At 69.9% G+C, this 57,671-nt stretch carries 51 protein-coding genes (1 of these 51 running past the window's edge); 33 read left to right on the top strand and 18 right to left on the bottom strand.

The genetic code is table 11. The annotated features are described in order from the left end of the window. Positions 1-170: 170 nt before the first annotated feature. Entirely contained in the window at positions 171-1,277 is a 1,107-nt protein-coding gene (locus tag ACWGI2_RS18970; protein ID WP_453696431.1) for a threonine synthase, read from the bottom strand. A gap of 241 nt (positions 1,278-1,518) precedes the next feature. Between ACWGI2_RS18970 and ACWGI2_RS18975 the strand changes: the two genes are divergently transcribed. From ACWGI2_RS18975 to ACWGI2_RS19010, 8 genes are all read left to right on the top strand, one after another. After that, positions 1,519-3,093, top strand: coding sequence for a S8 family peptidase (locus ACWGI2_RS18975; RefSeq protein WP_453696433.1), 1,575 nt, complete (start codon positions 1,519-1,521; stop codon positions 3,091-3,093). Between the two features lie 301 nt (positions 3,094-3,394). Next, positions 3,395-4,528: an alpha/beta hydrolase fold domain-containing protein gene (locus ACWGI2_RS18980; RefSeq protein WP_453397743.1), complete on the top strand. Its 1,134-nt coding sequence runs from the start codon at positions 3,395-3,397 to the stop codon at positions 4,526-4,528. Positions 4,529-4,702: 174 nt separating this feature from the next. After that, entirely contained in the window at positions 4,703-5,455 is a 753-nt protein-coding gene (locus tag ACWGI2_RS18985) for a GntR family transcriptional regulator (RefSeq protein WP_453397744.1), read from the top strand. A gap of 195 nt (positions 5,456-5,650) precedes the next feature. Further along, complete coding sequence (locus ACWGI2_RS18990) at positions 5,651-7,345, top strand: purine-cytosine permease family protein (protein WP_453696434.1); 1,695 nt, start codon at positions 5,651-5,653, stop codon at positions 7,343-7,345. Between the two features lie 215 nt (positions 7,346-7,560). Further along, positions 7,561-7,746: an SPOR domain-containing protein gene (locus ACWGI2_RS18995; RefSeq protein ID WP_160507023.1), complete on the top strand. Its 186-nt coding sequence runs from the start codon at positions 7,561-7,563 to the stop codon at positions 7,744-7,746. An 18-nt stretch (positions 7,747-7,764) separates the two neighbouring features. Further along, positions 7,765-8,175, top strand: coding sequence for a (deoxy)nucleoside triphosphate pyrophosphohydrolase (locus ACWGI2_RS19000; protein ID WP_453696435.1), 411 nt, complete (start codon positions 7,765-7,767; stop codon positions 8,173-8,175). Positions 8,176-8,354: 179 nt separating this feature from the next. After that, positions 8,355-8,771: an ATP-binding protein gene (locus ACWGI2_RS19005; protein ID WP_453397747.1), complete on the top strand. Its 417-nt coding sequence runs from the start codon at positions 8,355-8,357 to the stop codon at positions 8,769-8,771. Between the two features lie 166 nt (positions 8,772-8,937). Continuing rightward, the gene (locus ACWGI2_RS19010) at positions 8,938-11,601 is read left to right on the top strand and encodes a SpoIIE family protein phosphatase (protein ID WP_453696436.1); all 2,664 of its coding nucleotides are present in this window, start codon (positions 8,938-8,940) and stop codon (positions 11,599-11,601) included. A gap of 42 nt (positions 11,602-11,643) precedes the next feature. Here ACWGI2_RS19010 and ACWGI2_RS19015 read toward each other — a convergent pair whose 3' ends face one another. The 8 genes from ACWGI2_RS19015 to ACWGI2_RS19050 form a co-directional block, all read right to left on the bottom strand. After that, positions 11,644-12,357, bottom strand: a complete 714-nt coding sequence (locus ACWGI2_RS19015) for a PspA/IM30 family protein (protein WP_453397749.1) — start codon at positions 12,355-12,357, stop codon at positions 11,644-11,646. 108 nt (positions 12,358-12,465) lie between these two features. Further along, entirely contained in the window at positions 12,466-14,565 is a 2,100-nt protein-coding gene (locus tag ACWGI2_RS19020) for a TPM domain-containing protein (RefSeq protein WP_453696437.1), read from the bottom strand. Positions 14,566-14,688: 123 nt separating this feature from the next. Next, a complete protein-coding gene (locus ACWGI2_RS19025; protein WP_453696439.1) occupies positions 14,689-15,387 on the bottom strand; it encodes a phosphotransferase in 699 nt (232 codons plus the stop codon). A 47-nt stretch (positions 15,388-15,434) separates the two neighbouring features. Then, complete coding sequence (locus ACWGI2_RS19030) at positions 15,435-15,941, bottom strand: hypothetical protein (protein ID WP_453696440.1); 507 nt, start codon at positions 15,939-15,941, stop codon at positions 15,435-15,437. An 844-nt stretch (positions 15,942-16,785) separates the two neighbouring features. After that, entirely contained in the window at positions 16,786-17,613 is an 828-nt protein-coding gene (locus ACWGI2_RS19035) for a succinate dehydrogenase/fumarate reductase iron-sulfur subunit (protein ID WP_453696442.1), read from the bottom strand. After that, positions 17,610-19,547 carry a fumarate reductase/succinate dehydrogenase flavoprotein subunit gene (locus ACWGI2_RS19040; protein ID WP_453696444.1) on the bottom strand — a complete coding sequence of 646 codons (1,938 nt, stop codon included), beginning with the start codon at positions 19,545-19,547 and terminating at the stop codon, positions 17,610-17,612. The genes ACWGI2_RS19035 and ACWGI2_RS19040 overlap by 4 nt, the downstream gene beginning before the upstream one ends. Further along, positions 19,547-20,380: a hypothetical protein gene (locus tag ACWGI2_RS19045; RefSeq protein WP_453696445.1), complete on the bottom strand. Its 834-nt coding sequence runs from the start codon at positions 20,378-20,380 to the stop codon at positions 19,547-19,549. The genes ACWGI2_RS19040 and ACWGI2_RS19045 overlap by 1 nt, the downstream gene beginning before the upstream one ends. Positions 20,381-20,498: 118 nt before the next feature. Continuing rightward, positions 20,499-20,813, bottom strand: coding sequence for a hypothetical protein (locus tag ACWGI2_RS19050; protein WP_453397756.1), 315 nt, complete (start codon positions 20,811-20,813; stop codon positions 20,499-20,501). Between the two features lie 378 nt (positions 20,814-21,191). Here ACWGI2_RS19050 and ACWGI2_RS19055 point away from each other — a divergent pair, with 378 nt between their 5' ends. The 7 genes from ACWGI2_RS19055 to ACWGI2_RS19085 all read left to right on the top strand — a co-directional run bounded on the left by ACWGI2_RS19055 (position 21,192) and on the right by ACWGI2_RS19085 (position 32,093). Next, positions 21,192-23,495, top strand: a complete 2,304-nt coding sequence (locus ACWGI2_RS19055) for an ABC transporter family substrate-binding protein (protein ID WP_453696446.1) — start codon at positions 21,192-21,194, stop codon at positions 23,493-23,495. 320 nt (positions 23,496-23,815) lie between these two features. Next, positions 23,816-25,690, top strand: coding sequence for a translational GTPase TypA (gene typA / locus ACWGI2_RS19060; protein WP_453696447.1), 1,875 nt, complete (start codon positions 23,816-23,818; stop codon positions 25,688-25,690). Positions 25,691-26,275: 585 nt separating this feature from the next. Continuing rightward, positions 26,276-27,901 carry a peptide ABC transporter substrate-binding protein gene (locus ACWGI2_RS19065; RefSeq protein WP_160507036.1) on the top strand — a complete coding sequence of 542 codons (1,626 nt, stop codon included), beginning with the start codon at positions 26,276-26,278 and terminating at the stop codon, positions 27,899-27,901. 81 nt (positions 27,902-27,982) lie between these two features. Beyond that, positions 27,983-28,912 carry an ABC transporter permease gene (locus ACWGI2_RS19070; protein WP_160507037.1) on the top strand — a complete coding sequence of 310 codons (930 nt, stop codon included), beginning with the start codon at positions 27,983-27,985 and terminating at the stop codon, positions 28,910-28,912. Beyond that, a complete protein-coding gene (locus tag ACWGI2_RS19075) occupies positions 28,905-29,861 on the top strand; it encodes an ABC transporter permease (protein WP_160507038.1) in 957 nt (318 codons plus the stop codon). Before ACWGI2_RS19070 ends, ACWGI2_RS19075 begins: the two co-directional genes overlap by 8 nt. A gap of 11 nt (positions 29,862-29,872) precedes the next feature. Then, positions 29,873-30,934, top strand: a complete 1,062-nt coding sequence (locus tag ACWGI2_RS19080; protein ID WP_453696448.1) for an ABC transporter ATP-binding protein — start codon at positions 29,873-29,875, stop codon at positions 30,932-30,934. Beyond that, entirely contained in the window at positions 30,927-32,093 is a 1,167-nt protein-coding gene (locus ACWGI2_RS19085) for an ABC transporter ATP-binding protein (protein ID WP_453696449.1), read from the top strand. Before ACWGI2_RS19080 ends, ACWGI2_RS19085 begins: the two co-directional genes overlap by 8 nt. Positions 32,094-32,300: 207 nt before the next feature. On the opposite strand, the gene ACWGI2_RS19090 is transcribed toward ACWGI2_RS19085, so the two are convergent. Then, positions 32,301-32,510, bottom strand: a complete 210-nt coding sequence (locus ACWGI2_RS19090; RefSeq protein WP_453696451.1) for a hypothetical protein — start codon at positions 32,508-32,510, stop codon at positions 32,301-32,303. Between the two features lie 139 nt (positions 32,511-32,649). On the opposite strand from ACWGI2_RS19090, the gene ACWGI2_RS19095 reads away from it, so the two are divergent. After that, positions 32,650-32,994 carry a hypothetical protein gene (locus ACWGI2_RS19095; RefSeq protein WP_453696452.1) on the top strand — a complete coding sequence of 115 codons (345 nt, stop codon included), beginning with the start codon at positions 32,650-32,652 and terminating at the stop codon, positions 32,992-32,994. 27 nt (positions 32,995-33,021) lie between these two features. On the opposite strand, the gene ACWGI2_RS19100 is transcribed toward ACWGI2_RS19095, so the two are convergent. After that, positions 33,022-33,606 (bottom strand): Uma2 family endonuclease, encoded by a 585-nt coding sequence (locus ACWGI2_RS19100; protein WP_453696453.1) that lies wholly within the window; start codon positions 33,604-33,606, stop codon positions 33,022-33,024. 171 nt (positions 33,607-33,777) lie between these two features. Between ACWGI2_RS19100 and ACWGI2_RS19105 the strand changes: the two genes are divergently transcribed. From ACWGI2_RS19105 to ACWGI2_RS19125, 5 genes are all read left to right on the top strand, one after another. After that, positions 33,778-35,412, top strand: a complete 1,635-nt coding sequence (locus ACWGI2_RS19105; RefSeq protein WP_453397764.1) for a peptide ABC transporter substrate-binding protein — start codon at positions 33,778-33,780, stop codon at positions 35,410-35,412. 70 nt (positions 35,413-35,482) lie between these two features. After that, on the top strand, positions 35,483-36,406 hold the full coding sequence (locus tag ACWGI2_RS19110) for an ABC transporter permease (RefSeq protein WP_361833222.1): 924 nt from the start codon (positions 35,483-35,485) through the stop codon (positions 36,404-36,406). Beyond that, the gene (locus tag ACWGI2_RS19115; protein ID WP_453696455.1) at positions 36,399-37,367 is read left to right on the top strand and encodes an ABC transporter permease; all 969 of its coding nucleotides are present in this window, start codon (positions 36,399-36,401) and stop codon (positions 37,365-37,367) included. The genes ACWGI2_RS19110 and ACWGI2_RS19115 overlap by 8 nt, the downstream gene beginning before the upstream one ends. Before the next feature lie 6 nt (positions 37,368-37,373). Then, a complete protein-coding gene (locus ACWGI2_RS19120) occupies positions 37,374-38,369 on the top strand; it encodes an ABC transporter ATP-binding protein (RefSeq protein WP_453397766.1) in 996 nt (331 codons plus the stop codon). Continuing rightward, positions 38,356-39,420, top strand: coding sequence for an ABC transporter ATP-binding protein (locus tag ACWGI2_RS19125; RefSeq protein ID WP_453696456.1), 1,065 nt, complete (start codon positions 38,356-38,358; stop codon positions 39,418-39,420). Before ACWGI2_RS19120 ends, ACWGI2_RS19125 begins: the two co-directional genes overlap by 14 nt. Before the next feature lie 351 nt (positions 39,421-39,771). On the opposite strand, the gene ACWGI2_RS19130 is transcribed toward ACWGI2_RS19125, so the two are convergent. After that, the gene (locus tag ACWGI2_RS19130; protein WP_453696458.1) at positions 39,772-41,949 is read right to left on the bottom strand and encodes a prolyl oligopeptidase family serine peptidase; all 2,178 of its coding nucleotides are present in this window, start codon (positions 41,947-41,949) and stop codon (positions 39,772-39,774) included. 149 nt (positions 41,950-42,098) lie between these two features. On the opposite strand from ACWGI2_RS19130, the gene ACWGI2_RS19135 reads away from it, so the two are divergent. The 8 genes from ACWGI2_RS19135 (at position 42,099) to ACWGI2_RS19170 (ending at position 49,829) form a co-directional block, all read left to right on the top strand. Beyond that, a complete protein-coding gene (locus ACWGI2_RS19135; protein WP_160507048.1) occupies positions 42,099-42,293 on the top strand; it encodes a hypothetical protein in 195 nt (64 codons plus the stop codon). 74 nt (positions 42,294-42,367) lie between these two features. After that, entirely contained in the window at positions 42,368-43,288 is a 921-nt protein-coding gene (mshB, locus tag ACWGI2_RS19140; RefSeq protein ID WP_453696459.1) for an N-acetyl-1-D-myo-inositol-2-amino-2-deoxy-alpha-D-glucopyranoside deacetylase, read from the top strand. Between the two features lie 86 nt (positions 43,289-43,374). Further along, complete coding sequence (locus ACWGI2_RS19145) at positions 43,375-43,743, top strand: DUF6113 family protein (protein WP_453398103.1); 369 nt, start codon at positions 43,375-43,377, stop codon at positions 43,741-43,743. Positions 43,744-43,913: 170 nt separating this feature from the next. Next, entirely contained in the window at positions 43,914-46,112 is a 2,199-nt protein-coding gene (locus tag ACWGI2_RS19150) for a hypothetical protein (RefSeq protein ID WP_453696460.1), read from the top strand. Between the two features lie 162 nt (positions 46,113-46,274). Further along, entirely contained in the window at positions 46,275-47,234 is a 960-nt protein-coding gene (locus ACWGI2_RS19155; protein ID WP_453696461.1) for an ABC transporter ATP-binding protein, read from the top strand. Further along, entirely contained in the window at positions 47,228-47,962 is a 735-nt protein-coding gene (locus ACWGI2_RS19160; protein WP_453696462.1) for an ABC transporter permease, read from the top strand. Before ACWGI2_RS19155 ends, ACWGI2_RS19160 begins: the two co-directional genes overlap by 7 nt. A 59-nt stretch (positions 47,963-48,021) precedes the next feature. Beyond that, complete coding sequence (locus tag ACWGI2_RS19165; protein ID WP_453696770.1) at positions 48,022-49,203, top strand: sensor histidine kinase; 1,182 nt, start codon at positions 48,022-48,024, stop codon at positions 49,201-49,203. Continuing rightward, positions 49,200-49,829 (top strand): response regulator, encoded by a 630-nt coding sequence (locus ACWGI2_RS19170; protein WP_453696463.1) that lies wholly within the window; start codon positions 49,200-49,202, stop codon positions 49,827-49,829. Before ACWGI2_RS19165 ends, ACWGI2_RS19170 begins: the two co-directional genes overlap by 4 nt. Before the next feature lie 19 nt (positions 49,830-49,848). Here ACWGI2_RS19170 and ACWGI2_RS19175 read toward each other — a convergent pair whose 3' ends face one another. Beyond that, entirely contained in the window at positions 49,849-50,691 is an 843-nt protein-coding gene (locus tag ACWGI2_RS19175) for a SirB1 family protein (protein WP_453696465.1), read from the bottom strand. A 69-nt stretch (positions 50,692-50,760) separates the two neighbouring features. Beyond that, positions 50,761-51,237: a DUF2000 family protein gene (locus tag ACWGI2_RS19180; protein ID WP_453397775.1), complete on the bottom strand. Its 477-nt coding sequence runs from the start codon at positions 51,235-51,237 to the stop codon at positions 50,761-50,763. A 49-nt stretch (positions 51,238-51,286) separates the two neighbouring features. Here ACWGI2_RS19180 and ACWGI2_RS19185 point away from each other — a divergent pair, with 49 nt between their 5' ends. Further along, on the top strand, positions 51,287-52,102 hold the full coding sequence (locus tag ACWGI2_RS19185) for an AraC family transcriptional regulator (protein ID WP_453696467.1): 816 nt from the start codon (positions 51,287-51,289) through the stop codon (positions 52,100-52,102). Here the strand turns inward: ACWGI2_RS19185 and ACWGI2_RS19190 are convergent. Beyond that, positions 52,095-52,931 carry a transglutaminase family protein gene (locus tag ACWGI2_RS19190; RefSeq protein ID WP_453696468.1) on the bottom strand — a complete coding sequence of 279 codons (837 nt, stop codon included), beginning with the start codon at positions 52,929-52,931 and terminating at the stop codon, positions 52,095-52,097. The genes ACWGI2_RS19185 and ACWGI2_RS19190 overlap by 8 nt on opposite strands. Positions 52,932-52,971: 40 nt before the next feature. After that, positions 52,972-53,991: a GNAT family N-acetyltransferase gene (locus ACWGI2_RS19195; RefSeq protein ID WP_453696469.1), complete on the bottom strand. Its 1,020-nt coding sequence runs from the start codon at positions 53,989-53,991 to the stop codon at positions 52,972-52,974. Positions 53,992-54,134: 143 nt separating this feature from the next. Between ACWGI2_RS19195 and fdxA the strand changes: the two genes are divergently transcribed. Both fdxA and ACWGI2_RS19205 read left to right on the top strand, forming a co-directional pair. Continuing rightward, complete coding sequence (fdxA, locus tag ACWGI2_RS19200; RefSeq protein ID WP_030573070.1) at positions 54,135-54,455, top strand: ferredoxin; 321 nt, start codon at positions 54,135-54,137, stop codon at positions 54,453-54,455. 131 nt (positions 54,456-54,586) lie between these two features. Then, a complete protein-coding gene (locus tag ACWGI2_RS19205) occupies positions 54,587-55,681 on the top strand; it encodes a bifunctional succinyldiaminopimelate transaminase/glutamate-prephenate aminotransferase (RefSeq protein ID WP_453696471.1) in 1,095 nt (364 codons plus the stop codon). A gap of 78 nt (positions 55,682-55,759) precedes the next feature. On the opposite strand, the gene ACWGI2_RS19210 is transcribed toward ACWGI2_RS19205, so the two are convergent. After that, positions 55,760-56,230, bottom strand: a complete 471-nt coding sequence (locus ACWGI2_RS19210; RefSeq protein ID WP_453397780.1) for an ATP-binding protein — start codon at positions 56,228-56,230, stop codon at positions 55,760-55,762. A gap of 302 nt (positions 56,231-56,532) precedes the next feature. Further along, complete coding sequence (locus ACWGI2_RS19215; RefSeq protein WP_453696473.1) at positions 56,533-57,465, bottom strand: heavy metal transporter; 933 nt, start codon at positions 57,463-57,465, stop codon at positions 56,533-56,535. A 62-nt stretch (positions 57,466-57,527) separates the two neighbouring features. On the opposite strand from ACWGI2_RS19215, the gene dapE reads away from it, so the two are divergent. Further along, positions 57,528-57,671 carry the beginning of a succinyl-diaminopimelate desuccinylase gene (gene dapE, locus ACWGI2_RS19220; protein ID WP_453696474.1) on the top strand. 948 nt of this gene lie beyond the right edge of the window, so the window shows 144 of its 1,092 coding nt (coding positions 1-144); the start codon lies at positions 57,528-57,530; its stop codon lies beyond the right edge, outside the window.

A 57,671-nucleotide genomic window follows, 5' to 3' on the forward strand; every position in this document is an offset into this window, starting at 1 on the left:
GGCTGCGCCCTTCCACCCCCGTGACCTCCCGATCGCACCGTCATATCGATGGTGGCGACAAGCGTACGGCCACAGTTCGGCTCAGGGCAGGGCTCCGGCCATGAGCGGACAGAGCTGTGACCATCGGCCGGCGGGAACCAACTAGCCTGCCCTGGTGTCCAGTTCGGCGCTCACGCGCTCGCGAGTCCCGACTTCACACCCGCACCGCACAGCGGAACCACGGCCGTGCGCTCGCCGAGTGCGCCGTCCCGTACGGCGGCCCAGCACGCGACGCCGGTCGCCTCGACGTACAACCCACGTCCCGCCAGATCCAGTTGGGCGTCCCGGATCTGGTCCTCCGTGACCGTCAGGAAACCGCCGCCGAGACCGCGTACGGCCCGCAGGATCTGCCGTGCGCGGGGTGGCCGCGGAATGGCGATGCCCTCCGCGAGCGTGGGCGCCGCCGGGGCGGTGCCCAGGGGCTCGTCGGCACCGGCGCGCCACGCCTCGGCCAGCGGGGAGACCGCGGCGGCCTGCACGGCGTACAGCGCCGGTGCCTTCGCGATCAGGCCCGCCGCGTGCAGTTCCCGCACCGCGAGTGCCGCACCGAGCAGCAGGGTGCCGTTGCCCACGGGCACGACGAGCGCGTCCGGCAGCCGGCCGCCCAGGTCCTCCCACAGCTCATGGACGTACGTCTTGGTGCCCTGGAGGAAGTAGGGGTTGTGGACGTGCGAGGCGTAGAAGGTGCCCGGTTCGTCGGCCGCCGTACGGGCCGTCCATGCCGTCTTCTCGCGGTCTCCGGGGACGACTTCGAGCCGCGCTCCGTGCGCGCCGATCTGCTCCAGCTTCTTCGGTGACGTGCCCTCAGGAACGTACACCGTGCAGGGCAGTCCGGCCCGCGCGCAGTACGCGGCGATCGCCGTGCCCGCGTTGCCGCTGCTGTCGGCGATCACCCGTTCCGGGGCGAGCCGCTGCGCGAGTGCGGCGAGCATGACGGCGCCCCGGTCCTTGAAGGAGAGGGTCGGCATCAGGAAGTCGAGCTTGGCCGAGATCGCGCCATCCAGCGGTACGAGCGGTGTGCGGCCCTCGCCGAGCGAGAACGCGGGGACGGGCAGCGGCAGGGACTCCGCGTACCGCCACAGTGAATTGACCCTTCCGTTCAGGGACTTCAGCGGTGCGGGATTGGGGGAGAAGTCCAGGTCGAGCGGGCCGCGGCAGACGGGGCAGCACCAGGCGAGGGTGCCCGCGGGGACACGGGTTCCGTCGGTGGGGCAGAAACAATCCGGCAATGCTGTCATGTCCGCAGGCTAGTTGGGGCAGTTGGGGCGGATGTGTCATGGCGGGTGCGTGGCGGTCATGTTACGTCCGGTACTGACCCTTGTGGGATTCCTATGGATCCGCCAATCTTTCGTCCCGACGAAGGCAAAAGTAGACACGTCAATTGACATGCTCCTGTCGTTTGCCTCCGCGTGTGGGCACCACTGGCACCACCGGCACCACCCCCCACCAGCGCGCCACCTATTGAGGAGGACCCCTCAGATGGCAGTGATGCGTCATACCCGCCGAAGACTGGCCGCGATCAGCGCGACAGCGGTCGCGGCCCTCGCCCTCGGCGTCGTCTCCGCCCTCCCCGCGACCGCTCAGCCGGGCCAGGGCGAAGGCAGGATCGAGAACGCCGGAGCACCCGGCGCGATACCCGGAAGCTACATAGTCAGCCTCGACGCGGACGCCGCGAAGGCGGACTCCAAGCAGGGCAAGGCCCTGGCCGAGAAGTACGGCGCCGAGATCGACCGCACGTACAAGAAGGCGCTCAACGGCTACGCGGTCGAGCTCTCCGCGGCCGAGGCCAAGAAGTTCGCCGCGGACCCGGCGGTCGATTCCGTCGTGCAGAACCGCACGTTCACGGTCGACGCCACCCAGCCGAACCCGCCGTCCTGGGGCCTGGACCGCATCGACCAGAAGACCCTCCCGCTGAACAACTCCTACACCTACCCGGACTCCGCCGGTGAGGGCGTCACGGCGTACGTCATCGACACCGGAGTCCGCATCAGCCACAGCGACTTCGGCGGACGCGCCTCCTACGGCTACGACGCCATCGACAACGACAACACCGCGCAGGACGGCCACGGCCACGGCACGCACGTCGCGGGCACCGTCGGCGGAACCCTGCACGGCGTCGCCAAGAAGGCGAAGATCGTCGGCGTACGCGTCCTGAACAACCAGGGCTCCGGCACCACCGCACAGGTCGTCGCCGGCATCGACTGGGTCGCCCGGAACGCGGTCAAGCCCGCCGTCGCGAACATGTCGCTCGGCGGCGGCGCCGACAGCGCCCTGGACACGGCCGTACGCAACGCCATCGCGTCCGGCATCACCTTCGCCGTCGCGGCCGGCAACGAGTCCGTCAACGCCTCCACGCGCTCTCCCGCGCGCGTGACCGAGGCCATCACGGTCGGCGCCACCACGAGCACCGACGCCAAGGCGAGCTACTCCAACTTCGGCAGCGTCCTGGACCTGTTCGCGCCGGGCTCGTCCATCACCTCGACCTGGAACAGCAGCGACAGCGCGACGAACACGATCTCCGGTACGTCGATGGCGTCCCCGCACACCGCGGGCGCCGCGGCGCTCTACCTCGCCGACAACCGCGCGGCGACCCCGGCCCAGGTGTCCGCGGCGCTGGTCAGCGCGGCCTCCACGGGCGTCGTCACCAGCCCCGGAACGGGCTCCCCCAACCGCCTCCTGAACGTGGGCCCCGGCTCGACGAACCCGCCGGGCCCCAAGTTCGAGAACACGACCGACTACGCGATCACTGACAACGCCACGGCCGAATCACCGGTCACCGTGAGCGGCGTCCCGGGCTCGGCGCCCGCCGCCCTGAGCGTGCCGGTCGCCATCAAGCACACGTACGTGGGTGACCTCCAGGTGCAGCTGATCGCACCCGACGGCAGCGCGTACACGCTGAAGGGCTATGGAACCGGCGGCAGTTCGGACGACATCAACACCACCTACACGGTGAACGCGTCGTCCGAGACGGCCAACGGGACGTGGAAGCTGCGGGTGAGTGACAACGCGGCGCAGGACGTCGGGAAGATCGACTCCTGGGCACTGCAGTTCTAGGCCGCAGGCCTTGAGCTGAGCTGCTCCCGTACGTACGCGCTCTCGTCCTCGGGGAAGGGCTTCGGGTCGTCGACCCGGCCCGCCGCGAGGACGAGGTGCGTCGCACGCCCGTGTGACGAGGCCGCTCACCTTAAGGGCCTTTTGTCCGCTTCTGTGATAGTTCTTCGGCGTGACGACTGTCGTGACGCCAACCGTCGCAGGCCGGCGCACTCCGGGGCCCGCGGCGTCGGACCCTCCCCGAAGGGTCAGCCGCAACGGCAGGATCAGGCCCAGGGTTTCGTGCGTCGCGCATCTCTCCCGAGTGCTCCTCGTCGCCGTCGCCCTCCTGAACGCCGCCCTCGCCGTACTCGTCGCTGCCCCGCTGCCCCGCATCCCCCTCCTGGTGCTCGTCGCGGCAGCGGTCACCTCCTGGGGGCTCGTGCTCGTGCCGCCCGCGGTCATCGGCCTCGCCGCCGGAGCGGTCGCGGGGCGGCGCCACCCCTGGTGCGCCGGGTTGGCCGTACTGACCGCCTTCGTCGCGCTCGTGTACGGCGTCATGCCGTACGCCGCCGCGTACCGCACCGCCCAGGGGCAGGGTCAACCCCTCGCCCCCTCCGCCTACTTCGAGGGCGTCAACTACGCCAAGGCCCCCGACGGCGACCGCACCCGCCGCTACGCCCGCATCGGCGAGCGGCGCGAGAAGCTGGACCTGTGGACCCTGCCGAAGCGGGACGGGGTGCGGCACCCGGCCGTGGTCTGGGTGCACGGGGGAGGCTGGAACAAGGGGCACCGCGGTCAGAGCCCCGCGTGGAACCGCTGGTTCAACGCGCGGGGCTGGTCGGTCTTCGACATCGACTACCGGCTCGCGCCCCGCGCGACCCAGCTCGACCAGATCGGCGACGTGAAGTGCGCCGTGGGCTGGCTGCGGCGGCACGCGCGCGTGTTCGGCATCGATCCCGACCGCCTTGTGCTCGCGGGGAGTTCGGCGGGCGGCAACCTCGCGCTCGCGGCCGCCTATACGGAGGGTGATGACCGCGTCCCCGCCTCCTGTGCGGTGCGTGACAGCTCGGTCGCCGGGGTGATCTCGCTCTACGGGCCGACCGACATGGGGCGCCTCATCGCGGGGACCGCGCTGCGCGGCGACCCCATGATCCCCCGCCTGATGGGCGGTTCGGCGAAGGCCGCCCCCGCCCGCTACCTGCTCGGTTCGCCCGCCAGGCTCGTACGGACGGACGTGCCGCCCACGCTCCTGCTGCACGGCAGCGCGGACCGGGCGGTGCCGGTGGCGCAGGCGCGCGAGCTGGCGCGGCGGCTCGACGTGGCCGGGGCGCCGTCGACGTATGTCGAACTGCCCTGGGCCGACCACTGCTTCGACGTGAACTGGGGTGGCTGGGGCAGTCAGATCGCGAGAGCGGCGATCTCCCGCTTCCTCGCCATCCGGGGCGAGAGCGCTTGATCGACGCCCCCGGGAGCGGCGTGGGAAGGTGATCGCCATAGCCGCGGAAAGCCCCTGCGTAAAGACCTGCACGCCCCAAAATCATCACTTCGGGTGATTCCTTGGCCTTGGGTTGCGGCCAACAACCCACGGTTGCCAGGCTGTTGCTGTCTGTCAACCTGATGGGAGTGGCCAGTGACTTTCGGTGAGCAGCCGGCGTATCTGCGTGTCGCGGGTGATCTCCGCAAGAAGATCGTCGACGGTTCGCTGCCGCCGCACACCCGGCTCCCCTCGCAGGCCAGGATCCGCGAGGAGTACGGCGTGTCGGACACGGTCGCCCTGGAGGCCCGCAAGGTCCTGATGGCCGAAGGTCTGGTCGAAGGACGTTCCGGATCCGGCACGTACGTGCGCGAGCGACCCGTGCCCCGCCGCGTGGCACGCACCGGCTATCGGGGACCTGGCGGCTCGACGCCCTTCCGTCAGGAGCAGGCGGAGGACGGCGCGCGCGGCACCTGGGAGTCGCGCAGCGAGCAGGTGGAGGCCGGCAGCGCGATCGCCGAGCGTCTCGGCATCCGCGCGGGAGACCGCGTCATGTGCACCAAGTACGTCTACCGCGACGCGGGCGAGGTGATGATGCTCTCCACCTCCTGGGAGCCCCTCGCCGTCACCGGACGCACCCCCGTGATGCTCCCCGAGGAAGGACCGCTGGGCGGCTGCGGAGTGGTCGAGCGCATGGCGGCCATCGACGTCGTCGTGGACAACGTCGCGGAGGAGGTCGGCGCGCGCCCGGGGCTTGCGGAGGAGCTCATGGCGCTCGGCGGTGTCCCCGGCCATGTGGTGATCGTCGTGCAGCGGACGTACTTCGCGTCGGGCAAACCGGTCGAGACGGCCGACGTCGTGGTGCCCGCGGACCGGTATCGGATCGCATACCACCTGCCGGTGAAGTGACCGGGCGCTCCGGCGTACGCCCGGAATCCGGAGGGGCCCGTCCGCCCGCCGAGATCGCGAGTTAACGCGCGGCCGGCTTCCGTAACGCCGGAGCAATCAGGACCCGTGACGGCTTGTCATGTACGGCTCCTAACTTGATCGCCCGTACCCGCACTCCGGTCGGACGACAGGAACCCACATGACGGTTGAACTCACATGACGGATACGGCCACCCGCGACACCAGCGCCGCCGCAGGACCACCACCCAAGCGCAGCTACGCGAAGATGGCGGCCGACGAGAGCCGCGAGGACTACTCCCTGCGGTACGCGCCGCACTCCTTCCGGCGCTGGTCGCCGACCATGGTGGCGTCGACCGCGCTCGGCGGCATCGCCTATCTCGCGGACTTCGCGATCGGCGCGTCCATCGTCTTCACCTACGGCTTCACCAGCGGACTCGCCTCGATCCTGTGCGCCGCGACGATCATCTTCGTCACCGGCATCCCGATCGCGCGGGCCTGCGCCAAGTACGGCCTGGACATGGACCTGGTGACCCGGGGCGCGGGCTTCGGCTACTTCGGCTCGACGCTGACGTCGCTGATCTACGCCTCGTTCACGTTCATCTTCTTCGCGCTCGAAGGGTCGATCATGGCCCAGGCCATGCACCAGGCCGTCGGACTCCCGGTGGAGATCGGCTACTTGATCACGACGCTCATCGTGATCCCGATCGTCTTCCGCGGCATGGGCGCGCTGGCCAAGGTGCAGGCCTGGACGCAGCCGATCTGGCTCATCGGCATGGTGCTGCCGTTCGTGGTGCTCGCCTTCGAGGCGCCGGACGCCTGGGGCGCGTTCGGCTCCTTCGGGGGCACCGAGGGGGCGGGCAGCGGCTTCTCCTGGGTCGCCTTCGGGCTCGGCACGGGCGTCGCGCTCTCGCTCATCGCCCAGATCGGCGAGCAGGCGGACTATCTGCGCTTCATGCCGGCCAAGACCGAGCAGAACAAGAGGCGTTGGAACCTGGCCGTACTGGCGGCGGGTCCGGGCTGGGTCATCATCGGCGCGGCCAAGCAGCTGGGCGGCGCGCTCCTGGCGTTCGCCGCCCTCGAAGCCGTCGGCAAGACGCACGCCCTGGAGCCGATCGCGCCGCAGATCGAGGCCCTGAAGCCGTGGCTCGGCTCCTTCGCGCTGCCCGCGGCGGCCCTCTTCGTGATCGTCTCCCAGATCAAGATCAACGTGACCAACGCCTACAGCGGTTCGCTGTCCTGGTCGAACTTCTTCTCCCGCGTCACGCACCGGCACCCGGGCCGGGTCTGGTACATCTTCCTCAACCTCGCCATCGCGCTGACGCTGATGGAGATGAACATGTTCGCGGCCCTCAACAAGCTGCTCGGGTTCTACTCGAACGTCGGCATCGCATGGATCGTGGCGGTCGCCGCCGACCTCGTCATCAACAAGAGGATGGGCTGGAGCCCCCCGTACATCGAGTTCAAGAGGGCCTACCTGTACGCGGTGAACCCGGCGGGCTTCGGCTCGATGGTGATCGCGTCGGTGGTCTCGATCCTGGCCTTCTTCGGCCTCTTCGGGGAGTACGCGGAAGCCTTCTCGACGTTCATCGCGGCCGGACTCGCCCTCGTCCTGTGCCCGTTGATCGCCTGGGCGACGAAGGGCAAGTACTACCTGGCGCGCCCGAACCCGGTGAACGGTCCGCACGTCGACGTCCCCGACGTGACGGCCACGCACGCGTGCGGCGTCTGCGAGACGGCGTACGAACTCCCGGACATCGCGGACTGCCCGGTCCAGGCGGGCCCGATCTGCTCACTGTGCTGCTCGTTGGACGCGGAGTGCGGAGACGTCTGCCGTACGTCGCCGTCGAGTGCGCCGGTGCTCATGCCGATGCCGACGGTGCGCACCGACTGACGCGGGACCGACACGGCTCGCACCGGCCGAACCGGTGTCACCAGGGGGCGCATCCGACAAGGTGCGCCCCCTCGGCTTTGGCCAATTGCGTACCTCTTTGTGCAAAGTCGTATCCGCTGAGTAAAGGTCGGGCGTAGGCTCGGGCATATGCGGATTGCGGTTTCCTTACTGATCGAGGCGTGGCGCGCGCCGGGGGCGGCGAGCGGAGGGGCGCGATGAATGACGGAACGGCCGTTCTTCCCTGGCTCGTGATACGTCAGGATGACAACGGCAACCGCTACAGGGTGGGTAGGTACGCGACGAAGGCCGAGGCCGAGAAGATCGCGGAGAGCCTCGACGACCACGGCCGCCAGCAGCTGTACAGCGTGGAGAAGCTGAGCCAGAACGGCAGCGCGCACTGACCGCATAGGCTCCGCCGCATGACGGAACGGATCGTGGTGGGCGCCGCCCTGTACGACGACGGGCGCCTGCTGGCCGCGCGGCGCAGCGCACCCCCTGAGCTCGCGGGCCGCTGGGAACTGCCCGGCGGGAAGGTCGAGCCCGGCGAGCACCCCGAGGAAGCCCTGGTGCGAGAGCTGCGCGAAGAGCTGGGCGTCACCGCCGAGCCGGTCGCGAGGGTGCCGGGACAGTGGCCGCTCAAGCCGGGGTACGTCCTGTGGGTGTGGACGGCGAAGCTCCTGTCGGGAGCCCCCCAGCCCCTGGAGGACCACGACGAACTGCGCTGGCTCGCGCCGGACGAGGTCTGGTCGGTGGACTGGCTGGACGCGGACGTCCCGGCGGTGGCGGCGGTGGTGGTGCCGGTGACGGGGGCGGGGGTCGAGCGCCGCTAGGGCGGATCGGGCGCCGCCGGCCGGGGGAGCGCGCGAGGGCATGTCTCCCCGCACTTGAGCCCCACCTACGCCGTTCGTGCCACAGTGCGCCCAAGTAAGCGGTAGTTCCGCCGGGATATCGGGTATGTGCCCATTAACCCCATGAAACCGGACAAGGGTCCGCTGTTGCTGGTCTGGAAGTGATCGGCGTGATCGACACCGAAGGCGACTGCGCCGAGTGGGATTTTCCCGCAGACCCTGGCGCCGTGCGCATGGCCCGTGCCGTCGTGCGCAAACAACTCGGCGCCTGGGGCCTCGCCGCCCTCGGTGACATCACCGTCCTCCTCGTGAGCGAACTGGTGACCAACTCCCTGCGACACGCCTCGGGCCCCATCGGAGTACGGCTCGTACGTCCGGCCGGGCCGCTGGACACCCTCCTCGTAGAGGTCTCCGATCCGCTTCCCGACCCGCCCCGGGAGCGCGACGCCACACCTGATGACGAGGGGGGCAGGGGTATCCAATTGGTGGCCCGCGCGTCGCGGCGCTGGGGGACGCGACAGGGCAGCACGGGGAAGACGGGCAAGACGGTGTGGTTCGAGCTGGTGCTGCCGGGTTAGAAGACTGGCAGCGTGGGACAGACACAAGACGGTCACGGGCCAAAAAGAGTTGAGTCCGTGCTGTGATCGTGAACGCCGTGTGGCGTGGCTCCGTAGTGCTGGATACTGCGGGCAGCCGCATCCGGTGACCGGTGCCGGACGTGGTGAGCTGGAGGGGACGGTTCGCGTGAGCGAGATACCAGCGAAGGCGACGGAGCAGGACAGGCCGTCGGGTGACGCTAGGGGCGAAGCTGCGGATGACGTGATGTGGCAGAGCAGTCCACCCGGTTCGATCTACGACTACATCAAGGTGGCCTCGTTCTCGATCGGCCCCGACGGTCTCATCGACCAGTGGAGCCTGCGGGCCGAGCGGCTGTTCGGAGTGGTCGCAGAGGACGCCGTGGGCAGGGACCCGATCGAGGCCTTCGTCCCTGCCGAGCTGCGCAGCAGCGGGCACCGCAAGATGGCGGAGATCCTGGACGGCAGGGAGTGGACCGGATCCGTCCCCTTCCGGGCACCCGGAAGGCCCGACGGACCGGGTGGACCGGGTGGACCGGGTGGGCAGGGCGGACCCGGCGGACCCGCCACGGAGTCCTTCAGAGGCTCCGAAGGGATCGCCGAGGTCTACGTGATGCCCACCGAGACCGAGGAGGGCGAGCGGGCCGCCGTCTGCATCGTCGTCGACGTACGGGCGCTCCGGCAGATCGAGACCGACCTCGCCGCTTCGCAGGCCATTTTCGGCCAATCTCCCTTCGGCTTCCTGCTGTTCGGCACGGACCTGAAGGTGCAGCGTGCCAACCGCCGTTTCGCCGCCGTCTTCGGAGGCGGCGTCGAGGACCACCGCGGCCGCACCGTCCACGACTACCTCCCGCGTCACGAGGCCGACCGCATGGCCGCCGCCCTCAGGCGCGTCCTGGAGACCGGCGACTCCGTCACGGACATGCAGATCGTCGGCCCCGCCCCCGGCAGCAACGAACGCCGCCACTGGTCGATCAACCTCTACCGCGTGCACAGCGGTTCCGGCCGCCCCATAGGCGTCGCGGGCCTCGGCACCGACGTCACCCGGCGCCACGCCGCCGCCCGCGAGGCCGCCCACGCCCGCCGCAACCTCGCCCTGCTCAACGAAGCGGGCGCCCGGATCGGCAACTCCCTCGACCTGGAGACGACCGCGCGCGAGCTGCTCGACGTCACCGTCCCCGGCTTCTGCGACCTCGCCTCCGTAGACCTCTACCAAGGACTGCTCGACGGCGACGAGACACCGCCCGGCCTCGCCGACGGAAGCGCCGAACTGCGCCGCGTCGCCTTCGCGAGCGCCGTCTCCGACGCGCCCTTCCCGGACGGCGGCCACCCCGTCGACGTGGGCGCCGTGCACCGCTTCGCCTTCACATCGCCCTGCGCGGACGCCCTGCGCACGGCACGGCCGCGGCTCGTCTCCGCGGCCGACGACGGCTCGGCGAGCAGGCTCACCGGCGGGCTCATCCAGTCGACGCTCGTCGTGCCGATGGTCGCCCACGACACCGTCGTCGGCCTCGCCCAGTTCTCCCGCACGAAGGGGAGCGAGCCCTTCGGGGAGCGCGATCGCGCCCTCGCCGTCGAGCTCGCCGCGCGCGCCGCCGTCTGCATCGACAACGCCCGCCTCTACCGCCGCGAGCACGAACGCGCGCTGATACTGCAGCGCTCCCTGCTGCCGCCCGGCGACCCCGAGGCGTCCGGCCTGGACATCGCCTGCCGCTACCTCCCGGGCAACGCGGCCACCGAGGTCGGCGGCGACTGGTTCGACGTCATCGAACTGCCGGGCCACCGCACCGCCCTGGTCGTCGGCGACGTCATGGGCCGCGGCCTGCGCGCCGCCGTCGCCATGGGCGAACTGCGCACCGCCGTACGCACCTTGGCGCTCCTGGACCTGGAGCCCGCGGAGGTACTCTCCGCGCTCGACGAGATCGCCCGCGGCCTCGGCGACCCCTCAGGCACCCAGCAGGCCACGAGGACGGCCCGTCAGACGCGTTCCGCGAACGGGACGGACCTCTCGGAGGTCTACCTCGCCACGTGCGTCTACGCGGTCTACGACGCCGTCACGCGCCGCTGCACCTTCGCCAACGCCGGCCACCTGCCCCCCGTACTCGTCGAGCCCGGCGAATCGCCGCTCATGCTCGACGTGCCGCCCGGCATGCCGCTGGGAGTCGGCGGTGAGCCCTTCGAGGAGGTCGAGGTCGAGCTGCCCGAGGGCGCCCTGCTCGCGCTCTACACGGACGGGCTCGTCGAGTCCCGCGACCACCCGCTCGACGAGGGCCTGAACGCCTTCGTACGGGCCCTCGACGACCCCGCGCCCGCCCTTGAGGACGTCTGCGACCACGTCCTGAACACCCTCGACACCCACCACGGAGAGGACGACATCGCGCTGCTCATGGCGCGCATCCAGGGCCTGCCCGCCGAGGCCGTCGGCGACTGGACGCTGCCGCGTGACCCGAAGTCGGTGGGCCGGGCCCGCGAACTGGCCTGCGATCAGCTGCGCGCCTGGGACCTGGAACCCCTCTGCGACACGACCGAACTGCTGGTCAGCGAGCTGGTCACCAACGCGCTCCGGTACGGCGAGGGCGACATCCGGCTGCGGCTCCTGCTCGACCGCACTTTGGTGTGCGAGGTGTGGGACGCGGGGCTCGTCCAGCCGCGGCGCCGCCGGGCGCGCGACACGGACGAGGGCGGCCGCGGGCTGCAGCTGGTCGGCCTGCTGAGCGCCGCGTGGGGCTCGCGCAGGACGCCGCGCGGCAAGACGGTGTGGTTCGAGATGCCGTTGCCGGACAGCGGCGCGCAGCCGATGGACGCGGCGGAGGCGCTGCTCAGTCTGTTCTGAGTTCCTCTACGTGGTCATGCTGTTCTGAGTGCCACTACGTGGTCATGTGGTCGCTTTGAGGGCGGCGAGGCGGGCTTCGACCTCCGCCGTGTCGCCCAGGCTGTCCAACTGCTCGAACTGCGCGTCGAGGGAGGACGCGGCGAGCTCCTGCTTCCCCAGCGCCCTGGCCTCCTCGCGGCGCACCTTGTCCTCGAAGCGGCTCAACTCGCTGGCCGGGTCGAGGACATCGATGCTCTGGGCGGCGTCCATCATCTGGTTCTGCGCCTGCGCGGTCTTGGCACGGGCGACCAGCTGATCGCGCTTCGACCGGAGCTGGGTCAGCTTGATCTTCATCTGGTCGAGGCCGGTCTTCAGCTTGTCGACGACCTCGGTCTGCGAGGCGATCGTCGGCTCGGCGTCCTTGGCCTCGCGCTCGGACTGGAGCTGCCGCTGAAGCGCGACCTTGGCCAGGCTGTCGAACTTGTCGGCCTCCACGGCGCTCCCCTCGGAGCGCAGCTCGTCAGCCTTCTTGCTTGCGGCGACCGCCTTGGTGCCCCATTCGGCGGCCGCGTCCTGGTCCTCCTTGTGGTCCAGTTCCAGCATCCGCAGATTGCCGATGGTGGTCGCGACCGCCTCCTCGGCCTCCCGGATGTTGTTGGTGTAGTCGCGGATCAGCTGGTCGAGCATCTTCTGCGGGTCCTCGGCCTGATCGAGGAGGGAGTTGATGTTGGCCTTGGCGAGCTGGGCCACGCGCCCGAGGATCGTCTGCTTCGTCATGACGGGCTCCTTCTATGAGGGTCGGTAGGAGTACGAGGGCATCAGGAGTACGAGGGCACTAGGAGACGTACGAAAAGGTCACCGCGAGGGCGGCGTCATGCGTCGGGCTCAGAACCTCCCGCCCCCGCCCATCCGGCCCCGGGTCCCGCCGCCGCCGAAGCTGCCGGGACCGCCGCCTCCGAAGCCGCCGCCTCCGAAGCCCCCTCCGCCCATCCCGCGGCCCCCGCCTCCGAAGAGCTCGCCGAGGATGATGCCGCCGAGTACCGCGCCGCCCATGCCGCCACCGCGTCCGCCGCCGCCTCCGTAGGGGTTGCCGTAGCCGCGTACGTCGCGTTCGGCGAGCTGATGGGCCTGCCGGGCCTGGGCGTCGGCCTGCTGGGCCTCGGCGAGCGCCGCGGAGGCATCGGTGTCCTTGGCGGCCTCCGCGCCCGAGAGGTGCCGCTGGGCCTCGGCGAGACGGGTCCTCGCCTCGCTGCCCACCCCGCCCCGGTGCGTGTCGATGAAGTCCGCCGCCGTTCCCACGGCGCTGCGCGCGGTGAGCAGGGCCTGGCCGAGGAGGGTGGCTGCGCGCTGCCTGGTGACCTCGCGTTCGCGTGCGCCCGCCAGGGACTCGTCGAGGACCGTGTCGGCCTCCTCGACCCTGCGCAGGGCGTCGATCGGGTCGTGCGGGCCCGCCGCCATCTTCTTGCGGACCTCGGCGACCACCGTCTCGGCGCGGGCGATACGGCCGTGCAGGTCGGCCGTGGAGGCTCCCGCCGCGGTGCCTTCGAGGAGGCCGCGCGCCTCGGCGAGGTCGGTCTCCGTCTCGGTGAGCGCGGCGGGGAGCTTCTCCGCGGCCTGCGCGAGCTCGTCGGCGAGGCGGTCGACGGCGTCCACGAAGGTGCCCGCCTGGTCGACGGCGCCTTCGGCGGCCCGCAGATGGACGGCGGCCTTGCCGTTGTCGCCGGCGTCGATGGCCTGGCGGGCCTCGTTCAGGTGCGTGGTGGCGAAGAGGAGGCGGTCCTTGGCCTGCTCCACATGGCCGAGGACGGGCGCCGACGCGGACGGCGCGTACTGTTCCCGGATCTTGCCGAGGGTGGTCTCCGCCGCGGTGGTACGGCCCGTGACCTCCCGGAACACCTGCTCGGCGTGGTCCAGGGCCCCTGTGACGTCGCGTTCGAGGGCGCGCAGCTGGTCGAAGCCCGCGGCTTCCGCGTCGAGGCGGCGGCTCGCCTCGGTGCAGCGCGCGACGATCTCGTCCAGCATGGTGCGCTTGGTCGCGTCGTCCTCCGGATAGGCGTCGTCCAGTTGCTGGCGCAGCTTGAAGGCCGTGGTCAGCTCGGAGCGTGCGTACGCCAGCGCGTCCGTGAAGGGCCGCACCGCCTCGTCACCGAACTGGGCGGTGGCGAAGCCGAGTTCCTCCGCGCTGGTGCGGATCGCGTCGTCGGTCTCCACCAGGAGCTGCTTGCTCCGCTTGTCGAGTTCGGGGAGCGGGGTCGGCGCCGCTCCCGCCGCCCCCTTGCCCCAGCCGCCGCCTCCGGGCGTCGTACGCGTGGTGGTGCGCCTCTTGCGGCGGCTGTACGCGACCGCCGCGAGGGCGCCCGCGCCGCCGACCACCACGATGGGCAGAACGAGGTCGCCGGTGGCCGTCTCGCCCCCGCTGTCGCTGCCGCTGCCGCCCGGGTCCGCGGCCCCCGGGGTGATCGCCGGGGTGGGGACGGGCCGGCCGGAGAGGACCGCGCTGTAGCCGTCCGCGGCGCCGATGGCCGCGCCGGCCCAGTCGTTCTGCCGCAGCGCGGGCTTGATCGCGGTGGTCGCCACGTCCTGGAGCTGCGCCTCGGTGAGCCGGGAATCGACGTCTACGGAGTAGGCGTACTGGCGGTCGTGCGTGGCGACGGCGAGCAGCACGTCGTCCAGGCCGAGCCCGTTGCGCTCGGCGGTGGTGTCCGCCCAGTCCTGTGAGCCGCGCCCGGAGAAGTCACGCACGTAGACGACGAAGAGCTGGAGGCCGCGGTCGTCGTAGAGCTGGTCGAGCGCCCGCGCGGTGGCGTCCTTACGGTCGCCGAGGGCGCCCACCTTGTCGGTGATCTGGCCCTCGCGAGAGAGAGTGACCGGATCGTCGGCCGGGGCGGCGAGCGCCGCGGGGGCGAACAGGAGCAGCAGGCACCACGCGAGCAGCGCACCGGCCACCGCTGTCGCCCGCACGACTATGTGCGAGGGCAGCGTCACATTTGGGAGCGTATGACCGTCTTGGGGGGTGCGCGACCGGGGGTGTGCGACCGGGTGTGTGCGACCGGGGGGCCTGGCGGCGTCTCCAGTGCCGTCTCCCGCCCAGTGCTGCGCCGCCCCGCTCTACTCCCGCACCAGGTCCACCGCCGCGTCCAGCCACCGCACCTCGTCCGCCCCCAGCGTCGGATTCGCACCGCGGCGGGCGCGGGCCTCCGCGAGGTGGCTGTCGGCCGTGGCTCTGACGTCGACCGCCGCGTCCGTCAGGAGCGTGGCCAGAGCGGTCCGTGACCCCGCAGCCTCAGGCCTGCCGCTCACCGCGACCTCCGCGAGGATCAGCGCCGACATCGCCCAGTCGAGGCCGGGCGGGCCCTCCTCCGTGGTGGCCCAGTCGATCACCACGGGGCCCTCCGGCGTGAGGATCACGTTCTCCGGGTGGAGATCGAGGTGCAGGACGCGGTCCGTGGGCGAGGTGGACAAGCGGGCCGGAAGGGCGTGCAGCGTGTGCAGCAGCCGGGCGAGGATCACCGCCGCCTCCTCCGGCGTGATCGCGCCCCGCATCGCGGCCTCCGCCATGGTCGGGCCCGTCAGCCGCCCCATGACCAGGTCGGTACGGGGCGCGCCGGGCTCGGCAGGGCGGACGGGCGGCACCGGATACCCGTGCTCCGACAGATACGTCATGACGGCGGCCTCCTCCGTCGCGTCGGTCCCGTCCCGATACCGGCGCAGCACCCATGCGGCGTCCGGTGTGTCGTCCAGTGCGTCGTCCAGCGCGAAGACATCCGCGGTGCGTCCCGAACCGAGCAGTCGATCAGTCGTCCCCATTCCGGGAGCGTAAGCCGCCTCCCGTGCTCCCGCAGCGAGATGCTGCCTCACCCCGCGAACTCCACTTCCGGAAACTTCCCCGAAGGCCCGTCAAGCAGGTGGTTGTCCTGCCCCCGCAGCCAGCGGTCGAAGAACGACGTCGCGTAGACCCGTTCCGCAGCCACCGCGCGGCCCGGGTCGACCGTGCCCATGTTCTTCTCGATGACCTCGCGGTCCACCCCGGCCTGCGGGAGCAGCGCCGCGAGGTCCGTGTACGTCTGGTGCATCGAGCCGCGCAGGGTGAGGTTCCGCTTCCAGCCGGTCGTGTGGGACCAGAACTCGCGCCACGACGGCTCAGTCGTACGGTCGCTGCCCTGCCTGCCCATGAGCAGGAACGGGCCGGTGAGGCCGTGCCGGGCGACCGGCGTCAGGTTCGTGCCGTTCGGTTCGGGGTTGTTCTCCAGGGTGCCGTCCATGTTCATGCCTGCCTTGACCCGGTCGTCCTCGTACATGGTCTCGGCGGCCGCGATTCCGCCCGCCGACTGGCCGAGCATGCCCACCCGCTTCTGGTCCACGACCCTGGAAAGGCCGTTCGGCAGCGAGCCGAGGCGGTCCAGGACGAACTTCGAGTCGGCGACCCGGTTTCTTGAGCAGCACAGGCACCGAATCGCTCTCCTGCGCCTCCGCGAAGGCCTTGAGGAGCGGGGCGTCGTCCTTGACCGAGCCGTCGGGGAACTGCACCCCCGGCGCCTCATAGGTGTGGTCGACCGTCACCACCACGTAGCCGTGGCTCGCCAGCTCCTCGACCAAGGAAGTGCCCCACGTACGCGGGTCGTTGGCCCCCGCCGCGTACAGCAGGACCGGACGTCGGCCCCCGCTGGTGTCGGCCGGAGCTCCCGCCCGCGCATGTGTACGCATCCTCGCGAAGTCGATCGCGTCCCTGGGGATGCCGTGGGGCGCTTTCGCGTTCCAGCGCTCTGCCGCGCCCGGCGACATGTACGGAGCTAGGCTGTGCCCGGCGTCGCCCGGCCTTCCCGCCGCCGGGTACCAGACGCTGATCATCAGCTCTCGGTACGGCACGGACTTCACCCAGGGGTCGTGCCGTGAGGTGTCGACGAGGCGCGTCGACACCGTGCCGATCCGGTGCGGTCCCGTGGGCGCGGGGAGCTTCGCCTCGACGGCTGTGGGGCCCGCGTGGGCGAGGGCCGGGGCTGCCGGCAGCGTCGCCGCCAGACCGGCCGCCGCGAGGCCGAGCACCGAGCGCCGGGTCACCACTGCACGAGCAGCCGAACGAGTCACAGCCGAGGAAGAGTTCATGCCTCCATGCTGATCTCGCCCCGCCCCCGTGACCATGGGGGAAATCTTGAGTCTTCGGCCTGGGGGATTACCCCCACCTCGCCACGGGCAGCCCTACTGCCCCTACTGCTCCCCCCGCCGCCGAATCTTGTTCCCGAGCCAGACCAGCGGATCGTACTTCCGGTCAATTGCCCTTTCCTTCAAGGGAATCAGCGCGTTGTCCGTGATCTTGATGCCCTCCGGGCACACCTCCGTACAGCACTTCGTGATGTTGCAGTAGCCGAGCCCGTGCTCGTCCTGCGCGCTCTGCTTGCGGTCGATGCCGGTCTCCGCCGCCGCGTCCAGCGGGTGCATGTCCAGCTCCGCGACCCGCATCAGGAAGCGCGGTCCCGCGAACGCCGCCTTGTTCTCCTCGTGGTCGCGCACCACATGGCACGTGTCCTGGCACAAGAAGCACTCGATGCACTTGCGGAACTCCTGGGAGCGGTCCACGTCCGCCTGCTGCATGCGGTACTCGCCGGGACCGAGGCCCGCCGGAGGCACGAAGGCCGGTACCTCCCGCGCCTTCGTGTAGTTGAAGCCGACGTCCGTCACCAGGTCCCGCACCACCGGGAAGGCCCGCAGCGGTGTCACGGTGATGACGTCCTCGCGGCTGAACACCGACATCCGCGTCATGCACATCAGCCGCGGCCGGCCGTTGATCTCCGCCGAGCACGAACCGCACTTGCCAGCCTTGCAGTTCCAGCGCACCGCGAGGTCGGGCGTCTGGGTCGCCTGGAGGCGGTGGATGATGTCGAGGACGACCTCGCCTTCGTTGACCTCGACCTTGAAGTCCTCCAGGTCGCCGCCTCCCACGTCCCCGCGCCAGACCCGGAACCGCGCTTCATAGGACGTACTCGAAGGACCGCCGGAAGGTCCCGAAGAACTCGGCGTAGGTGTCGCGGTACTCACTCGTAAAGCTCCTCTTCGGCCAGGTACTTGACCAGCTCTTCCTTCTCGAAGAGAGCAAGCAGGTCGGGACGGATGGGCTCGGTGGTGACCCGCACCAGATCGATCTGGCCGCGCACGGGATCCGTCGCCGCGAGGCCGCCGGAAGGGTCGGTGAGCTGGCAGAGCAGATTCACGCGGCGCCATTCGCGGTTCATGCCGGGGTGGTCCTCGCGGGTGTGCCCGCCCCTGCTCTCCGTGCGCTCCAGGGCGGCCCGCGCCACGCACTCGCTGACCAGGAGCATGTTGCGAAGGTCGAGCGCGAGGTGCCAGCCGGGGTTGAACTGGCGGTGGCCCTCGACGCCGGCCCGCCGTGCCCGCACCCGCAGTTCCGCCAGTTTCGCCAGGGCCTGTTCCATCTCGCCCTCGCGGCGGATGATGCCGACCAGGTCGTTCATCGTCTGCTGGAGTTCCTGGTGGAGGGTGTACGGATTCTCCGGCGTCGCCCCGTCCTCGGGACCCTCCGCGCTGAACGGCCGCAGCGCCTCGGCAGCCGCCGTGTCCACCTGGACCTCGTCCACCAGGGGCCGGGCGTCCGCCCCGGAGAGCCCGGCCGCGTACCGCGCCGCGTGCAGTCCCGCGCGCCGCCCGAAGACGAGCAGGTCGGACAGGGAGTTGCCGCCGAGCCGGTTGGAGCCGTGCATGCCTCCGGCGACCTCTCCTGCCGCGTACAGACCCGGTACGCGCTCTGCCGCCGCCGTGTCCGACTCGACCGCGATGCCGCCCATCACGTAGTGACAGGTCGGTCCGACCTCCATCGCCTCTGCCGTGATGTCGACGTCCGCCAGCTCCTTGAACTGGTGGTACATGGACGGGAGTCGGCGCCTGATGACCTCGGCCGGCATGCGCGTCGACACGTCGAGGAAGACCCCGCCGTGCGGCGAACCGCGGCCCGCCTTCACCTCGGAGTTGATGGCGCGCGCCACCTCGTCGCGGGGCAGCAGCTCCGGAGGCCGCCGGTTGTTGTCGGGGTCCTCGTACCAGCGGTCGCCCTCGTCCTCCGACTGCGCGTACTTCTCCTTGAAGACGTCCGGTACGTAGTCGAACATGAACCGCTTGCCTTCGGAGTTGCGCAGTACGCCGCCGTCACCGCGCACCGACTCGGTGACGAGGATGCCCTTCACCGAGGGCGGCCAGACCATCCCTGTCGGGTGGAACTGCACGAACTCCATGTTGAGGAGCGGCGCCCCGGCGAGCAGCGCGAGCGCGTGGCCGTCGCCCGTGTACTCCCACGAGTTCGACGTCACCTTGAAGGACTTGCCGATGCCGCCGGTGGCCAGGACCACGCTCGGGGCTTCGAGCACGAAGAAGCGGCCGGTTTCGCGGTCGTAGCAGAACGTGCCGCTGACCCGCTCGCCCTCCTTCATCACGCGCGTGACCGTGCACTCCTGGAAGACCTTCAACCGCGCTTCGTGGTCGCCGAATTCGCGCTCGTCCTCCTGCTGGAGGGAGACGATCTTCTGCTGGAGCGTACGGATCAGTTCGAGGCCGGTCCGGTCGCCGACGTGCGCGAGGCGCGGATACTCGTGCCCTCCGAAGTTGCGCTGGGAGATCCGCCCGTCCGCCGTACGGTCGAACAGCGCGCCCCAGGTCTCCAACTCCCATACGCGATCCGGTGCTTCGCGCGCGTGCAGCTCGGCCATCCGCCACTGATTGAGGAACTTGCCGCCGCGCAGGGTGTCGCGGAAGTGGACCTGCCAGTTGTCGCCGGAGTTCACGTTGCCCATGGAGGCCGCGATACCGCCCTCGGCCATCACCGTATGGGCCTTGCCGAACAGGGACTTGCAGATCACGGCGGTACGGGCGCCCTGCTCACGTGCCTCGATCGCGGCCCGCAGGCCCGCCCCTCCGGCTCCCACCACGACAACATCCCACTGCTGCCGCTCCACTTGAGACATCAGAACAACCTCGGATCGTCGAAGACGCCGGACGCGATCAGATACACGTAGAAGTCGGCGAGCGCCACACTCACCAGGGAGACCCAGGCGAGCAGCATGTGCCGTGCGTTCAGTTTTCCGATCCACTGCCACATGCGGTATCGCACGGGGTGCTTGGAGAAGTGCTTGAGCTTGCCGCCGACGATGTGCCGGCAGGAGTGGCAGGAGAGCGTGTACGCCCAGATCAGCACGATGTTGACCAGGAAGACGAGCGTGCCGAGGCCCATATGGCCCCACTCGTAGTGCTCATCGCGGAACGTCAGCACGGTGTCGTACGTGAGGATGCCCGCCACCGGAACCGCCGCGTAGAAGAAGTAGCGGTGGATGTTCTGGAGGATCAGCGGGAAGCGGGTCTCTCCGGAGTACTTCTTGTGCGGCTCGGCGACCGCGCATGCGGGCGGTGAGGCCCAGAAGCCGCGGTAGTAGGCCTTGCGGTAGTAGTAGCAGGTCAGGCGGAAACCGAGCGGGAAGACCAGGATCAGCAGGGCGGGGGACAGGCCCCACCAGCTGCCGAGGATCTCCCAGTTGGGCCCCGACTTCATCGGCTCGCAGCTCTCGGCGAGGCACGGCGAGTAGAACGGTGAGACGTAGGGCGCCGCGTAGTAGTCCGCGTTCGCGAAGGCCCGCCACGTCGAGTAGACGATGAAGGCGAGGAGACCGGCGGTGGTCGCGGCGGGCGCCAGCCACCAGCGGTCGGTCCGCAGATGGGCAGCGCTGATCGCGGCGCGCGTCGCCGCTCGTACGCCGCCGGGATCCTGACCGCTTTTCAGATGGGGTTCCGTGCCAGTGGCCAACGAGGCTCCACTCCTTCGTCCTCAGATCGGCAGTCCTCACGTCGACGGTCGTCGCAGCGGCCGTCATCGGATCGGCTGTACTCGGGTCGGCGGCGGTGCTCAGGGCGGGTGCGGCGCCTCAAGGGGCATGCCGGTCGCTCGCGCCGAGGCCCTCGTCGTCCGAGTCCGTCCACAGAGAGCTGTCGTACGGCGTATCGGGGATGGTGACCAGGTCGGGCCGCTTCCGGGGGGCAACGGCGGGATCCGAGGCGGCGTCACGCAGCAGCGCGACGCTCTCGCGCAGGTGGTCGGCGTCCGTGCGGACGCGGCGCACGTCGATCCCGGCAAGACCACCCTGGGAACCCTCGCCGACCTGCTGCTCCAGCTTGCCGACGGTGCGGACCAGATCGTCGACGCAGCGCTGAACAGCCGTCAGATCATCCTGCAGAGCCATGACTTGCCCTCACTTCAGGGGTGCGGCGGCAACGTTCATGCGCCTGCGAGTGTCGCGCGTCACATCCCGGCTTGTGAAGGGATCTGCCGGGATTCCCGGCTCATGCGGGCTGAAATGCGCCGCTGCAACGCGCCGGGGTGTACGCCCCGCCCCGCCCGTGCGTCGGGGCGCGGGCCGAGGCCGCCGTCACGCTCGGTCACGCGTGGTTGGGCCGCACGAGTGGGATCTGGTGCCCCCACGCCGTGTCGCTCCCGTGTGCCCGGCGCCGTCCCCTTCAGTGGATCGATAGATGTGATCAGCTCCATATACCGCCAAACGTGATCAAACCCGGCCCGGTCCTGGTAGCGGGCGGCCGGGCGAGCCCCGGAGGTACCCGTCATGTCCCCAGACCGCGCCAGACTGAGATCTGCCGTGTTCCTCGCCACGGGCGTGCTAGCCCTGCCCGCCCTCGCCTCCTGCAGCTCCCAGGACGAGGCGGGCTCCCCGACCGCGGGCCAGGACGTCGCGCCCGCGGCCCGGGACCTCGTCGCCGACGGCGGGACGATGAACTGGGCCCTCGACGCGATGCCGGAGACCCTCAACTCCTTCCAGTCGGACGCGGACGCGGGCACGTCACGGATCGCGGGCGCCGTCCTGCCGTCGATGTTCCGGCTCGACGCGCAGGGCAGGGCGCAGCGGAACGCCGACTATCTGGAGTCCGCGGAGGTCGTCGAGCGCGAGCCCAAGCAGGTCGTGCTCTACAAGCTCAACCAGCAGGCGGTGTGGAGCGACGGCCGGGAGATCGGCGCCGATGACTTCGCGGCGCAGCAGCGTGCGCTCTCCGGGAAGGACAGCGCGTACTGGACGGCACGCAACGCGGGCTACGACCGCATCGAGAAGATCGAGCGCGGCGCGGACAACTTGGAGGTGCGCGTCACCTTCAACAAGCCCTACGCGGACTGGCGTTCACTCTTCTCGCCGCTGTATCCGAAGGAGGTCATGGGCACTCCCGACACCTTCAACGACGGTGCGCGGCGCAAGCTCAAGGTGAGCGCGGGGCCGTTCGCGGTGCAGGACTTCGACAGCAAGGCGGACGAGGTCACGCTGGTCCGCAACCCGCGCTGGTGGGGCAGGCCCGCCAAGCTCGCCAAGATGGTCCTGCGCGAGGTGCCGCGCGACGAGCGGGCCGCCGCGCTCGCGCAGGGCGAGGTCGACCTCGCCGAGATCGACGCCCCCGAGGCCAGGCGCATCACGAACGCGGCCCGCGACCAGGGCGTCCAGGGCCCGCTCGCGCACGGTCCCGAGGCGCAGCTGACCCCCGCCAAGGCGCTGCGCTCCTGGGCGATCGCCCACGGCTCCGACGAGGAGGCGGCCGACACCGAGCAGCAGGCCCGCCAGCGGACCGACAAGGCGATCAAGAAGTACTCCACCGAACAGACCGGCCTGCGGGGCTACACCGTCCGCAAGTCCCTCGAACCGGCCTACACCCAGCTCGCCCTCAACGGCACCGAGGGTCCGCTGGCCGACGACCGGGTGCGGCGCGCGGTGGCCCGCGCCCTCGACCGCGACGAGCTGGCCAAGGCGGTCCTCGCACCGCTCGGCCTGCCCGCCGAGCCGGTCGGCAGCCACCTGGCACTCGCCGGTCAGCAGGCGTACGCGGACAACAGCGGGGCCCTCGGCGACCAGGACACCGCGGAGGCGCGGGCGCTGCTCGCCGACGCGGGGTGGACGCCGGGCGGTCCGCTGAAGGAGCCGAAGGGGAAGACGGCCGGGGGTGAGGCGGACACCAAGAAGGCGAAGGCGGAATCGGATGAGTCGGAGGACTCCGGCGACGACGGCACGTACGTCGTCGGCGAGGACGACCAGAAGCCGGGCGACAGCGGCACCTCGGTCCTCGCGCCCGCTCCGGCGGCGGCCTACCAGCAAGCGGCGCTGACCCGCCAGGCGGCGTCCCTCACGGCTCACCGCGAGGCGGACAAGGAGAAGAAGAAGGACCCCGGCGGCCACGCCAAGCAGCAGGCGGAGAAGAAGGCCGAGAAGCACGCGGAGAAGAAGGCCGCGAAGGGCGGCGCACCCGGCGCGTACGCCCCCAAGGGCACCGCGGCACCCGCCGCCACCGCGGCGGCGGGCGGCCCCATGGCCAAGGACGGCAAGCCCCTCACCCTCCGCTTCGTCCTGCCGTCGGGCGAGGGCTCGGAGTCGCTCCGTACGGTGGCCGACCGGATCTCGCGGATGCTGGAGAAGATCGGGATCCGCACGGAGACGGCGAAGGTCGCCGACGACAGTTACTTCAAGGACCACATCGCGTCCGGTCAGTACGACCTCGCCCTCTACTCCTGGCCCGCCACGGCCTTCCCCGCCACGGACGCGCGCCCGATCTTCGCCAAGCCGGTGCCGGCCGCGGACGGCTCGCTGAACGTCGAGCAGAACTACACGCGGGTCGGTACGGATCACATCGACCAGCTGTTCGATCAGGCGATGGGGGAGCTGGACGAGGACGAGAACCGCGCCCTGGTCAAGAAGGCCGACGCCCGCATCTGGGCCGAGGCCGGATCCATTCCCCTCTATCAGCGCCCCCAGCTGATGGCGGCCCGCACGAACCTCGCGAACGCGGGCGCCTTCGGCTTCCAGGTCCCGAATTACGAGGACATGGGCTTCCTGAAGCCGGGAGCCAAGCCCGCGGGCAAGCCCGCCGAAAAGTAGCTCCGCCGCGGGCCACACTGGAGCTCCGCCGCAGGTCAAGCAGTCGCTTCGGCTCAGATCACGCTCAGATTCCGCTCAACTCCCTTGCCCGCCGGCACCCCCGGCGGGCAAGGTCGTGTCCACCCATTGACCCGTACGTTCCCCCAGCACCACCAGAGCCCCAGAAACCCCAGGTCAGGCCCCCGCCAAGGCCCCGCGGAGGTGACCTCCGCGTAAGGCACGTAGACTGGGGTGAGGCCGTGGCGTGTTCTGCCCGGCAGGGCACGCGTGCCAGACCGTACGCGCGGCCATCCACTCTTCCCGGGAGAAGCGCAGCTCGTATGCCCACGCGCCATGACATTCGTAATGTTGCCATCGTCGCCCACGTCGACCACGGCAAGACCACCCTGGTCGACGCCATGCTCAAGCAGGCCGGCTCCTTCGCCGCGCATGCGGCAGAGTCCCTCGACGACCGCATGATGGACTCGAACGACCTGGAGCGTGAGAAGGGCATCACGATCCTGGCCAAGAACACGGCCGTCAAGTACCACCCCAAGGATGGCGGCGACGTCATCACCATCAACATCATCGACACCCCCGGCCACGCCGACTTCGGTGGTGAGGTCGAGCGCGGCCTGTCGATGGTGGACGCGGTGGTGCTCCTCGTGGATGCCTCCGAGGGCCCGCTGCCGCAGACCCGCTTCGTGCTCCGCAAGGCCCTCGCGGCCAAGATGCCGGTCATCCTGTGCATCAACAAGACGGACCGCCCGGACTCCCGGATCGCCGAGGTCGTCGACGAGACGTACGACCTGTTCCTGGACCTGGACGCGGACGAGGACCAGATCGAGTTCCCGATCGTCTACGCCTGCGCCCGTGACGGCGTCGCCTCGCTGACCAAGCCGGAGGACGGCACCGTCCCGGCCGACAGCGAGAATCTGGAGCCGTTCTTCTCCACGATCCTGGACACCGTCCCGGCTCCGGAGTACGACGAGGACGCGCCGCTGCAGGCCCACGTCACGAACCTCGACGCCGATAACTTCCTCGGCCGTATCGCTCTGTGCCGTGTCGAGCAGGGCGAGCTGCGCAAGGGCCAGACCGTTACCTGGATCAAGCGTGACGGCTCGCAGTCCAACGTCCGCATCACCGAGCTGATGATGACCGAGGCGCTCACGCGCAAGCCCGCCGAGAAGGCGGGCCCCGGTGACATCTGCGCCATCGCCGGTATCGCGGACATCATGATCGGCGAGACCCTCGCCGACCCCGAGAACCCGATCGCGCTGCCGCTCATCACGGTCGACGAGCCCGCGATCTCCATGACCATCGGTACGAACACCTCGCCGCTCGTCGGCAAGGGCGGCAAGGGCCACAAGGTCACCGCCCGTCAGGTGAAGGACCGTCTGGACAAGGAGCTCATCGGTAACGTCTCGCTCCGTGTCCTGGACACCGAGCGTCCCGACGCCTGGGAGGTCCAGGGCCGTGGTGAGCTCGCGCTCGCCATCCTGGTCGAGCAGATGCGCCGCGAGGGCTTCGAGCTCACCGTCGGCAAGCCCGAGGTCGTCACCAAGCAGATCGACGGCAAGACGTACGAGCCGATCGAGCGCATGACGATCGACTCGCCCGAGGAGCACCTCGGCGCCATCACGCAGCTGATGGCGACCCGCAAGGGCCGCATGGAGACGATGACCAACCACGGCTCCGGCTGGATCCGCATGGAGTGGATCGTCCCGTCGCGCGGCCTCATCGGCTTCCGTACGGAGTTCCTGACCCAGACCCGCGGCACCGGCATCGCGCACTCGATCTTCGAGGGTCACGAGCCGTGGTTCGGCGACCTGCGTACCCGTCACAACGGCTCACTCGTCGCGGACCGTTCGGGCTCGGTCACGCCGTTCGCGATGGTCAACCTCCAGGAGCGCGGTGTCATCTTCACCGAGGCCGGCACCGAGGTGTACGAGGGCATGATCGTCGGCGAGAACTCGCGCGCCGACGACATGGACGTGAACATCACCAAGGAGAAGAAGCTCACCAACATGCGTGCGGCTTCCGCGGACACGACCGAGAACGTCGTGCCCGCCCGCAAGCTCTCCCTGGAGCAGTCCCTGGAGTTCTGCCGCGACGACGAGTGCATCGAGGTGACCCCGGAGACCGTGCGCATCCGCAAGGTCGTCCTGGACCAGAAGCAGCGCGGCCGCACCGCCTCGCGCGCCAAGCACGGCTAAGTCCCGCTGCCGCTCGGCGAATTCGGCATCTGAGGCCGGTTTCCGCCCCTCCCCACGGGAGAGGCGGGAGCCGGCCTCTCGCGCGTCTGCGGGGGTTACCCCTTTGCGGGGCCCTCGACGGCACTACGCTGGCCCAGACCTCGGGGGCGAGGGATCTCCCTCCGTCGCGACTCTCCGCGCATCTACGCGCGTCCGCGAAAGCGCCTCCGACGGCGCCGCGAAGCGTCTCCGACTCGGTCCTCCGCAACCGGTTTTCCTGGACCATCTGTCCGGAATGCGGATGCCGTTGACCGTTAGATGTGTAACACGTCCGTTTCGCAACCATCTATCTCGGATCGGTTTGTCCGGATTTTGGAAGTTGTACGCACCAGGTGTGATTGAACCGAGACCAAAAGAGTGTGGTCGGGCGGTACCTCATGGCTAATAGTTGACCGCGTATAGCTCGGGTCAATGGGTCACGCGCTGTGGGGAGCGCCGACTCACGAGCACACTGGGGTACTTCGATCTACGCGCCGTCAGGGGTGTCGGCGCGGATTCTCGTACCCCCTCTTGTAGTGAACAAGTGGACTCATGAGGAGGAACCCCATGCGTGGTGCCAAGAGCGCCAAGTGGGTCGCGATAGCGGGTGTCGTGGCGCTGACGGCAACGGCCTGCGGCGGCGGCAGCGACAGCGGCGGCAACAGCGGCAAGGTCGACCCCAAGGGGATCGTCAGTTACGCCAACGGTGAGCCGCAGAACGCCTTGCAGCCCGCCAACACCATGGAGGCGTACGGCAGCGTCGTCATCAACTCCCTCTTCACGGGGCTTGTCAACTACGACAAGCAGGGGAACATCACCTACGAGAACGCCGAGTCGGTCACCCCCGACAAGGACAACAAGGTGTGGACCGTCAAGCTCAAGCCGGGCTGGAAGTTCCACAACGGCGAGGCCGTCACGGCCAAGTCGTACGTGGACGCCTGGAACTTCGCGGCGAACCCCGCCAACGGCCAGCAGAACAGCGGCTGGTACCGCGACATCGTCGGTTACGACAAGGTCCACCCCGAGAAGGGGAAGGGCACCGGCAAGACCATGTCCGGTCTGAAGGTCGTCGACGACAACACCTTCACCATCACGCTGAACTCGGGCATCCCGTACTACGCGTACAAGCTCGTCTACGCGCCGTTCTACCCCATGCCCTCGGCTGCCCTGAAGGACCCGAAGACGTACGGCGAGAAGCCGGTCGGCAACGGTCCCTACAAGCTCAAGAGCTGGGACCACAAGAAGTCGATCAAGGTCACCGCCTGGTCCGGCTACAAGGGTGAGAAGAAGCCGAAGAACGGCGGCATCGACTTCAAGGCGTACACGACGCCGCAGGCCGCGTACAACGACCTGCGCTCGGACAACGTCGACACGATGCCGCTGATCCCGGACAGCGAGCTCGCCAACTTCAAGCAGGACTTCGGCGACCGCGCCATCGAGCAGGACTTCTCGGCGATCAACACGGTCAACCCGGCCTTCTACAGCAAGGCGTTCAAGGACGTCGACGTGAAGGTCATCCAGGGTCTGTCGATGGCCATCGACCGCGACACCATCGCGAAGACCACCTTCGCCGGTACGCGTGAGTCCGCATCGGGCTGGGTCGCCAAGGGCGTCAAGGGCTACAAGGCCGGCGCCTGTGGTGAGTTCTGCAAGTTCAACCCGAAGAAGGCCAAGCAGTTCGTCAAGGACGGCGGCGGCATCCCGGGCAACAAGATCACCATCCAGTACAACGCCGACCAGCCGCACAAGGGCTGGGTCACGGCGGTGTGCAACAGCATCACCAAGTCGACCGGCGTGAAGTGCACCGGCGACCCGACGACCGACTTCCAGGCCGACACCGAGATTCGGGACAAGAAGCAGGTCAAGGCGATGTACCGGTCGGGCTGGGTGCTCGACTACCCGTTCAACGGCAACTTCCTCGCCGACCTCTACGGCACGGGCGTCGACGGCAACAAGGGCGGCTTCTCGGACAAGAAGTTCGACGAGCTGACCAAGAAGGCCGACGCGGCCAAGACGATCGACGAGTCCGCGGAGCTGTACAACGAGGCTGAGAAGCAGCTCGTCAACACCTTCCCGGGCATTCCGCTCTGGTACAACAAGACGCTCTCCGCCTACTCGAAGAACGTCAAGCACGTGCAGTTTGACCAGGCCGGTGACCCGATCCTCACCGACATCGAGGTCTTCAAGAAGTAGGCGTCGGAGGCCAGTTCCCGAAGCGACGCCCGGCGATCCCGGGCGTCGCTTCGGGCGGCTCCGGATTGGACGGAGGCACCAATGGGGCGTTATGTCGCGCGGCGACTGCTCCAGATGATCCCGGTTTTCATCGGGACAACCCTGTTGATCTTCATCATGGTCAACGTGCTCCCCGGCGACCCCGTACGGGCGCTGTGGGGCGACAAGCCGCCGGACCCGGCACAGGTGGCGCAGATTCGCCACGACCGTGGTCTGGATCTGCCGCTGTGGCAGCAGTATCTGCACTACATGGGCGGCCTGCTGCAGGGAGACTTCGGCAAGACCATCGCCGGTAACCGGCCGGTCCTGGACGAGATCACCCAGGCGTTCCCGGTCTCGATGCGACTGGCCTCCATGGCCTGGACGTTCGAGCTCATCGTCGGCATCACCCTGGGTGTCCTTGCCGGCATCAGGCGCGGCCGGTTCGTCGACAACACGGTCACGCTCTTCACGCTCCTGGTGATCTCCGTACCGATCTTCGTGGTCGGTCTGCTGTGCCAGCTGTTCTTCGGCAATGAACTGGGCTGGATCACGCCCACGGTTCAGGACTCCGAGAACATGGGCCAGCTGCTGGTGCCGGCGATCGTGCTCGGCATGGTGGGCCTCGCCTATGTGGCGAGACTGACGCGCACCTCGATCGCCGAGAACCGGCAGGCGGACTACATGCGCACGGCGGTGGCCAAGGGCCTGCCCCGGCAGCGCATCATCACCCGGCATCTGCTGCGCAACTCGCTGATCCCCGTGGTGACTTACCTCGGCACGGACGTCGGCACCCTGATGGGTGGCGCGGTCATCACCGAGGGCATCTTCAACGTGACGGGCGTCGGCAATCTCCTCTTCCAGGCTCTCGCCCGCCGTGAGGGCGCGGTCATCGTCGGTGTAGTCACCGTCCTGGTGCTCGTGTACCTCGCAGCCAGCCTGATCGTCGACCTGCTTTACGCGGTCCTGGACCCGAGGATCCGTTATGCCTGACCTCACCAAGACCACGGCCACGGACGAGAAGACCGTGGCGCCCTCCGCTCCCACGGATGCGATCGCGGCCGGTCCCGCACCGGGGAAGCCGCGAAGCCTGTGGAACGACGCGTGGCGCGAGCTGCGCAGCAATCCGCTCTTCGTGATCTCCGCGGTCCTGATCGCGATCCTGCTGGTGGTGGCCGTCTTCCCTGGCCTGTTCACCAGCACGAATCCCGAGTCCGGCGACCAGGTGAACCACTTCCTGGGCAAGCCCGAACTCAGCAAGTTCTTCCAGGAGAGCTGGTTCGGCTACGACAGGGTGGGCCGCAGCATCTACGCCCGCGTCGTCTTCGGAGCGCGCAACTCGATCCTCGTCGGCGTCGGCGTGACGATCCTCGTCACCTTCTTCGGCGGCCTGTGCGGCATGCTCGCGGGCTACTTCGGCGGCTTCTGGGACAGCCTCATCTCCCGGCTCACCGACGTGTTCTTCGGCATCCCGTTCCTGCTCGGCGCCATGGTCGTCCTGAACGCCTTCACCAACCGCACGGTGTGGGTGGTCATGGGCGCGCTTGCCTTCCTGGGCTGGACGCAGATCGCCCGCGTGATGCGCGGCGCGGTCATCACGACCAAGCACGCCGACTATGTGGTGGCGGCGCGCGCGCTCGGTGCCGGGACGAAGCGGATCCTGTTCCGCCACATCCTGCCGAACGCGCTGGCTCCGGTGATCGTCGTGGCGACCATCTCGCTCGGCACGTACATCGTGGCCGAGTCGACGCTGTCGTACCTGGGCCTCGGCATCGGTGACGGCGCCATCTCCTGGGGCGGCGACATCTCCGACGCGACGCAGGACATCAGGAACAACCCGCACACGCTGTTCTTCCCGGCAGGAATGCTGAGTATCACGGTGCTGGCGTTCATCATGATGGGTGACGCCGTACGCGAAGCCCTCGACCCGAAGCTGCGCTGAGGGAGGCGTAAATGACCAGCATCGACATCAAGGAAAACTCGGTTCCCGCCCCCCGCTCGGGCGAGGAAAGAAGCGGCAGGCTCCTGGACGTCAGGGACCTGCACGTCGAGTTCCACACCCGCGAGGGTGAGGTCAAGGCAGTCAACGGCGTCAACTACAGCGTGGACGCGGGTGAGACGCTCGCCGTCCTCGGTGAGTCGGGCTCCGGCAAGTCCGTGACGGCCCAGGCCATCATGGGCATCCTCGACATGCCGCCCGGCAAGATCCCGCAGGGCGAGATCCTCTTCCGCGGCCAGGACATGCTGAAGATGTCCAACGAGGAGCGCAGGAAGATCCGCGGCCGCAAGATCGCGATGATCTTCCAGGACGCGCTGTCGTCGCTCAACCCCGTGCTCTCGGTGGGCTATCAGCTCGGCGAGATGTTCCGGGTGCACGACGGCGTCAGCCGCAAGCAGGCCAAGGCCAAGGCCATCGAGCTCATGGAGCGGGTGAAGATCCCGGCCGCCAAGGAGCGGGTGAACGACTACCCGCACCAGTTCTCCGGCGGTATGCGCCAGCGCATCATGATCGCGATGGCGCTCGCTCTGGAGCCGGACCTGATCATCGCCGACGAGCCGACGACGGCTCTCGACGTGACGGTCCAGGCCCAGGTCATGGACCTCCTTGCGGATCTTCAGCGCGAGTACAACATGGGCCTGATCCTGATCACCCACGACCTCGGCGTGGTCGCCGACGTCGCGGACAAGATCGCGGTCATGTACGCGGGCCGGATCGTCGAGACGGCCCCGGTCCATGAGCTCTACAAGCGCCCCGCGCACCCGTACACGCGCGGTCTGCTCGAGTCGATTCCCCGGCTCGACCAGAAGGGCCAGGAGCTCTACGCGATCAAGGGCCTGCCGCCCAACCTGCTCCACATTCCGTCCGGTTGTGCCTTCAACCCGCGCTGCCCCAAGGCGCAGGACATCTGCCGTACGGACGTCCCGGCCCTGGTGCCGGTGACGGAGCAGGACGGCACCGCTCTGCCGGGCCGCGGCAGCGCGTGCCACTTCTGGAAGGAGACGATCCATGGCTGAGCCGACGAAGGCTTCGAAGCTCTCGAAGACGGACGAGCCCGCCGACGCCACCCCGAACGTCTCCGAGGTGGAAACGGTCGACGCCGCGAGCGCCGAGGAGGCCGTCGCGGCCATCGAGGCACCGGTGGAGCGCGGCGAGCCGATCCTCCAGGTCCGCAACTTGGTGAAGCACTTCCCGCTGACTCAAGGCATCCTGATCAAGAAGCAGATCGGCGCGGTCAAGGCGGTCGACGGCATCTCCTTCGACCTCTACCAGGGCGAGACGCTCGGCATCGTGGGCGAGTCGGGCTGCGGCAAGTCCACGGTCGCGAAACTGCTCATGACCCTGGAGCGCGCCACGGCCGGCGAGGTCTTCTACAAGGGCCAGGACATCACCAAGCTTTCGGGGCGCGCCCTGAAGGCGGTCCGCCGCAACATCCAGATGGTGTTCCAGGACCCCTACACGTCGCTGAACCCCCGTATGACGGTGGGCGACATCATCGGGGAGCCCTTCGAGATCCACCCCGAGGTGGCTCCGAAGGGCTCGCGGCGCCAGAAGGTCCAGGACCTCCTGGACGTGGTGGGCCTGAACCCGGAGTACATCAACCGCTACCCGCACCAGTTCTCGGGCGGCCAGCGTCAGCGCATCGGCATCGCCCGAGGCCTGGCCCTGAACCCCGAGATCATCATCTGCGACGAGCCGGTCTCGGCCCTGGACGTCTCCGTCCAGGCCCAGGTCATCAACCTGATGGAGAAGCTGCAGGACGAGTTCAACCTCTCGTACCTCTTCATCGCGCACGACCTGTCGATCGTCCGGCACATCTCGGACCGCGTGGGCGTGATGTACCTCGGCAAGATGGCGGAGATCGGCTCGGACGAGCAGATCTACGAGCACCCGACGCACCCGTACACGCAGGCGCTGCTCTCCGCGGTGCCGGTGCCGGACCCGGAGGCGCGCGAGGGCCGCGAGCGGATCATCCTGACCGGCGACGTCCCGTCCCCGGCCAATCCCCCCTCCGGCTGCCGCTTCCGCACCCGCTGCTGGAAGGCGGAGGCGAAGTGCGCGGAGGAGACCCCGCTGCTCGCGATCCCGCAGCGGTTCGCGGGCCAGGACACTCCTGCGGCACACGAGTCGGCGTGTCACTTCGCTGAGGAGAAGGACGTGGTCCACGCGGCGTGAGCCGTTTCTCCGTCTGTACGTGATGGGGGCGCCCGGAACTTCACGGTTCCGGGCGCCCCCATTTTCGTACGTACCATGCGGGCGCTGCCGGGCGTGTCTATGGCAGAGGCAGCAGCCTGGGGAGTCGTCTTTCATCCGTCCGTCCCCTGGTTCCGGAGGACGCGGTGCAGGAGGCGTATGTGCGGGCGTGGCAGCGGTGGGAGCGGCTTACGCGGGAGGGCGTCCGTTGCCGTGGGTGCGCACGGTGGCGTCCCGCCTGGCGATCAGTACCTGGTGCCGGACGCGGAACCGGCTGAGGGCGCAGCTCAGGCACGGTGCAGCGTCGGACGTGCGGAACTCTCCGCGGACCGGGTGGCGTTGCTCACCGCCCTGCGCCAACTGCCCGCGCAGCAGCGCCAGGTGGCGGTGCTGCACCATCTGCTCGACCTCCCCGTGGAACACACGGTACGGATGCCGAGCGGGGCGGAGCTGCGGGCGCGGGGCGCGAGGCGAACCGTGCGAAGGCGGGTCGCCGCAGGCCGCGAAGTGGCACTGGAAGAGCATGGAGGAGGAGGTGATGGTGGACCTGCCCCCGCCGAAGGTGGGCAGGGACGACAGCTGCCCGGGCTCGGACGCCGGGCGGAAGCCTCCGAGCCAGGTCCAGTACGGCACGGAGTACTACAGCGACATGGGCGCCAACGCCAGGCAGCGGGTCACCGAGTACGACAGCGAGTCCGTCGCGGCGGACGAGGTGTCCCGCCTGCGCGACGCACTGACCCAATGCGGCCTGCGCGAGCACGCGGAGGGGGCCGACCGCTACTGGTCCGGTACCACCGAGTCCTCCTCACGGCTGCGCGTCAGCGTCGAGCGGTGGCGTGACAGGGTGTCCGTGGTGGAGGTGGAGGCGGAGGGGCGGGACTGACGGGGCGAACGGAGCGAACGAGGCTCCTCAGCCGTCGACGTCCCCTGCCTTTCCGTAGCGCCGGAACGCGGCGGTCTCAACCGTCCAGGGTCCGAACGGCACTTTGTCGCCGAAGATGTACGGCTCCTTGTTCCCGTACCGTCCTGCGCACGGCTCGGAGTGCACCTCGATCGTGCCGGTCCGGGGGTCGACGATCATGTAGCGGTCGATGCCCATGGCGGGATACTCGGTCAGCTTCTCGCCGTAGTCGTTGTTCGGGTTGGACGGGGAGACGATCTCGACGACGGCCAGCACCTGCGTGGCGTCGACGGCGATGCCCTCCTCGTCGAGCACGCCCTCGGGGATCACGAGGGCGTCGGGGCGGCGCATGCGGCCGATCGCGGGGTGCTCGATCTCCGGGCCGTTCGCGCAGATGTAGCCGGGGTGGGTGGTGGGGAGCTGCTCATCCAGCTGGTCGCGGATGCGGTGGACTGTGCCCGCATGGCGCTTGGATGGGCTGATCATGGCGAGCTTCGGACCGGAGGGGCCGATCTCGACCATCCAGGATCCCTCAAGGCGCTCGGCGTACGCTCCGAGCTCCTCGGCGATCGCGCGCATCTTCGCGTACTCCACGCTCCGAGGGTAGCGAGTGGCGCCTCCCCGCCTGTCGGATCTCCCTGTGGCGGCATACGAGGGTTTCCCCAGTCCTACTAGCCCCGGAAAGCGGCCATAAAGATGCGCAGCACCATGCATTGGGGTGTATTTGGGCCTAAGTGAGACTCAGGCCTGAAAGGGAGGCTCTCCATGCGTGGAGCCACGCACGCCAAGTGGGCCGCATGTGCGGTGACCGTCGCGCTCGCGGCGACCGCCTGTGGCGGAGGCGGGGACAGCGGCGGCGGTGGCGGCGACGGCTCCGGGATCGTGGGTTCTTCCTGGGGTGATCCGCAGAATCCGCTGGAGCCTGCCAACACCAATGAGGTGCAGGGCGGCAAGGTGCTCGACATGCTCTTCCGGGGCCTCATGCGCTACGACCCGAAGACCGGCGAGGCCAAGAACATGGTCGCCGAAAAGATCGACACCAAGGACTCGCAGAGCTTCACCGTGAAGATCAAGAGCGGGTGGAAGTTCAGCAACGGCGAGAAGGTGACCGCGAAGTCCTTCGTCGACGCCTGGAATTACGGCGCCCATCTGAAGAACAACCAGAAGAACGCCTACTTCTTCGGCTATATCGAGGGGTACGACAAGGTCCATCCGGAGAAGGGGGACGCCAGTGCCGAAACGCTCTCCGGGCTGAAGGTCGTCGACGACACCACCTTCACCGTCAAGCTCACCCAGAAGTTCTCCACCTGGCCCAAGACCCTCGGCTATCCGGCCTTCGCTCCGCTGCCCAAGGCGTTCTACGACGACCACGACGCATGGCTCGCCAAGCCGGTCGGCAACGGCCCGTACACCGTGGACTCGTACGCCAAGGGTTCCAAGATGTCCCTGCGGAAATGGGACGGGTACAGCGGTGCGGACAAGGCGCGGAACGGCGGTGTGGATCTCAAGGTCTACACCGACAACAACACCGCCTACACGGACCTCATGGCCGGCAACCTCGACCTCGTCGACGACGTTCCCGCCTCGCAGCTCAAGAACGCCAAGAGCGATCTGGGTGACCGCTACATCAACACCCCCGCGGGCATCATCCAGACGCTCGCTTTCCCCTTCTACGACAGCAAGTGGTCGAAGGCTGGGATGGAGAAGGTCCGTCAAGGGCTCTCCATGGCGATCAATCGTGAGCAGATCACCGACACCATCTTCCAGAAGACCCGCACCCCCGCCACCGACTGGACGTCCCCGGTGCTCGGCGAGGCCGGCGGCTACAAGTCAGGGCTCTGCGGCGACCCCTGCAAGTACGACGCGGACAAGGCGAAGAAGCTGATCTCGGACGGCGGCGGCATCCCCGGCGGCACGCTGAAGATCACGTACAACGCGGACACCGGCTCGCACAAGGAATGGGTCGATGCCGTCTGTAACTCCATCAACAAGGCCCTCGGAAACGACAAGTCCTGCGTCGGAAGCCCGGTCGGCACCTTCGCCGACTTCCGCAGCAAGGCCTCCCAGCAGAAGCTGGATGGCGCCTGGCGCGCGGGCTGGCAGATGGACTACCCGCTCATCCAGAACTTCCTGCAGCCGCTGTACTACACGGACGCCCCGTCCAACGACGGAAAGTGGTCCGACAAGAAATTCGACGAGCTCGTCGACAAGGCCAATGCCGAGACCGACACAGCGAAGGCCGTCTCCACCTTCCAGGACGCCGAAAAGGTGCTCGCCGAGCAGATGGCGGTCATTCCCCTCTGGTACCAGAACGGCAGCGCCGGCTACTCGGACAGGATCTCCGACGTGGCCCTGAACCAGTTCAGCGTCCCGGTCTACAACGAGATCAAGGTCAGCTGAGGCCAGGGAGCGGTCATCCGGCGCCCGTCACCGCGCCGGATGACCGCTTCCGCTACTTCCGGAGCCCCTCATGGGACGTTATGTGATCCGGCGTCTGCTGCAGATGATCCCGGTCTTCTTCGGCGCCACGCTGCTGATCTTCCTGATGGTGAACGTGATGGGCGACCCCGTCGCGGGCCTCTGCGGGGACCGAAAGTGCGATCCCGCCACAGCCGCCCAGCTGAAGAAGGAATTCGGCCTCGATAAGCCCGTGTGGCAGCAGTACGCGACCTATATGGGCAATGTCTTCACCGGCGACTTCGGCACCGCGTTCAACGGGCAGAAGGTCACCGAGTTGATGTCGACGGCCTTTCCGCTCACGATCCGTCTGACGCTCGTCGCGATCGTCTTCGAGATCGTCATCGGCATCTCGCTGGGTGTGGTGACCGGACTGCGGCGCGGGCGGCCCATCGACACCGTCGTCCTGCTCCTGACGCTCGTCGTCATCGCGATCCCCACCTTCGTCACCGGCCTGCTGCTCCAGCTCCTTCTCGGCGTCGAATGGGGCGTGATCAAACCCTCCGTCTCCTCGGAGGCGCCCGTCAACGAACTCATCGTGCCGGGGCTCGTCCTCGCCTCGGTGTCCCTGGCGTACGTCACCCGGCTCACCCGGACCTCCATCGCGGAGAACCGCCGCGCCGACTACGTCCGTACGGCCATCGCGAAGGGCCTGCCCAGACGCCGTGTCATCACCCGGCACCTGCTGCGCAATTCCCTCATCCCGGTGGTCACCTTCATCGGCACGGACATCGGCGCGCTGATGGGCGGCGCGATCGTCACCGAGCGGATCTTCAACATCCACGGCGTCGGCTTCCAGCTCTACCAGGGGATTCTCCGCCAGAGCACCCAGACCGTCGTCGGCTTCGTGACCGTCCTCGTCCTGGTCTTCCTGGTGGCCAACCTGATCGTCGACCTGCTGTACGCCGTACTCGACCCGAGGATCCGCTATGCCTGAACCCCGAGAGCCAGACGGAGCCATCGCCCCGACCGGCGCGGGCGGCGCGATGGACCTCGCGGCGACCGAGGGCTCGACGCTGGAGAAGACTCCGGGCGGCCCCGGCGGCACAGGGCCCGCCCGCAGCCTGTGGTCCGACGCCTGGCGCGAGCTGCGGCGCAACCCGGTCTTCATCATCTCGGGCCTCATCATTGTCTTCCTCGTCTTCATCTCCCTCTGGCCGTCCGCGATCGCCTCCGGCAACCCGCTCGACTGCGACCTCGCCAACGCCCAGAAGAGCTCCACGGCCGGCCACCCCTTCGGCTTCGACGGCCAGGGCTGCGACGTCTACACGCGGACCGTGTACGGGGCCCGCGCCTCGGTCACCGTCGGCGTCTGCGCCACGCTCGGTGTCGCGATCCTGGGCAGCGTGCTCGGCGGGCTCGCGGGGTTCTTCGGCGGGTTCTGGGACGCGATCCTCTCCCGGATCACCGACGTCTTCTTCGCCATCCCCGTCGTGCTCGGCGGCCTGGTGCTCCTGTCGGTCGTCACCAGCAACACCGTCTGGCCGGTGATCGGCTTCATGGTCCTGCTCGGCTGGCCGCAGCTCTCGCGCATCGCCCGCGGGTCCGTCATCACCGCCAAGCAGAACGACTACGTCCAGGCGGCACGGGCCCTCGGCGCGTCCAACTCACGGATGCTGCTCCGCCACATCGCGCCGAACGCCATCGCCCCGGTGATCGTCGTCGCCACCATCGCGCTCGGCACGTACATCGCTCTGGAGGCGACGCTCTCGTACCTCGGTGTGGGTCTGAAGCCGCCGACCGTGAGCTGGGGCATCGACATCTCGGCCGCCTCCCAGTACATCCGCAACGCCCCGCACATGCTGCTCTGGCCCGCCGGAGCCCTTGCGATCACCGTGCTCGCGTTCATCATGCTCGGCGACGCGGTGCGCGACGCCCTCGACCCCAAGCTGAGGTAGCCGCCGATGTTGCTCGAAGTGCGCGATCTGCATGTGGAGTTCAGGACGAGGGACGGCGTCGCCAAAGCCGTCAACGGCGTCGACTACACCGTCAGCGAGGGCGAGACGCTCGCCGTGCTCGGCGAGTCCGGGTCCGGCAAGTCCGTGACCGCGCAGGCCATCATGGGCATCCTCGACACGCCGCCCGGAAAGATCACCGCGGGAGAGATCCTCTTCAAGGGCCAGGACCTCCTCAAGCTCAAGGAGGAGGAGCGGCGCAAGACGCGCGGCGCCGGAATGGCGATGATCTTCCAGGACGCCCTGTCGTCGCTCAACCCCGTGGTCAGCGTCGGCCAGCAACTCGGCGAGATGTACGTCGTCCACCAGGGGATGTCCCGCAAGGACGCCAAGGCCAAGGCGGTCGAGCTGATGGACCGGGTGCGCATCCCGGCCGCGAAGGAGCGCGTCGGGCAGTATCCGCACCAGTTCAGCGGCGGCATGCGCCAGCGCATCATGATCGCCATGGCGATGGCGCTGGAACCCTCGCTGATCATCGCCGACGAACCGACCACCGCCCTCGACGTGACCGTCCAGGCCCAGGTGATGGACCTGCTCGCCGAGCTCCAGCGCGAGCTCCACATGGGCCTGATCCTCATCACCCACGACCTGGGCGTCGTGGCGGACGTCGCCGACAACATCGCCGTCATGTACGCGGGCCGCATCGTCGAGAAGGCCCCCGTCCACGAGATCTACAAGGCCCCCGCGCACCCGTACACACGCGGCCTTCTGGAATCCATCCCCCGGCTCGACCAGAAGGGCCAGGAGCTCTACGCGATCAAGGGCCTGCCGCCCAACCTCATGAACATCCCGCCGGGCTGCGCCTTCAACCCCCGCTGCCCGATGGCACAGGACGTCTGCAGGACCGATGTGCCGCCGCTCTACGACGTGGCGTACGAGGGTCTGGCAGCCGACCGCCGGAGCGCCTGCCACTTCTGGAAGGAGACGCTCCATGCCTCATGGTGAGCACGTCAGCGAGCAGCGGGTGGCGGACGAGGGCGAGCCGATCCTCCAGGTGCGGGGTCTGGTCAAGCACTATCCGCTCACCCAGGGCATCGTCATCCGTAAGCAGATCGGCGCGGTCAAGGCCGTCGACGGCGTCGACTTCGACCTCGGCCAGGGTGAGACGCTCGGCATCGTGGGGGAGTCGGGCTGCGGCAAGTCGACGGTCGCGAAGATGCTGGTGAACCTGGAGCGGCCGACGGCGGGCGAGATCCGCTACAAGGGCGAGGACATCAGCAAGCTGTCCGGGCGCGCGCTGAAGGCCGTGCGCCGCAACATCCAGATGGTCTTCCAGGACCCCTACACCTCGCTCAACCCGCGTATGACGGTCGGCGACATCATCGGGGAGCCGTACGAGATCCATCCCGAGGTCGCGCCGAAGGGCTCGCGGCGGCAGAAGGTGCAGGAGCTGCTCGATGTGGTCGGACTGAACCCCGAGTACATCAACCGCTACCCGCACCAGTTCTCGGGCGGCCAGCGCCAACGGATCGGGATCGCACGGGGGTTGGCGCTGCGGCCCGAGATCATCGTGGCGGACGAGCCGGTGTCGGCGCTGGACGTGTCGGTCCAGGCGCAGGTGGTGAACCTCCTGGACCAGCTCCAGAACGACTTCGATCTGTCGTACGTGTTCATCGCCCACGACCTGTCGATCGTGCGGCACATCTCGGATCGGGTGGGTGTGATGTATCTGGGTCGGATCGTCGAGATCGGCTCGGAGGACGAGATCTACGAGCATCCGACGCATCCGTACACGCAGGCGCTGCTGTCGGCTGTGCCGGTGCCTGATCCTGAGGCGCGGGAGCAGCGGGAGCGGATCATTCTGAGCGGGGATGTGCCGTCGCCCGCGAACCCGCCGTCGGGGTGCCGCTTCCGCACGCGGTGCTGGAAGGCGAGGGAGCGGTGCGCTCTGGAGGTGCCGGCGCTGGCCGTTCCTGCGGAGTTCCGCGGGGTCTCGGGCCCCGCGGCCCACGACTCGGCGTGCCACTTCGCGGAGGAGAAGCAGGTGGTGCCGTAGGGGCGTGCCCTGCGGGGCTTTCCCCAATCCCACCCCTTCCCGAAACTGGGGGCTCCGCCCCCAGACCCCCGCTCCTCAAACGCCGGAGGGGCTGAAAGATTTCCCCGGACCGGCGGGAATTCCAGCCCGTCCGGCGTTTGAGGACGAACTCGGCGGAGCCGGTGATTGCGGCAACCAAGGCCCCCGCGCCGAGCGGGTTCTCGGGAAGGGGCGGGGTTGGGGAAAGAAACATGAGGGCAACCCCACTGACCCAGCACCGCTACACGCGCCCGGCAGTCTGAGACACGTACGGCCGTGCGGGTGCCGTAGACCGGCCGGGGCAAGCCATGTCGCCCCGGCCGGTCGCCTGCGCTAGGACAGGCCCAGCGACCGCTTCAGGAAGTCCACTTGAAGCAGCAGCAGATTCTCCGCCACCTGCTCCTGCGGAGTCATGTGCGTGACCCCGGAGAGCGGCAGGACCTCATGGGGCCGCCCCGCTGCAAGCAGCGCCGACGACAACCGCAACGCATGCGCCACCACCACGTTGTCGTCCGCGAGCCCGTGCACGATCATCAGCGGCCGCGACGGATTCTCCGGGGCCACAAGCCCCTCCTCCGTGACGAGGGAACTCAGGGCGTACGGCGCCGGATCCTCCCCGGGGTTCCCCAGGTACCGCTCCGTGTAGTGCGTGTCGTACAGCCGCCAGTCCGTCACCGGCGCCCCCGCCACCCCCGCGTGGAACACATCGGGGCGGCGAAGGACCGCGAGCCCCGCGAGGTAACCGCCGTAGGACCAGCCCCGGATGGCTACCCGGTTCAGGTCGAGGGGGAAGGACGCGGCGAGGCCCTGGAGCGCGTCCACCTGGTCGTCCAGGGTGAGCGTGAAGTCACGGCGGATCGCCTTCTCCCAGGCGGGGGAGCGGCCCGGAGTGCCACGCCCGTCCGCGACGATCACGGCGAAGCCCTGGTCGGCAAACCACTGGGACGTGAGGTACGGGTTGTGGGCGGCGAGGACCCGCTGGCCGTGCGGACCGCCGTACGGATCGAGGAGAACCGGCAGGGGGCCCGAACCCTCCTCGTAGTCCGTGGGGAGCAGGACGGCGCACGGGATCTTGCGTGCGCCCCCCTCGGTCAGCGTCACGCGCGGCGTGAGCTCCGGATGCCGCGCGTATGAGGCGACGGTCGCCACCTGCTTACCGTCGCGCAGTACCTGGACGCGGGAGCCCGGCTGGTCAAGGGTGGCCGACACGAGGACTGTGAGGCCGCCGGAGCGCACCGCCGAGTGCACACCGGGTTCGGTGGACACGCGCTCCACGCCCAGTTCGTTGACCCGGTAGACGTGCACCTCGCCCGTCTCCGGGGCCGTGGCCGCCGCACCCGCCGACGCCGAGATCAGTACGTCGTCGTCCGCCACGTCGAGCACCGCGCGGACGTGCAACTGCGGCCCCGTCAGCGGGCGTTCACCCACCGCGAGGACCCGCGCGCCGCCCTCGTCCACGATCCGCACGAGACGCCCGCTGGGGGACCAGGACGGGGCGCCGGGGAAGAGTTCGAGCCACTGCGGGTCCTCCTCCGCGTGCACCATGCGCGTCGAGCCGTCGTCCGGGTCCACCGCCAGGTAGAGCTGGCTGAGCTGATCCCTGGACTGGACGAGGAGCAGCGGCGCCCCGGCCGAAGACCAGTGCACCCGCGCCAGATACGGGTAGCGGGCGCGGTCCCACATCACCTCGGTGCGCGCGCCGTCCAGGGTCACGACGAAGAGGCGTACGTCCGCGTTGGCCGTGCCCGCTGCCGGGTACGCGACCCGCGCGGGCTCCGTCTCCGGGTGCGCGGGGTCGGCGATCCACCAGCGCCGCACCGGGGCGTCGTCGGCGCGTGCGACGAGCAACCGGTCCGACGCGGGCGACCACCAGAAGCCGCGCGAACGCTGCATCTCCTCGGCCGCGATGAACTCCGCGAGGCCGTACGTCACTGTCTCCTTCTCGACGGAGTCGGGCTCCGGCGCCGCAAGGGCACGGTCGCCTTCCCCGTCGGCGCCCGTCACCCGCAGGGCGCCCCCGGCGACGTACGCGATGAGGCGGCCGTCGGGCGAGGGGCGCGGGTCGATCACCGGTGCGGGGGTGGGCAGTTCGCGTGCCGTGCCCACCCGCAGCTCCGCGGCGAAGAGGCGTCCGGAGAGCGCGAACGCGGCGAGTTCCACCGCCGCGTCCGTCGCGTAGCCCACGATGCCGGCGCCGCCCTCGCGGCTGCGCTCGCGGCGGGCTCGCTCCTCGGCGGAGAGCCGCTCGACCGCGCCGTTCAAGAGGGCGTCGGGGTCGGCGGCGACCCGCTCCACAGCGCCGTCCTCCAGGTCCAGGACCCAGAGTTGGTTCGCCCGGTCGGTGCCGGACGACGAGCGCAGGAAGGCGACGCGGGACCCGTCCGGCGCCACCGTGAACGCGCGGGGCGCACCGAGAGTGAAGCGTTGCGTGCGGGCGTGCAGGCGGGGGAAGGAGAGCCGCTGCGCGTGACTCTCGGCGGGCCCGGTGGTTCCAGGCGTCTCGGTGGTCATCCTCCGAGCCTATGGGGCATGCGCCCCCTTGTGCTGCCGTGCTCCGAGTCATGCGGACCCACGGATAGTTATGATCCGTAGCGCTTAGTGGGTATGTACCTGCTGGCGTCCGCACTGGTGCAGGGTCTGGGACTTGGAGGTGAGCCGCCGTGGCACTCTCGATTTCGGCGGTGGTGCTGCTGGCGATCATTGTCTTCTTGCTGGTCAAGAAGTCAGGATTGAAGACGGGCCACATGATCGTCTGCGTGTTGCTCGGCTTCTATCTGGCGAGTTCCTCGATCGCCCCGACGATCAACGAGCTGACGACGAACGTGGCGGGGATGATCGGCGACATCAAGTTCTGATCCATTTCCGATCCAGTTCTGATCCAGCCGCATCACGTTCTGATCACTGCGCGGGGTGCTCGTAGGGTGGTCCCATGACGGAACTGCCCGCCCGGCGTCTGCTGCTCGTGCACGCGCACCCCGACGACGAGTCGATCAACAATGGCGCGACGATGGCCAAGTACGCGGCCGACGGCGCCCATGTCACGTTGGTGACCTGCACGCTGGGCGAGGAGGGCGAGGTGATCCCGCCCGACCTCGCCCATCTCGCGCCCGACCGCGAGGACGCGCTCGGGCCGCAGCGCATCGGCGAGCTGGCCGCCGCGATGAAGGAGCTGGGCGTCACCGACCACCGGTTCCTCGGCGGCACCGGCCGCTACCGCGACTCCGGGATGATGGGCATCGAGCAGAACCACCGCGCGGGCGCCTTCTGGTCCGCCGATCTCGACGACGCCGCCGCGCACCTCGTCGAGGTGATCCGCGAGGTGCGGCCCCAGGTGCTCGTGACGTACGACCCGGACGGCGGGTACGGCCACCCCGATCACATCCAGGCCCACCGGGTCGCGATGCGCGCCGCCGACCTCGCGGCCGAGGGCGCCTTCCGCGCGGATCTCGGCGAACCGCACACCATCGGCAAGATCTACTGGAACCGCGCGCCGCGCTCCGTCGTCGAAGAGCGGTTCCGTTGGATGGAGGGCGCTTTGCGGCACTCTCCGTTCACGACCCCCGGCGTGGTCGCGGACGTCCCCGGTGTGACGGACGACGAACGGGTCACGACGGAGATCGACGGGACCGCCTTCGCCCAGGCGAAGGCGGCGGCGATGCGCGCGCACGCCACGCAGATCGAGGTGCAGGGTCCGCTCTTCGTCCTGTCGAACGCGCTCGCGCAGCCGATCTTCGACGTCGAGTACTACGAGTTGGTGCGAGGAAAGGCCGGTGCGGTGGAGGGCGAGCGTGAGACGGATCTGTTCGCGGGGCTCGAAGGCGCGGGGGCCGAAGGGGTGACGACACTGTGAGTACTCGTTCGCGCGCTACGTCATCGTCGGCTTCCGGTGCGTCGTCCGCTGCCTCCCCACCGGGCGGCAGCGCCCTCGCCCAGCCGCTGAATCCCGGCCGTCTCGCCGCCTACGGAGGCCTCTTCGTCCTTGGCGCGGTGGTCGGCACGGCCGGCGCGCTCGTCCAAGGGGGCTGGTTCCCGGGCGGGTTGCTGCTCGCGCTCCTCGGGGCCGCCGGGCTCTTCTACGGAGGGGTGCTCGCCATCGGCGGCAGAGCGGGGGCGGTGGCGCCCGCGGCGGGCTGGCTCGTCTCCGTCATGCTGCTCACGGCCAGCCGGCCCGAGGGGGACTTCCTCTTCGGCGCGGGAATCGGCTCGTACGCCTTCCTGCTCGGCGGGATGGCGGTGGCTGTGATGTGCGCCACCCTCGGTCAGCGGCCGCAACCAGCCGGGCCCGCCGCCCGACTTGGCAAGTGACGTACCACTTCAGCCCGTGTCCCGCACGGGTTTGAAGGCGGTCACAGGATGAGTGCCGACGGCGGCCAGTATGGTGGTGCGCGCCGCCGAGCCTCCCCCAGCCTCCGGCCGGGGGAAATTCCCCTCCGCGCGGGGAGCACGGGCGGCGGAGCCAACCGGGAGAACCTGCCTTGAGTCGTGAAACTGACAGTTCGTCCTCCGGGCCCCAGGGGCGCGGTGGAGCCGCTTACCCCTCGGGGACGCCGCCGTACGGCTCCCCCGCGCAGGGTGCCGCGTCGGACGGCGCCGTGGACGGCGCGCAGCGGCAGGCCGCCGATGAGCGGCCCGACGATCCCAAGACCGAGACCACGCTGACGACGCGTATCCGGATCAACATCCCCGGGTCGCGGCCCATCCCACCGGTCGTCATGCGCACGCCCGTCACGGACAGCGACGCGGGTGCCTCGCGTCCGCTGGACGCTGGCCCGGGCCGCGGGGCCAACGGATCCGACGCCGGTGACGGCGCGGGGCGTCCGGGGGCCGCGGGGTCCGCGAACGGCGCGGGCGGTCCCGGTTCCGCCGGGATGCCCGCTTCGGGCTCCGCGCCGGGCGGATCCTCCTCCGCCGGGTCGTCGTCCCCTTCCGCTCCGGCCGAGGAGAAGACGAGCGACTGGTTCGCGCCGCGCAAGAGTGCGTCCGGGCCCGCCGGTTCGGGGAGCAGCGGCAGCAGCAGCGGCAACGGCTCCGGTACGGGCTCCTTCGACGTGTCCGGCGCCGTGGCGTCGGGACCGCTCGGCACGGGTGCGCCGCAGGGCGGCGACCCGCAGCGCGGGGACCTGCCGTACTTCTCCGGAGGCGGCGCGGGTGACGGCGGCCGTGGCCCGTCGGGGCCCACCAGCGGCCCGATGACCGGTGAAGGCCCGCTGGCACCGAACCCCGCCGATCCGTCCGACCCGGCGAACCAGGCCAACCCGGCAGGCCGGGCGAACCCGTTGACTCCGCCGAATCAGGGCGGTCCGGGCAACCCCGGCAATCGCCCCAACCCGGGTGCTCGCCCCAACGCGGCCAACCCGGCCAATCCGGGCCCTCGTTCAGGCGCAGGCACGGGCGCAGGCGCAGGCATGGGCGCCGGAACAGGCGCGCCCGCGATGGGCGACGACACCGCCATCCTCACGCCGCAGAAGGCGGGCCCCCTCCAGGGCCCCAACGGCGGCCCGGTGCGCGGCGGCCCCGGCTCCATCCCCGGCGGCCCGAGCGCGCCCTCTCCCGGAGCCAATGTCTCCGGCGACACCCTGACCAGCGGCATCCCCGTCGTGCCGCCCGCGCAGAACTCGCCGTTCGGCGGGGGCCCGCAGGGTGACGGACCCGTGCCGCACACCCCGCCCAAGCTGCCCGAGCCGGTGCAGCCGAACGTGCCCGTCGCCGCGGCCCCGGCCAAGAAGAAGGGGCGCAACAAGCTCGTTCTGGTGGCCGTCGCCGTGGTCGTCGTGGCCTGCGGTGCTTACGGCGCCGGTCTCCTGATGAACCACGCCGACGTACCGAAGGGCACCACCGTGCTCGGCGTCGACATCGGCGGCGGCACGCGCGACGAGGCCGTCAAGAAGCTCGACGCGGCGATCGGCGAGGACGTCGCCAAGCCCCTGAAGCTGTCGGTCGACGGCGAGACGGTCACGCTCAAGCCGGACCAGGCGGGCCTGACCCTGGACAGCCAGGCGACCGTCCGCGAGGCCGCGGGCAGCGACTACAACCCCGTATCGGTGATCGGATCGCTCTTCGGCGGCGCGCGCGTCGCCGAGCCGGTCATGCCCGTGGACGAGGAGAAGCTGGCGGCCGCCCTGGAGCGTGCCGCGGGCGGCTCGGGATCGGCCAAGGAGGGCACGGTCAAGTTCGTGCCCGGCAAGGCCGTCCCCGTGTACGGCAAGGCGGGCAAGGGAATTGACGTCGCCGCGTCGACGACGGCCGTCTCGGAGGCGTACAAGAAGCAGGTCGAGACCGGCAGCGCCGGCACCGTCCAGGTGCCCGTCACGACCCGCAAGCCGACCGTCCCGAACGCCGAGGTCGACAAGTTCATGACGCGCTTCGCGAAGCCCGCCATGTCCGCCAACGTCACGATCAAGGCGGGCAGCGCCTCGATCCCGTTCGGCCCCGCGAAGTCCCTGCCGAAGGTGCTGGAGACGAAGGTGCTCGACAACGGCACGCTTCAGGTGCACTACAACACCGCCGAGCTCAAGAAGCTCTACGGCAACGTCTTCGACGGCATCCTGATCCAGCGCGGCAACGGCGACAAGACGCCGGTCCAGCCGACGGACGTGGCCGCCGCGATGAACAAGGCGCTGATCGGCAAGACGCCTGCGGAGCGGGTCGGCGTGATCGAGACGAACGCCAGCTGATTCCCGTACGCCTACGGAGGCCGGGCGGACCACAGAGGTGGACCGCCCGGCCTCCGGCGCGTCCGGCGTCTGGCATCCGGCCTCCGGCATGACATCTGTCATCCCGGACTCGGCACACACGACACTGCCGCCGCCCGCCGCTCCTTGGCGACGATGGATCACATGAAAGCAGCGAGCCACACAGCCGCGAGCCAGACAGCAGTGAGCTTCCACCAGGTGACCAAGGCCTACGGCGACGTCCGCGCCGTCGACGACCTCACGCTCGAACTCCACCCGGGCGAGACGGTCGCCCTCCTCGGGCCGAACGGCGCCGGCAAGTCCTCCACGCTCGACCTGCTGCTCGGCCTGCGGCACGCGGACAGCGGCACCGTGCGGGTCTTCGGCACGAGCCCGCGGGAAGCGATCACCGCGGGCCGGGTCGGCGCGATGCTGCAGAGCGGCGGACTGATGGCGGAGGTCACCGTCCGCGAACTGGTGCGGCTCGCCTGCGATCTGCACCCCAGGCCGTACCGCGCGGACGACGTGCTGGCCGCCGCGGGCCTCACCCAGCTCGCCGACCGGAAGGTCGACAAGCTCTCCGGCGGCCAGGAACAGCGCGTCCGCTTCGCACTCGCGACCGCCGGAGCGAACGACCTGATCGTCCTGGACGAGCCGACCACCGGCATGGACGTCACCGTGCGCCAGGCCTTCTGGGCGACCATGCGCGAGCAGGCGGACCAGGGCCGCACGGTCCTGTTCGCCACGCACTACCTGGAGGAGGCCGACGCGATCGCGGACCGGGTCCTCGTCCTGCACCGAGGCCGCCTCCTCGCTGACGGCACGGCCGCCGAGATCAAGGCGAAGGCGGGGGCGCGGAGGGTCGCCTTCGACCTCCCCGAGCTGGACGCCGCGCTCGCGGAGAAGCTGCGCGCCCTGCCGTTCCTCACCGCCGCCGACGTGTCCGGCCACACCGTACGGCTCCAGTCGACGGACGCCGACGCCACCGTGCACGCGCTCTACGGGCTCGGTCTTTACCCCCGCAACCTTCAGGTGGCGGGCCTCGGCCTGGAGCAGGCCTTCGTGGCGATCACCGCGGCCGAGGAGGCCAAGAAGGAGACCAAGGAGGAGGCCACGGCATGCTGATCAAGTTGGAGATCATCCGCGCCCTGCGCAACAAGAAGTTCCTCTTCTTCTCGGTCATCTATCCGTCGATGCTCTTCCTGATCATCGCGGGCGGCCAGAGCGGCACGGACATGGTCGGCGACACGGGGCTCGCGCTCCCCGCCTTCTTCATGGTGTCGATGGCGTCGTTCGGCGCCCTCACCGCCGTCCTCATGGGCAACAGCGAGCGCATCGCCAAGGAGCGCGAGAGCGGCTGGGTACGCCAGCTGCGCCTGACGAGCCTGCCGGGGCGCGGCTACGTCATCGCGAAGACCGCGAGTGCGGCCGTGGTCAGCCTGCCGTCGATCGTCGTGGTGTTCGTGGTCGCCGCGGCCGTCAAGGACGTACGCCTCGAGGCCTGGCAGTGGCTGGCCCTGACCGGCGCGATCTGGGCGGGCAGCCTCTGCTTCGCCGCCCTCGGCGTGGCCATCGGCTATCTCGCGACCGGCGACGCGGTCCGCCCGATCACGATGATCGTGTACTTCGGGCTCTCCGTCCTCGGCGGCCTGTGGATGCCCACGGCGACGTTCCCGGGGTGGCTGAGCGACATCGCGTCCTGGCTGCCGACCCATGCGTACGCTGCCCTCGGACAGGCCATCGAACTGGGCGACGCCCCGCACGCGAAGGACATCGTGCTCCTCCTCGGGTACTTCGTCCTCTTCGCGGGCGGCGCGGCATGGCTGTACCGGAAGGACACATCGAAGGCGTGAGCGACACAGACCACTCCGAGCGGGCCGACCCGTCCGACTGCGGTGAGCGGGCCCACCCGCTGGACGGCTTCGGCCACCCGGTGGCGGGCCGCCGCCAGCTGCTGACCAAAGGGCTCTGGGTCGGCATCTGGCTGGTCTTCCTGGCCAGCCCCGTGGAGGACCTGGTGGGCGCGGAGCACGGTGGCGTGGCCATGGCGCTCGGCTGGCTCGGCCTCGCCGCCTTCGTGTCCTGCTATCTGACCCTGGTCTTCCGTTACACCTCCAGGGTGCTCGACTGGCGTGTGGTGCATGTGTCGTTCGGGACGCTGCTCACGCTCGCGATCGTCCTCTCGTTCGCCTTCGGCACGGCCTGGCTCGGACTCTTCGTGTATGTGGCCGTGTCCGCCGGGGCCGTGCTGCCGATGCGGTACGCGATGTGGGTCATCCCGGCGGTCACCGGCGTGATGATCGCCGTCGGCCTGCGCACCGACAGCATCGAGGACCTGCTCGGCAGTCTCGCCGTGCTCACGCTCCTGGTCGGCTTCGCGATGACGGGGGTGCGCGAGCTGGTGCGTACGACGATCCAGCTGCGCCAGGCACGGGCCACCGTCGCCCAGCTGGCCGCGAACGAGGAACGGCTGCGGCTCGCCCGTGATCTGCACGACCTCCTCGGCCACTCGCTCTCCCTCATCACGCTGAAGAGCGAGCTCGCCGGGCGGATGCTGCCGGCCCACCCCGACAAGGCCGCCCAGCAGGTGGCGGACATCGAGCAGGTCAGCCGCCAGGCCCTGGTGGACGTGCGCGAGGCGGTCTCCGGCTACCGCAGGCGCACCCTCGACGGTGAGCTCGCGGGCGCGCGCACGGCGCTCACGGCCGCGGGTGTCGAGGCCGACGTACCGCTTCAGGCGCCCGCCTCGCTGCCCGGCGAAGAGGGGGAGACGGCGCTGGCCTGGGCGCTGCGCGAGGCGGTGACGAACGTCGTGCGGCACAGCGGTGCGCGCCGCTGCACGGTGGCGTTGACGTCGCGTCACACCCTCGACGGGCCGGTGGTCGAGCTGTCCGTGGAGGACGACGGCAGGGGCGGTTCCTCCACGGTCCGGGGCAACGGCCTGACGGGCCTGGCCGAGCGTGTGGAGGCGGTCGGCGGTGTCCTCGACGCGGGGCCCGGCGCCCGAAGGGGCTTCAGGCTCACGGCCAGGGTGCCGCTGGACCGGGGCGCGGAGCCGGCGCCCGGCGCCTCCGCCCTAGGATCTTCCGCATGAGTACGAACAGTGCGAAGGGCACCGTCAGGGTGCTCCTCGCCGAGGACCAGTCGATGGTCCGCGAGGCCCTCGCCGCGCTGCTCGGCCTGGAGCCGGACATCGAGGTCGTCGCCCAAGTGGCCCGCGGCGACGAGGTGCTCGCGGCGGCACGCGAACACGCGGTGGACGTGGCGCTCCTCGACATCGAGATGCCCGGCCGCACGGGCATCGAGGCCGCGGCCGAACTCCACGCGGAGCTCCCCGAGTTGAAGATCGTGGTGCTCACCACCTTCGGCCGCCCCGGCTACCTCCGCAGCGCCATGGAGGCGGGCGCCGACGCCTTCCTGGTCAAGGACGCACCCGCGGCCCAGCTCGCCGAGGCCGTACGCAAGGTCCTCGCGGGGGAGCGGGTCATCGACCCCACGCTGGCGGCGGCCGCGCTCGCCGGTGGCGCCAACCCGCTGACCGACCGCGAGCGCGAGGTCCTGCGCGCGGCGGCCGAAGGCGCCACCAACGCCGAGCTGGCCACGGCCCTGCACCTCTCCCCAGGCACGGTCCGCAATTACCTCTCGACGGCGATCCAGAAGCTGGCCGTGCGCAACCGCGCCGAGGCGGTCAACGTCGCCCGGGACAAGGGCTGGCTCTGAACTAATCTGTCCTTAGGCGTCAGTTCAGCATCGCCCGCGCCCCGTGCGCCTCCTGGCGCAGCCGCACCGCCGCCTCCTCGTCGGTGATGGCCAGGGCATCGGCGTACGTCTCCAGTTCGGCGGCGCCCGTCATGAAGTCGCCGCGCTGGACCAGGAGTTGGGCGCGGTCGTAGTGCAGCCGGTCGGAGTGCGCCGGAAGCAGCAGGGAGAGTTCGACCGCCCAGAGCGCGACGTCCGAGCGCTCGGGGCGGGCCGCAGCCCACGCGCGGATGTTGTTGAGGACGCGCAGGACGATGTCGAGCGGCCCCGCGGGGCTGAGCATCGACGGCACGAGCGGCGCGCCCGTGGCCCCCGCCACGAGCAACTCCGCGTCCATGGGCGACAGTACGTGCCCGCCCGCGAACGGATTGGCCAGAACCTGCTCGTCACGCGCGCCGAAGCCGACCACGAAATGGCCGGGCAGGGCCACCCCGTGGACGGGTACGCCCGCGCGGCGTGCGACCTCGATCCACACCACCGAGAGCAGGATCGGCAGGCCTCTGCGCCGTCGAAGCACCTCGTGCAGCAGCGCCGAGCGAAGGTGCTGGTAGTCGCCGGGCCTGCCCTTGAATCCGTAGCGCGTGCCGAGCAGTTCGGCCAGCGCGACGGCCCAGGACCGGGGGCCGCCGGCCTTGTCGGGCAGCCGTTCGGTCAGCTGGTCGGCAAGGCGGTCGAGGATGCGCCGCGTCGTGCGCATGCCCGCGTCGTCGAGATCAGGGTCCGCCTCCGCGCCGATCAGCAGGCACAGCAGCGCGAGATCGGGCCGCGCCGACCGTGCCTGATCGGCGAAGAGGCGTCGCCGCTCCGGGGATTGGGGGTGCATAGGAGCTTCGTGCCCTGCCGGGCCGATCGATAGCGCTCCGATCTCCGCCCGCGCCGCTGCCCCCGTCGGTCAACGGTGCATCCGGGCCCCTTTGAGGACCTTGTCCACCGCGTTGCGCGGGCCGTGGACGAGGATCCCCACCAGGTCGAGCTGATCCGAGGGCACGGCCCGCACCGCGGCCCGGTTGTCCCGGTCGTTGCCGGTGGCGAACAGGTCGGACGTGAACACCGCCCGCGGCAGCGAACGGGACAGCACACGTGCGTGCGCGGTGGTCAGCGTCTCCTTCGACCCCTCGAAGACCAGGACGGGCTGGCGGAACATCGGCAGGTAGGGGGTCGCGTCGGCGTCCTCGTACGGCTCGCCGATCACCTCGGGAGCCACCGTGCCGAGCCCGCTGACGAGGAACGCGGTCACGTTCAGGCGCTGCCAGGGTTCCAGGTCGTCACGGAGCAGGACGGCGATCTTCGTGTCGAAGCGGACGGGTGCCTCGCCCGTGACCCCGGCGGATTCCGTCTCGGCGATGTCTGTCTCAGCGGTGGTTCTCATGCTTCGAGACTGCCGAGTCGGCCGCCGCCGCGTCTTGTACGTTCTTTGCATGGTGGCCCGGCAGGAGATATCCGCATGGCGCCCGCCGGTCGCGGGTGTCGTGGAGGTCTTCCACGCCCACTTCACCGAGCACGCGTACCCGATGCACGTCCACGACGCGTGGACCTTGCTGATCGTGGACGACGGAGCCGTCCGCTACGACCTGGACCGGCACGAACACGGCACACCGGGGGACACCGTCTCCCTGCTCCCGCCCCAGGTCCCGCACAACGGCTCGCCCGCCACCCCCGGCGGCTTCCGCAAGCGCGTCCTCTACCTGGACATGACGCAGCTGGACGCGAGCTTCATCGGCCCCGCGGTGGACGGCCCCGACCTGATCGACCCCGTCCTGCGCAGGCGCGTGGGCCTGCTGCACGCGGCGCTCGCCCGCAGGGGCGACGAACTGGAGGCCGAGAGCCGCCTGGCCCTGATCGGCGAGCGGCTGCGCGGGCACCTGCGCCCCAGGATCACCCCCGGCGCCCCCGGCGACGCAGGGCGGGGCGTCGCCCAGGACCTGCGTGACCTCCTCGACGAGCGGCTGCTCGAAGGCGTGACGCTGGAGGAGGCCGCACGCCTGGTCCACGCCCACCCCACCCATCTCGTACGCGCTTTCAGCGGGGCCTACGGCATCGCACCGCACCAGTACGTGATGTCCCGCCGCGTCGACCGCGCCCGCCGTCTCCTCCTGGCGGGGCAGCCGCCGGGCGAGGTGGCGACCGCCGCCGGTTTCTACGACCAGTCGCACCTCACCCGGCACTTCAAGCGGGTGGTGGGCATCGCACCGGGGCGCTACGCCCGCGCGCGAACCGTCGACCGGGTCAGTTGAGCATGGCCCGCGCGGCCCGCGCCTGGTCCCGCACCCGGTCCGCGGTGGTCGGCTCCACCGCCGTCACCACGTCGGCGTACTCCTCCAGCTCCGCCGCGCCCGCGAGGAAGTCCCCGCGCTGGACGAGGAGTTGGGCCCTTTCGTAGCGCAGCCGTGCCGGGTGGGCGGGCAGCAGCAGGGAGAGCTCGACCGCCCAGAGCGCGACGTCCGAGCGCTCGGGGCGGGCCGCCGCCCACGCGCGGATGTTGTTGAGGATGCGCAGCACGATGTTCAGCGGATCGGCGGGCGTCAGCATCGAGGCGGACACCGTGCCGCCCGACGACTGGGCGACGAGCAGCTCCGCGTCCGCGCCCGTGAGGAGACGCCCGCCGGCGAACGGGTCGACGAGCACCTGCTCCTCGCGGGCGCCGAAGCCGACCACGAAGTGCCCTGGCAGCGCGACGCCGTAGACGGGTGCGCCCGCCCGGCGTGCCACCTCGATCCACACCACCGAGAGCAGGATCGGCAGGCCGCGGCGGCGCTCGAGCACCTCGTGGAGGAGGGAGGACTCCAGACGCTGGTAGTCGGCCGGTGTCCCCATGAACCCGCAGCGCGCGCCCAGGAGTTCGGCGAGCGCCGCCGCCCACTCCCGCGCCCCGCCGGGGCGGTAGGGGAGCTGCCCGGCGAGCCGGTCGAGCTCGATCTGCGCCGCGTCGATGTCGTCGTCGCCGAGCTCCGGATCCGCCTCCGCGCTCACCAGGAGGCACAGCAGGGACAGGTCGGGCCGCTCGGACCTGGCCTCCTCGGCGAACCGCCGACGGGACGCGGCCGTCCTTGACTCCTCGTGCATGCGTGCCTCGTGCCTTACTTACCGAGCCGACCGGTAGAAGCTACCGAGCCGACGGGTATCGATAGTGGTGGTACGTGTGGTGCGCGGCGAAGCCAAGACCGCCGTACAGCGCCCGCGCACCCTCGTTGTCGTCCTCGACCTGCAGCCAGGCCGCCGAAGCGCCTTCGGCGAGCGCCTGCCGGGACAGCGCGGCCATCACCGCTGTCGCCAGTCCTTGCCTGCGGTGCCCCGGATCCACCTCGACCGCCATGAATCCCGCCCAGCGCCCGTCCACGACGCACCGCCCGATCGCCGCGGGCCCCGCGTCGGGAGAGGCCCCGGGCACGGAAGCGAACCACACCGAGGGGCCGCCCGCCAGCACCTTGAGCACATGCGGTCCTGGGACCCCGAATCGCTTGTACCGCCGCAGCCACGCCTCGTCGAAGGACCGCGAGAGCCGCACCTGTTCCGCCCCAGCTCCGGGCACGTCCAGGTCGCCGAGGGGCGCGAGAGCGCCGATGTGGAGCTCGGCGCTCACCTCACGCTCCCAGTCCCGCTCCTCCAGCTCCGCGCAGAGCAGCTCCTGGGTGCCTTCGGCCCCGGTCGCGGTCTGTACGTACGCGGGCAGCTCCCGCTCCTCGTACCACTGGCGTACGTACGCCAGGGCCTCGTCCAGCGGCCGTCCCGGGTCGCCCATCGGGAGCACTGAGTTGGCCCGCCGGGTGAATCCGGCCGCCGCCCGCAGCTGCCACTCGCCGAGCTGTTCGCTCTCGACGGGCTGCCAGGCGCGCGCGGACACGCGTGCCAGCTCCGCGTAGGAGGCCGCGGGGCCGCGCCTGCGGGCCGGGGCCGCGGGGACGACCTTGCCCGCCACCAGGGCACTCTCCGCGATCCGGACACGCTCACCGTCACGGCGTGTGATCAGTACCACACCGTCGTTCCACGATGTGAGAACACCCACCGTGTCAGTGAACTTACCGCCCGTCCTCGACCCGTCGTCGAGGCGCCGGATCGATACCCGTTTACCCACGTCAGCAGGGGTAATTCGGACCTCGAGCCGTCCGCCCGCAGTGAATTCCACAGCTCTGTACGCCCCTCCTGTTCGGATCATGCCCGGGAACGGAGATACTAGAGGTGGGCATCGACGACGCCGCGCTCCCGCGCGCCAGGCGAGCGGAGCCTGAAGACGGCCCGCCAACGCCCGTATCGAGGAGGAACGACAGCGTGACCTACGTCATCGCGCAGCCTTGTGTCGACGTCAAGGACAAGGCGTGCATCGAGGAGTGCCCGGTCGACTGCATTTACGAGGGCTCCCGGTCCTTGTACATCCACCCGGACGAATGCGTCGACTGTGGAGCCTGTGAACCGGTCTGCCCGGTCGAGGCGATCTTCTACGAAGACGACACTCCGGAAGAGTGGAAGGACTACTACAAGGCGAACGTCGAGTTCTTCGACGAGCTCGGATCGCCCGGTGGTGCCAGCAAGCTCGGCCTGATCGAGCGCGACCACGCCTTCATCGCCGCATTGCCGCCGCAGAACCAGTAACGGCAGCTTGAAGCGCCGCCCCGGTCCCGTACGGCACAAGTCGCCGTACGGGACCGAGGCATTTCCCACACACGCAGTCCACACACGCAGTCCATACGCGCAGTACGTACACGCAGTACGGGAGTCAGCACGTGTCCGTAGTCTCCGATCGCCTTCCCACGTTCCCCTGGGACAAGCTCGAGCCGTACAAGGCCACGGCGGCCGCCCACCCCGGCGGCATCGTCGACCTGTCGGTGGGTACCCCGGTCGACCCGGTCCCGGAGCTGATCCAGAAAGCGCTGATCGCGGCGGCGGACTCGCCGGGCTATCCGACGGTGTGGGGCACGCCCGAGCTGCGCGACGCGATCACGGGCTGGTGCGAGCGGCGCCTCGGCGCGCGCGACGTCACGCACCGGAACGTGCTCCCGATCGTGGGCTCCAAGGAACTGGTGGCCTGGCTCCCGACGCAGCTGGGCCTGGGCCCGGGCGACGTCGTCGCCTACCCGCGCCTGGCCTACCCGACGTACGAGGTGGGCGCGCGCCTGGCCCGCGCGGAGTACGTCGCGTACGACGACCCGACGGACCTCGACCCGACGAACCTCAAACTGCTCTGGCTCAACTCACCCTCCAACCCCACCGGCCGGGTCCTGTCCAAGGACGAGCTGACCCGCACCGTGGCCTGGGCGCGCGAGCACGGCGTGCTGCTCGTGAGCGACGAGTGCTACCTGGAACTCGGCTGGGAGGCGGAGCCGGTCTCGGTCCTCCACCCGGACGTGTGCGGTGGTTCGTACGAGGGGATCGTCGCCGTCCACTCGCTCTCCAAGCGATCGAACCTGGCGGGCTACCGCGCGGCGTTCGTCGCCGGTGACGAGAGCGTCCTCGGTGACCTCCTCCAGATCCGCAAGCACGGCGGCATGATGACGTCGGCGCCGACGCAGGCGGCGGTCGTCGCCGCGCTCGGGGACGACCAGCACGTCCACGAACAGCGCGAGCGGTACGCGGCCCGCCGCACCGCCCTGCGCGACGCCCTGCTGAAGCACGGCTTCCGCATCGAACACAGCGAGGCGAGCCTCTACCTCTGGGCAACCCGAGACGAGTCCTGCTGGACCACCGTCGGACACCTCGCGCAACTCGGCATCCTCGTGGCCCCCGGCGACTTCTACGGCCCAGCGGGCGACCGCTTCGTACGCGTGGCGCTCACGGCATCGGACGAGCGGGTGGCCGCGGCGGTCGAACGGCTCGCCTGAGCCGCTCGACAGCAGTCCTGACGCGCGAGGAGGGCCCGGAGCCAGTGGCTTCGGGCCCTCCTCATGTGTGTGCGGCGGTCAGCCGAGCGGCAGGCTCTTGACCGGCAGCTGGTCGGTGGGGAGTCCGCCCTTGGTGACCGCGTCCGTCGGCAGGCCCTCGCCGACGGCGTCGGTCGGCAGGCCGTCCTTGGTGGCCGTGCCCGCGGTCTCGCCGAGCACGTCACCGGCGTTGCCCGCGAGGTCGCCCGCGGCCTTCTGTGCGACGGGGGTCGTGGTCTTGGCGCCCGATCCGACGACCTTGCCCGCGGCCGGGACGCCCTTCTTCACGGCCTTGCTGCCGGTCTCACCCGCGAGACCGGTGGTGTTCTGAGCCGCGCTGTCGACGGTGTTGCCCAGACCGGCACCGTCCACGGCGGTCACACCGCCCAGGTCGGGGGTGGCCGGAAGCTCGGCGGCGCTTGCGGAGCCGGCCGCACCGACCACGGGAGCCGCCCCCGCTGCGATGAGCAGCGCGGCGCGGGCGATCCGGCGGGTCAGGGGGAGGGACATGATGCTCCTTCAGACGGGAGAGAACGTGGGTGTGTCCGGCCGGATGGGGCCCGGCGCTTGGACGCAGTGACTACCGCTCGAAGCCCTCGAAGGTTGCGGTGGCTCAACGTAAAGAATTGGCAATGCATCGCATAATCGGCTGTGGATAAAAACGGGCAAAAGGATCAGTCGGTGGGAGGGTGCTGAATCGTCAATGCCCTGTGTTCGCAAGGGGTCCGGCGGGTGTGGGAGTGGCGCGCGGAAGTCTGGGCGGTGCATCGCCCGTGCGTGATCAGCGTTACTCGATCGGGTGACTCGCCGTACTACTGCCCAATGACGATTCGGACCTCGTCCGCGCCGGTTCCGGCGTCGGTGCGCTGACCGTCCGTGTCCGTTGCGGACGCCTTGCCCGGCTTGCGCCATTCCTTCTCGGACCGCGCGGCGCTCCACTCCCGGCCGCCGTACGAGACGCGCTCGATGCCGAGCGTGGACGCCTGGGCCACCGCCCAGTGCGCGAGCTCCCAGCCCCGCTGCCCGGCCCCGCCCTCCGCGCCTCCCGTCGTGGCGTTCACCGGCACGGTGACCGTGCCGCCGCTGCCGCTCTCCGGTGCCACATCGCGGCCGAAGTCCCGGACCAGGGCGGCCCGCACCTTCGCCGGGTCGCCCGGCTCGTCGGCCGTACGGCCCTCGCAGGTGAGGGTGGCGGGCGCGCGGCCCGTCAGCGCGGCCGCGAGCAGCGCGGCGTCCGGCTCGTGCTTCGCGTACGCCTGGGGATAGCCGCTGCGCTGCACGCGCTGCGCGGCGACGGTCAGGGGCAGCCGTGAGTAGCCCGGGACGTCCTTGAGATGGGCGTAGAAACGCGCCGCCGAGTACGCCGGGTCCATGATCTGTTTCTCGTTGCCCCAGCCCTGCGAGGGCCGCTGTTGGAAGAGGCCGAGCGAGTCCCGGTCGCCATGGCTGATGTTGCGCAGACCCGACTCCTGGAGGGCCGTCGCCAGGGCGATGGTGACCGCGCGCTCCGGCATGCCGCGCGAGGTGCCCACGGCGGCGACCGTGGCCGCGTTCTGCGCCTGCTCCGCGCCGAATTCGTAACTCGCGCCGTCGCCGTTGCCCGAGACGACCCGGCAGCGCGGATCGGCCTTGCCCCCGAAGACGTACTGCACGACCACATAGCCCACGAGCGCGAGCAGGACCGCGACGGCGGCCCCGATACGGAGGAGGCGGCCGCGCCGGACGAGGGTGGGGGGCTCAGGCACGCGACCAAGGTACTGGAGGCCACCGACAAGGCCGCGCGCCGAGGGGCGTTAGGGTCGAAGCCATGGCCCAGACCTCACACGACGCGTCGCTCGACCTCACGCTCGACGCTGCCGCCCTCACCGCCCAGCTGGTCGACTTCCCGTCGCCGAGCGGCGAGGAGAAAGCCCTCGGGGACGCGATCGAGACGGCCCTGCGCCGCCTGCCG

Source organism: Streptomyces sp. NPDC054866 (assembly GCF_053610745.1).

Excerpts from the sequence above, each read along its gene's own strand:
- ACWGI2_RS18970 (WP_453696431.1), bottom strand. The coding sequence starts at position 1,277 with ATGACAGCATTGCCGGATTGTTTCTGCCCCACCGACGGAACCCGTGTC.
- ACWGI2_RS18975 (WP_453696433.1), top strand. The coding sequence starts at position 1,519 with ATGGCAGTGATGCGTCATACCCGCCGAAGACTGGCCGCGATCAGCGCG.
- ACWGI2_RS18990 (WP_453696434.1), top strand. The coding sequence starts at position 5,651 with ATGACGGATACGGCCACCCGCGACACCAGCGCCGCCGCAGGACCACCA.
- ACWGI2_RS18995 (WP_160507023.1), top strand. The coding sequence starts at position 7,561 with ATGAATGACGGAACGGCCGTTCTTCCCTGGCTCGTGATACGTCAGGAT.
- ACWGI2_RS19000 (WP_453696435.1), top strand. The coding sequence starts at position 7,765 with ATGACGGAACGGATCGTGGTGGGCGCCGCCCTGTACGACGACGGGCGC.
- ACWGI2_RS19015 (WP_453397749.1), bottom strand. The coding sequence starts at position 12,357 with ATGACGAAGCAGACGATCCTCGGGCGCGTGGCCCAGCTCGCCAAGGCC.
- ACWGI2_RS19025 (WP_453696439.1), bottom strand. The coding sequence starts at position 15,387 with ATGGGGACGACTGATCGACTGCTCGGTTCGGGACGCACCGCGGATGTC.
- ACWGI2_RS19040 (WP_453696444.1), bottom strand. The coding sequence starts at position 19,547 with ATGTCTCAAGTGGAGCGGCAGCAGTGGGATGTTGTCGTGGTGGGAGCC.
- ACWGI2_RS19050 (WP_453397756.1), bottom strand. The coding sequence starts at position 20,813 with ATGGCTCTGCAGGATGATCTGACGGCTGTTCAGCGCTGCGTCGACGAT.
- ACWGI2_RS19055 (WP_453696446.1), top strand. The coding sequence starts at position 21,192 with ATGTCCCCAGACCGCGCCAGACTGAGATCTGCCGTGTTCCTCGCCACG.
- typA (WP_453696447.1), top strand. The coding sequence starts at position 23,816 with ATGCCCACGCGCCATGACATTCGTAATGTTGCCATCGTCGCCCACGTC.
- ACWGI2_RS19065 (WP_160507036.1), top strand. The coding sequence starts at position 26,276 with ATGCGTGGTGCCAAGAGCGCCAAGTGGGTCGCGATAGCGGGTGTCGTG.
- ACWGI2_RS19070 (WP_160507037.1), top strand. The coding sequence starts at position 27,983 with ATGGGGCGTTATGTCGCGCGGCGACTGCTCCAGATGATCCCGGTTTTC.
- ACWGI2_RS19075 (WP_160507038.1), top strand. The coding sequence starts at position 28,905 with ATGCCTGACCTCACCAAGACCACGGCCACGGACGAGAAGACCGTGGCG.
- ACWGI2_RS19080 (WP_453696448.1), top strand. The coding sequence starts at position 29,873 with ATGACCAGCATCGACATCAAGGAAAACTCGGTTCCCGCCCCCCGCTCG.
- ACWGI2_RS19085 (WP_453696449.1), top strand. The coding sequence starts at position 30,927 with ATGGCTGAGCCGACGAAGGCTTCGAAGCTCTCGAAGACGGACGAGCCC.
- ACWGI2_RS19090 (WP_453696451.1), bottom strand. The coding sequence starts at position 32,510 with ATGGTGCAGCACCGCCACCTGGCGCTGCTGCGCGGGCAGTTGGCGCAG.
- ACWGI2_RS19095 (WP_453696452.1), top strand. The coding sequence starts at position 32,650 with ATGGTGGACCTGCCCCCGCCGAAGGTGGGCAGGGACGACAGCTGCCCG.
- ACWGI2_RS19105 (WP_453397764.1), top strand. The coding sequence starts at position 33,778 with ATGCGTGGAGCCACGCACGCCAAGTGGGCCGCATGTGCGGTGACCGTC.
- ACWGI2_RS19110 (WP_361833222.1), top strand. The coding sequence starts at position 35,483 with ATGGGACGTTATGTGATCCGGCGTCTGCTGCAGATGATCCCGGTCTTC.
- ACWGI2_RS19115 (WP_453696455.1), top strand. The coding sequence starts at position 36,399 with ATGCCTGAACCCCGAGAGCCAGACGGAGCCATCGCCCCGACCGGCGCG.
- ACWGI2_RS19120 (WP_453397766.1), top strand. The coding sequence starts at position 37,374 with ATGTTGCTCGAAGTGCGCGATCTGCATGTGGAGTTCAGGACGAGGGAC.
- ACWGI2_RS19125 (WP_453696456.1), top strand. The coding sequence starts at position 38,356 with ATGCCTCATGGTGAGCACGTCAGCGAGCAGCGGGTGGCGGACGAGGGC.
- ACWGI2_RS19130 (WP_453696458.1), bottom strand. The coding sequence starts at position 41,949 with ATGACCACCGAGACGCCTGGAACCACCGGGCCCGCCGAGAGTCACGCG.
- mshB (WP_453696459.1), top strand. The coding sequence starts at position 42,368 with ATGACGGAACTGCCCGCCCGGCGTCTGCTGCTCGTGCACGCGCACCCC.
- ACWGI2_RS19155 (WP_453696461.1), top strand. The coding sequence starts at position 46,275 with ATGAAAGCAGCGAGCCACACAGCCGCGAGCCAGACAGCAGTGAGCTTC.
- ACWGI2_RS19160 (WP_453696462.1), top strand. The coding sequence starts at position 47,228 with ATGCTGATCAAGTTGGAGATCATCCGCGCCCTGCGCAACAAGAAGTTC.
- ACWGI2_RS19170 (WP_453696463.1), top strand. The coding sequence starts at position 49,200 with ATGAGTACGAACAGTGCGAAGGGCACCGTCAGGGTGCTCCTCGCCGAG.
- ACWGI2_RS19175 (WP_453696465.1), bottom strand. The coding sequence starts at position 50,691 with ATGCACCCCCAATCCCCGGAGCGGCGACGCCTCTTCGCCGATCAGGCA.
- ACWGI2_RS19180 (WP_453397775.1), bottom strand. The coding sequence starts at position 51,237 with ATGAGAACCACCGCTGAGACAGACATCGCCGAGACGGAATCCGCCGGG.
- ACWGI2_RS19185 (WP_453696467.1), top strand. The coding sequence starts at position 51,287 with ATGGTGGCCCGGCAGGAGATATCCGCATGGCGCCCGCCGGTCGCGGGT.
- ACWGI2_RS19190 (WP_453696468.1), bottom strand. The coding sequence starts at position 52,931 with ATGCACGAGGAGTCAAGGACGGCCGCGTCCCGTCGGCGGTTCGCCGAG.
- ACWGI2_RS19210 (WP_453397780.1), bottom strand. The coding sequence starts at position 56,230 with ATGTCCCTCCCCCTGACCCGCCGGATCGCCCGCGCCGCGCTGCTCATC.